48 protein-coding genes (2 of these 48 running past the window's edge) are annotated in these 57671 nt (G+C 64.8%); 29 read left to right on the plus strand and 19 right to left on the minus strand.

Annotated elements, in window-relative coordinates; translation table 11 throughout:
* Window positions 1-138, minus strand: partial view of a DUF6484 domain-containing protein gene (locus FJ418_RS03490; protein ID WP_140863606.1) — the 5' end (the start) only. 288 nt of this gene lie to the left of the window's left edge; the window shows 138 of its 426 coding nt (coding positions 1-138); the start codon lies at window positions 136-138; its stop codon lies beyond the left edge, outside the window.
* 7 nt (window positions 139-145) lie between these two features.
* The gene (gene tssI / locus FJ418_RS03495; protein WP_140863608.1) at window positions 146-2470 is read right to left on the minus strand and encodes a type VI secretion system tip protein TssI/VgrG; all 2325 of its coding nucleotides are present in this window, start codon (window positions 2468-2470) and stop codon (window positions 146-148) included.
* 413 nt (window positions 2471-2883) lie between these two features.
* Between tssI and tagH the strand changes: the two genes are divergently transcribed.
* The 8 genes from tagH (at window position 2884) to FJ418_RS03535 (ending at window position 16068) form a co-directional block, all read left to right on the plus strand.
* On the plus strand, window positions 2884-3963 hold the full coding sequence (gene tagH / locus FJ418_RS03500; RefSeq protein ID WP_140863611.1) for a type VI secretion system-associated FHA domain protein TagH: 1080 nt from the start codon (window positions 2884-2886) through the stop codon (window positions 3961-3963).
* Between the two features lie 296 nt (window positions 3964-4259).
* Window positions 4260-5792 carry a type VI secretion system protein TssL, long form gene (tssL, locus tag FJ418_RS03505; protein ID WP_140854330.1) on the plus strand — a complete coding sequence of 511 codons (1533 nt, stop codon included), beginning with the start codon at window positions 4260-4262 and terminating at the stop codon, window positions 5790-5792.
* A complete protein-coding gene (tssM, locus tag FJ418_RS03510) occupies window positions 5792-9319 on the plus strand; it encodes a type VI secretion system membrane subunit TssM (protein ID WP_181166823.1) in 3528 nt (1175 codons plus the stop codon). Before tssL ends, tssM begins: the two co-directional genes overlap by 1 nt.
* Before the next feature lie 117 nt (window positions 9320-9436).
* Entirely contained in the window at window positions 9437-10216 is a 780-nt protein-coding gene (locus FJ418_RS03515; RefSeq protein ID WP_140863615.1) for a PP2C family serine/threonine-protein phosphatase, read from the plus strand.
* Entirely contained in the window at window positions 10213-12687 is a 2475-nt protein-coding gene (locus FJ418_RS03520; protein ID WP_140854324.1) for a serine/threonine-protein kinase, read from the plus strand. The genes FJ418_RS03515 and FJ418_RS03520 overlap by 4 nt, the downstream gene beginning before the upstream one ends.
* 11 nt (window positions 12688-12698) lie before the next feature.
* Window positions 12699-13190, plus strand: a complete 492-nt coding sequence (locus FJ418_RS03525; protein ID WP_140854323.1) for a DUF1036 domain-containing protein — start codon at window positions 12699-12701, stop codon at window positions 13188-13190.
* A complete protein-coding gene (locus FJ418_RS03530; protein ID WP_140863617.1) occupies window positions 13187-15628 on the plus strand; it encodes a M23 family metallopeptidase in 2442 nt (813 codons plus the stop codon). The genes FJ418_RS03525 and FJ418_RS03530 overlap by 4 nt, the downstream gene beginning before the upstream one ends.
* 224 nt (window positions 15629-15852) lie before the next feature.
* Entirely contained in the window at window positions 15853-16068 is a 216-nt protein-coding gene (locus tag FJ418_RS03535; RefSeq protein WP_140643195.1) for a hypothetical protein, read from the plus strand.
* A gap of 346 nt (window positions 16069-16414) precedes the next feature.
* Here the strand turns inward: FJ418_RS03535 and FJ418_RS03540 are convergent, their stop codons facing one another.
* On the minus strand, window positions 16415-16951 hold the full coding sequence (locus tag FJ418_RS03540; protein WP_181166824.1) for an OmpA family protein: 537 nt from the start codon (window positions 16949-16951) through the stop codon (window positions 16415-16417).
* A gap of 176 nt (window positions 16952-17127) precedes the next feature.
* Between FJ418_RS03540 and FJ418_RS03545 the strand changes: the two genes are divergently transcribed.
* Window positions 17128-17688: a hypothetical protein gene (locus tag FJ418_RS03545; protein WP_246677249.1), complete on the plus strand. Its 561-nt coding sequence runs from the start codon at window positions 17128-17130 to the stop codon at window positions 17686-17688.
* A 13-nt stretch (window positions 17689-17701) separates the two neighbouring features.
* Here FJ418_RS03545 and FJ418_RS03550 read toward each other — a convergent pair whose 3' ends face one another.
* The 4 genes from FJ418_RS03550 to FJ418_RS03565 form a co-directional block, all read right to left on the minus strand.
* Window positions 17702-18940 (minus strand): caspase domain-containing protein, encoded by a 1239-nt coding sequence (locus FJ418_RS03550; protein ID WP_246682926.1) that lies wholly within the window; start codon window positions 18938-18940, stop codon window positions 17702-17704.
* 7 nt (window positions 18941-18947) lie between these two features.
* On the minus strand, window positions 18948-20039 hold the full coding sequence (locus tag FJ418_RS03555) for an OmpA family protein (protein ID WP_140863621.1): 1092 nt from the start codon (window positions 20037-20039) through the stop codon (window positions 18948-18950).
* Window positions 20040-20193: 154 nt separating this feature from the next.
* Complete coding sequence (locus FJ418_RS03560; RefSeq protein WP_246672327.1) at window positions 20194-20391, minus strand: hypothetical protein; 198 nt, start codon at window positions 20389-20391, stop codon at window positions 20194-20196.
* Between the two features lie 87 nt (window positions 20392-20478).
* A complete protein-coding gene (locus FJ418_RS03565; protein ID WP_140643205.1) occupies window positions 20479-23028 on the minus strand; it encodes a caspase family protein in 2550 nt (849 codons plus the stop codon).
* 298 nt (window positions 23029-23326) lie between these two features.
* Between FJ418_RS03565 and FJ418_RS03570 the strand changes: the two genes are divergently transcribed.
* From FJ418_RS03570 to FJ418_RS32530, 8 genes are all read left to right on the plus strand, one after another.
* Window positions 23327-26062 carry a LuxR C-terminal-related transcriptional regulator gene (locus FJ418_RS03570; RefSeq protein WP_140863623.1) on the plus strand — a complete coding sequence of 912 codons (2736 nt, stop codon included), beginning with the start codon at window positions 23327-23329 and terminating at the stop codon, window positions 26060-26062.
* 208 nt (window positions 26063-26270) lie between these two features.
* Window positions 26271-27371 carry a class II histone deacetylase gene (locus FJ418_RS03575; protein WP_140863625.1) on the plus strand — a complete coding sequence of 367 codons (1101 nt, stop codon included), beginning with the start codon at window positions 26271-26273 and terminating at the stop codon, window positions 27369-27371.
* Window positions 27372-27395: 24 nt separating this feature from the next.
* The gene (locus FJ418_RS03580) at window positions 27396-28745 is read left to right on the plus strand and encodes an ABC transporter substrate-binding protein (protein ID WP_246682927.1); all 1350 of its coding nucleotides are present in this window, start codon (window positions 27396-27398) and stop codon (window positions 28743-28745) included.
* 4 nt (window positions 28746-28749) lie between these two features.
* Entirely contained in the window at window positions 28750-29550 is an 801-nt protein-coding gene (locus FJ418_RS03585) for an ABC transporter ATP-binding protein (protein ID WP_140863627.1), read from the plus strand.
* On the plus strand, window positions 29543-30253 hold the full coding sequence (locus tag FJ418_RS03590; protein WP_140654700.1) for an ABC transporter ATP-binding protein: 711 nt from the start codon (window positions 29543-29545) through the stop codon (window positions 30251-30253). Before FJ418_RS03585 ends, FJ418_RS03590 begins: the two co-directional genes overlap by 8 nt.
* Before the next feature lie 3 nt (window positions 30254-30256).
* Window positions 30257-31135 (plus strand): branched-chain amino acid ABC transporter permease, encoded by an 879-nt coding sequence (locus FJ418_RS03595; protein ID WP_140863629.1) that lies wholly within the window; start codon window positions 30257-30259, stop codon window positions 31133-31135.
* A complete protein-coding gene (locus FJ418_RS03600) occupies window positions 31132-32106 on the plus strand; it encodes a branched-chain amino acid ABC transporter permease (RefSeq protein ID WP_140863632.1) in 975 nt (324 codons plus the stop codon). Before FJ418_RS03595 ends, FJ418_RS03600 begins: the two co-directional genes overlap by 4 nt.
* The gene (locus tag FJ418_RS32530) at window positions 32103-32234 is read left to right on the plus strand and encodes a hypothetical protein (protein WP_281407556.1); all 132 of its coding nucleotides are present in this window, start codon (window positions 32103-32105) and stop codon (window positions 32232-32234) included. Before FJ418_RS03600 ends, FJ418_RS32530 begins: the two co-directional genes overlap by 4 nt.
* Here the strand turns inward: FJ418_RS32530 and FJ418_RS03605 are convergent.
* From FJ418_RS03605 to FJ418_RS03640, 8 genes are all read right to left on the minus strand, one after another.
* Window positions 32219-33337, minus strand: a complete 1119-nt coding sequence (locus tag FJ418_RS03605; protein WP_140863634.1) for a branched-chain amino acid ABC transporter substrate-binding protein — start codon at window positions 33335-33337, stop codon at window positions 32219-32221. The genes FJ418_RS32530 and FJ418_RS03605 overlap by 16 nt on opposite strands.
* Window positions 33338-33643: 306 nt before the next feature.
* Window positions 33644-34666: an AraC family transcriptional regulator gene (locus tag FJ418_RS03610; RefSeq protein WP_140863636.1), complete on the minus strand. Its 1023-nt coding sequence runs from the start codon at window positions 34664-34666 to the stop codon at window positions 33644-33646.
* 41 nt (window positions 34667-34707) lie between these two features.
* Window positions 34708-36336, minus strand: a complete 1629-nt coding sequence (locus FJ418_RS03615; protein WP_140863638.1) for an AMP-binding protein — start codon at window positions 36334-36336, stop codon at window positions 34708-34710.
* A 3-nt stretch (window positions 36337-36339) separates the two neighbouring features.
* Complete coding sequence (locus tag FJ418_RS03620) at window positions 36340-37086, minus strand: enoyl-CoA hydratase/isomerase family protein (RefSeq protein ID WP_140863640.1); 747 nt, start codon at window positions 37084-37086, stop codon at window positions 36340-36342.
* 28 nt (window positions 37087-37114) lie between these two features.
* Window positions 37115-38806: a methylmalonyl-CoA mutase family protein gene (locus FJ418_RS03625; protein ID WP_181166825.1), complete on the minus strand. Its 1692-nt coding sequence runs from the start codon at window positions 38804-38806 to the stop codon at window positions 37115-37117.
* The gene (gene meaB, locus FJ418_RS03630) at window positions 38803-39777 is read right to left on the minus strand and encodes a methylmalonyl Co-A mutase-associated GTPase MeaB (protein ID WP_246682929.1); all 975 of its coding nucleotides are present in this window, start codon (window positions 39775-39777) and stop codon (window positions 38803-38805) included. Before meaB ends, FJ418_RS03625 begins: the two co-directional genes overlap by 4 nt.
* A 23-nt stretch (window positions 39778-39800) precedes the next feature.
* Window positions 39801-40208, minus strand: a complete 408-nt coding sequence (locus FJ418_RS03635) for a cobalamin B12-binding domain-containing protein (protein WP_181166841.1) — start codon at window positions 40206-40208, stop codon at window positions 39801-39803.
* 70 nt (window positions 40209-40278) lie between these two features.
* A complete protein-coding gene (locus tag FJ418_RS03640) occupies window positions 40279-41610 on the minus strand; it encodes an aspartate aminotransferase family protein (protein ID WP_140863644.1) in 1332 nt (443 codons plus the stop codon).
* A gap of 96 nt (window positions 41611-41706) precedes the next feature.
* On the opposite strand from FJ418_RS03640, the gene FJ418_RS03645 reads away from it, so the two are divergent.
* Entirely contained in the window at window positions 41707-42567 is an 861-nt protein-coding gene (locus tag FJ418_RS03645; RefSeq protein ID WP_140863647.1) for a LysR family transcriptional regulator, read from the plus strand.
* A 116-nt stretch (window positions 42568-42683) separates the two neighbouring features.
* Entirely contained in the window at window positions 42684-43124 is a 441-nt protein-coding gene (locus FJ418_RS03650) for an acyl-CoA thioesterase (RefSeq protein ID WP_140863649.1), read from the plus strand.
* A gap of 51 nt (window positions 43125-43175) precedes the next feature.
* Here FJ418_RS03650 and FJ418_RS03655 read toward each other — a convergent pair whose 3' ends face one another.
* The 4 genes from FJ418_RS03655 to FJ418_RS03670 all read right to left on the minus strand — a co-directional run bounded on the left by FJ418_RS03655 (window position 43176) and on the right by FJ418_RS03670 (window position 48055).
* A complete protein-coding gene (locus tag FJ418_RS03655) occupies window positions 43176-44276 on the minus strand; it encodes an alcohol dehydrogenase family protein (RefSeq protein ID WP_140863650.1) in 1101 nt (366 codons plus the stop codon).
* Between the two features lie 22 nt (window positions 44277-44298).
* Window positions 44299-45678: an aspartate aminotransferase family protein gene (locus FJ418_RS03660; RefSeq protein WP_140863653.1), complete on the minus strand. Its 1380-nt coding sequence runs from the start codon at window positions 45676-45678 to the stop codon at window positions 44299-44301.
* A 34-nt stretch (window positions 45679-45712) separates the two neighbouring features.
* The gene (locus FJ418_RS03665) at window positions 45713-47206 is read right to left on the minus strand and encodes an NAD-dependent succinate-semialdehyde dehydrogenase (RefSeq protein WP_140863655.1); all 1494 of its coding nucleotides are present in this window, start codon (window positions 47204-47206) and stop codon (window positions 45713-45715) included.
* 360 nt (window positions 47207-47566) lie between these two features.
* Window positions 47567-48055, minus strand: a complete 489-nt coding sequence (locus FJ418_RS03670; RefSeq protein ID WP_140643242.1) for an Lrp/AsnC family transcriptional regulator — start codon at window positions 48053-48055, stop codon at window positions 47567-47569.
* 83 nt (window positions 48056-48138) lie between these two features.
* Between FJ418_RS03670 and FJ418_RS03675 the strand changes: the two genes are divergently transcribed.
* From FJ418_RS03675 to doeB, 10 genes are all read left to right on the plus strand, one after another.
* Window positions 48139-49524, plus strand: a complete 1386-nt coding sequence (locus FJ418_RS03675) for a PLP-dependent aminotransferase family protein (protein ID WP_140863657.1) — start codon at window positions 48139-48141, stop codon at window positions 49522-49524.
* Window positions 49525-49659: 135 nt separating this feature from the next.
* A complete protein-coding gene (ehuA, locus tag FJ418_RS03680) occupies window positions 49660-50445 on the plus strand; it encodes an ectoine/hydroxyectoine ABC transporter ATP-binding protein EhuA (protein WP_140863661.1) in 786 nt (261 codons plus the stop codon).
* 94 nt (window positions 50446-50539) lie between these two features.
* Complete coding sequence (gene ehuB / locus FJ418_RS03685; RefSeq protein ID WP_140863663.1) at window positions 50540-51391, plus strand: ectoine/hydroxyectoine ABC transporter substrate-binding protein EhuB; 852 nt, start codon at window positions 50540-50542, stop codon at window positions 51389-51391.
* A 201-nt stretch (window positions 51392-51592) separates the two neighbouring features.
* Entirely contained in the window at window positions 51593-52252 is a 660-nt protein-coding gene (gene ehuC, locus FJ418_RS03690; protein WP_140854295.1) for an ectoine/hydroxyectoine ABC transporter permease subunit EhuC, read from the plus strand.
* A complete protein-coding gene (gene ehuD, locus FJ418_RS03695; protein ID WP_140706240.1) occupies window positions 52252-52911 on the plus strand; it encodes an ectoine/hydroxyectoine ABC transporter permease subunit EhuD in 660 nt (219 codons plus the stop codon). Before ehuC ends, ehuD begins: the two co-directional genes overlap by 1 nt.
* Before the next feature lie 5 nt (window positions 52912-52916).
* Window positions 52917-53693 carry an ectoine utilization protein EutA gene (eutA, locus tag FJ418_RS03700; RefSeq protein ID WP_140863665.1) on the plus strand — a complete coding sequence of 259 codons (777 nt, stop codon included), beginning with the start codon at window positions 52917-52919 and terminating at the stop codon, window positions 53691-53693.
* Between the two features lie 5 nt (window positions 53694-53698).
* A complete protein-coding gene (gene eutB, locus FJ418_RS03705; RefSeq protein ID WP_181166826.1) occupies window positions 53699-54688 on the plus strand; it encodes a hydroxyectoine utilization dehydratase EutB in 990 nt (329 codons plus the stop codon).
* A complete protein-coding gene (locus tag FJ418_RS03710; protein ID WP_140863667.1) occupies window positions 54685-55677 on the plus strand; it encodes a cyclodeaminase in 993 nt (330 codons plus the stop codon). Before eutB ends, FJ418_RS03710 begins: the two co-directional genes overlap by 4 nt.
* A gap of 71 nt (window positions 55678-55748) precedes the next feature.
* A complete protein-coding gene (gene doeA, locus FJ418_RS03715) occupies window positions 55749-56927 on the plus strand; it encodes an ectoine hydrolase DoeA (RefSeq protein WP_140863669.1) in 1179 nt (392 codons plus the stop codon).
* 4 nt (window positions 56928-56931) lie between these two features.
* Window positions 56932-57671 carry the 5' portion of a N(2)-acetyl-L-2,4-diaminobutanoate deacetylase DoeB gene (doeB, locus tag FJ418_RS03720; protein WP_140863671.1) on the plus strand. It continues 265 nt past the right edge of the window, so the window shows 740 of its 1005 coding nt (coding positions 1-740); its start codon is at window positions 56932-56934; its stop codon lies off the right edge, out of view.

A 57671-nucleotide genomic window follows, 5' to 3' on the forward strand; every position in this document is an offset into this window, starting at 1 on the left:
GTCCAGTTCGGTCAGGCTGCGCGCCGCAATCGCGGTCTCGTGTGGATTGCCGACGAAGACCACGAGTGGCGCTCCGCCTTCGAAACCGATAAGCAGGCCGATCACGACGCCGTCGATACGCTCCAGCACTTCCATGATGATGCCCTCAATTGTTGTTGATCGTGCTGCCCTTGACGATCACGTCGCCGTCGGCCTTGACGGTGATCTTGCCGCTGCCCTTGAGGGTAATATCCTTCCCGTCAGCGACAATGGTGCCGTCCTTTTTCATCGTGATCGACGCTGAGCCGCATTTGAGCGTGATCGAATCCCCTGCCTCGATGACAAGCTTTTTGCCCACCTTGATCGAACTGTCCTCGGCAATGTCGATGCCGCTGCCCTTGCCAACTTTGAGCGCATGTGCCCCGCCGACATCGGTCCCGTCATCCGCCCCGATCTTGGCTGTTCGTGCCTTGCCTATCTGGGAGGACTGTGCCCCTCCGACGGTGAAACTCTGATCCGCGCCGACATTGACGGTTTGCGCCGCACCGACATCCCAGCTATCCGCGGCGCCAATACTGTGGCTTTGATTGATGCCCACGGTCACCGACCGTGTCGCACCAATCGTGTTCGTCTGCGAGGCGCCGACCGTTCGCGCTTCCGCAGCCCCGACCGTGTCGACGCGCGCGATACCCACCGTGACCGTCTGGTTGAGCCCCACGGTCTGCGAATGGTTGGCATCGATGTTTTCGGTCGAGTTGGCGACGACGTGGATCGTCTCGTTGGCCATAACCGCCAGCGAGCGGTTCGCGCCCACCGTTTCGGTGTCGTTCGATCCGATGTTGGTGGTTTGGTCGACGCCGACCTTGACCGTCTTGTTGTTGCCCACGTCCTCGTCGAGGTTGTGGCCGACGGAGTGCTTGGCGTCGTGGTCGATGCGATCGGACTGGTCGTGCTGGACCGTCTTGTTGCGGTCGTGCTTGATCAGCAGGTGGTGGTCCTTCTGGGCCTGGAAGTTGACCAGCTCGGAGCCCGCCTTGTCCTCGAACATCAGCTCGTTGTAACCGCCGCCGCCTTTCGAGGAATTCGACTTCCAGCCCGATTGCGTGGCGTTGCCCGGCAGGCCATAGGGAGGCATCTGCGAGGCGTTGTAGACGCGGCCGGTGATGATCGGCAGGTCCGGATCGCCTTCGATGAAATCGACGATGACCTCCTGGCCGATGCGCGGGATCTGGATGAAGCCCCAACCGCTGCCGGCCCAGGTCTGCGAGACGCGCACGAAGCATGAGGAGTTCTGGTCCTTCTTGCCGAGCCGGTCCCAGTGGAACTGCACCTTCACGCGCGCATATTTGTCGGTGAAGATTTCCTCGCCCGAAGGTCCGACGACGGTCGCCGTTTGCGGCCCGCGCATGATCGGGCGCGGCGTGATGCGCTGTGGGCGATAGGGCAGTTTAGTGGGCGCCACGCCGAGCACCACCTTGAAATTCTCGCTGTGGGCCTCGTTCTGGGTCCGGTAGCCCGGATCGAACAGCCGGTATTCGGCGCTGACCACCAGATAGTCCTGGTTCTGGTCGTCGCGCGGAAAGCTCTCCAGCGTGAACTTGCAGCCGGAAAAAAGGCCGCGCACCGTGCCAACCGCCGTGCTGTGCTGATGCACGGCCTGAAGTTCCTCGCGGCGGATCCCCGCTATTTTGTCGCCCCGCCCGACATCGAGATGCGCGCCAGGCTGACGATAGTTTTCGCCCGAGGCCTCCTTATGGGCGAAGGGCTGGGCGGATTTCGCCATCAGATCGGCGCCGGGCTTCTCGAAATCATAGTCCGTATGGGCGTAGGCGCCCGGCCGCACCGCGCTGCCAGGTATCCATTCGGTGATGTATTCGACATCGCGCCGCGAGGCGTGGCCCTCGAAATTGTAAAGCACCTTCTCGTAGCCGGGCGCCGGCTTCAGCTTGCTCATCGCATCGCAGAGGATGAGCGTGTGCTTGCCCTCGTCATGCTCGAAGAAATAGAAGATGCCTTCGTGCTCGAGCAGCCGCTGCACGAAATCGAGATCGCTCTCGTCGTACTGAACGCAATATTCGCGCGAGGGGTAGGCCCCCTGCAGCCGCTTCTCGAATTTGGCGGTGCCGTATTTCGAGAAGATCTTCTCGACGATCTCCACCGCCGTCATGTTCTGGAAGATGCGGCAATCGGTGGTGTTGCCGAGGAACCAGAACCATGGCCTGACGGTTGCCTCATAGAAGGCCAGCCGGTCCTCGATGCGGGTAAGCTTGAAATCCGACACAAGGCCGCTGAACCAGCGCTTCGGATCAGATTCGCCCTCGACCGAAACGACGCCGCCCAGCATCTTCAGCGGATCGACGTCACGATTCTTCGAGACGAAGCCGACCGTATAGGCGAAACAACGGCTGATCTCATCGCGGCCGACGAGATGGGTGAAGGTCAGGTCGGCGCCAGCCGGCGTCTGTACAACCGTGGCACGTTCGTTCGGCATGGGTCGTGCCCCTCCTCGACGCGGCCGCCAGTGTGATGGTTTGAAGCCCCCGCTCTATTAACTGCGTCACGTTCGGGAGCGTTCGAATTCACCGCACCGTACGGCTGCAAGCCTAGCACATGTTTGAGGGAGGCCAAATAACAGCGACGGCTAAAGCGCGTCGCGCTGAAACGGATTCAGGCGACGCGCTTTAGGTCCTTGTTTTGATGCACGTCGTTGTCCCAGAACCGCCGCACACTCCTGGGCGACACGCATTAAACCGCGCCCGCGCGCCGGTGTGAAACACTCCTCTCCCGCTCAGCTTGCAAGCTGCTAGAATGCCGGAGCAATTCCGGAAAAGGCGCCTGGCGGCTTTCTGACTGGAATTGCGCGAAAGATAAGCATTTGTTGACCAAGTTCGGCGACGCTTCCGGATGTTCATCTCTCTCCAGATCAGCAATGTCGACAGGCTGCCGGCCGGCACCGCCGCCAGCTACGCCGCCCGCGACCGCAGCTTCGAGATCGGCCGCGAGAATTGCGACTGGACGCTGTCCGATCCGGACAAGTTCATCTCGGGCCGGCATTGCGAGGTCCGCTATCAGGCGGGTTCGTTCTGGCTCTACGATGTCTCGCGCAACGGCACTTTCATCAACGGGTCCAGCCAGCGCATGGCTGGGCCGCATCGGCTGACCCAGGGCGACCGGCTGCTGATCGGCCGCTACGTCGTCGGCGTTTCGATCGAAGACGAACGGGCCGCGACCGGACATCCGCAGGCTAGGACGGGATCGACGCAGCGCGAGCTGCCGCCCTCGACCGGCGGCCCCCTGGATCCCGGCCATGAGCCGTTCTTCAATCCGGCGGAGCAGCGACCAACCGGGGCAGCGCCCGTCTCGACATCCTCGGCGCTGCAGCCCGGCCCGGCGGTTCCGGCCAACCGGCCCGCGGAGGCGGACGCGATATTGCGGGAGATCGCCAAGGCGGCGGGCATCGCGCCGGAGTTGCTGCAAGCGCGTGATCCGCACGATGTCGCGGCCGAGATCGGCTCCGTGCTGAGGACAACTGTCGAGCAACTGTCCCTGCTGCTCAAGGCGCGCGCGGCGGCAAAGGTGCTCGCCAAGAGCTCGAACCGGACGATGATCGGCGCCGAGGACAACAATCCGTTGAAATTCGTGCCGGGCATCGACGACATATTGGAGATCATGTTCGCCAAGCGCAGGGCCGGCTATCTCGACGCCAGGCATAGTGTCGAAGACGCGTTTCGCGACCTGAAGGCGCACGAAATCGCGACCTACGCCGCCATGCAGGCCGCGCTGTCGCGGTTGCTCGACGACCTGTCGCCGGAGGCGATCGCCAAGAAAATTCCGCCGGCATCCTTCTCGTCCAGGAAAAGCCAGGCCTGGGATGCGCTTGTCGCGACATGGCGGACGATGGAAGACAAGCACGAGAACGGCATGCTGGATGTCTTCCTCGCCTATTTCGCCGAAGCCTACGCCAAGGCCGACAAGCAGAAATAGCCTGGATCGGCACGGACCGCGCCGGCTGTATGTGACGGTTCTCATAGAAGAAGCCGCCTCTTCGATCATCTTGCTTTCCGATTTCAATCGGCGGCCCCGTTTCAATTGAATGCCCGGGCGATTAGAATGAACAGGGATGCTTGCCTGGCGGGCAACGCGGCGTGGCTTGGGGCGTGTGCAGCAATGTCATGTTTCGGCGAGATGTGCCTTTCCATGCGGCCCGCCGAGGCTCAGCCTGAAGCGCGCTTTGCCGGGCAAAGACATGCTCGTTGCAATTCGACGGCGGGTCGTCGCCGATGAGCTCGAAGGACGATCCCTCCAGGCCGCTGGACAAAACCGTCATCCGCGCGCCGCGGCCGAAGCAACGACCGCTCGCGGCTGCCGAGAGTTCCGGTCCGGAAGGCGTTCGGTCCGCTCCATCGCCTTCCCGCGAATCGACGGTGTTCGATCCCGGCGGCGGCCGGCAGATGCCTACGGGCTGGTCGTCTGGAACGGTACTCTTTCAGGGACCTACCCCGGGAGCAGAGGCCAATGCGGCGCCGGGGGTGCAGCAGGATGCCCTGCTCGACGCCGCCGGCGGCGTGAGATACGCCGCGGCTAATCCGATCCTTGCCGCCGCGGCGCCGCTGCTGATGCTTCTCGGCCAATTGCGGCTGATGCCGGTCGAACGGCAAGCGGCGCCCTTGGCGGAGCATATAGCCGAAGCGATCGACACCTTCGAGCTTGCAATCGCGAAAGCCGGCGTAGCCGAGGAAGACGCGCGAATCGCGAAATTCGCCCTTTGCGGAACCGCCGACGACCTTGTCGGCAATCTGCCATGGCCGAGCAAGGACAGCTGGCTTCAGCACAGCCTTGTGGCGCAGTTCTTCCACACCCAGCCGACGGGCGCCGGCTTCTACGAAGCGCTGAACAACGTCCTCGCCAAGCCGGAAGCGCATTACAACCTGCTCGAACTGATGCATGCATGCCTTTCGCTGGGTTTCGAGGGCCAGTATCGGGGGCTTGCGGGCGAGCGAAACACGCTCGAACGTGTCCGGCGCGACGTCTACGACACGCTGCGTTACTTCAAGCAGCGCGCCGGCGACGACATCTCGCCGCGCTGGCAGGGCATGGCGGCGGCGCTGCCGAAGCCGAGGGCACGGCTGCCGCTCTGGGCGGTCGCGGCCGCCGCGGCGACGCTGGTGACGGCGGCCTTCTTCGGACTGCGGGTGCTGGTCACCGATGAAGGCGATGCGACCGCCGGCGAGTTGCTGGCGCTCAATCCCTCGACGCCCGTCACCATAGAGCGCGCCAGCGTGGCGGCGCCCACTGAGCCGGCGCAAGCCAGCCCGCCGCCGCCCGTGGTTCCGGACACCACCCAGATCGACCGCATCCGCGCCGCACTTGCCAAGGAGATCGCCAGCGGCGGACTGAGCGTCGGCGAGAAGGGCGAGTTCATCGTCGTCGAGATCAACAACCAGCTTCTGTTTGCTCCCGGCCAGGCGGAGCTGAAGCCGCAATTCCAGCCGATCGCGGCCGCCATCGCCACGGCGCTCGACGCCGAACCCGGGCCGATCAAGATCGTCGGCCACACCGACAATGTGAAGCCAAAGAAGTCGAGCACGTTCAAATCGAATTTCGATCTTTCCGTCGCCCGGGCGAAGGCCGTCCAGGCGCTGGTGGCCACGCAATTGAAGGACCCGTCGCGGCTCAGTGCCGACGGCAAGGGCGAGGACGAGCCGATCGCCGACAATGGCACGGCGGACGGCCGCGCCAAGAACCGCCGCGTCGCCATGATGATCCCGAAACAGGAGACCTTGCAGAACGGCTCCGCGGAGAACGGCAACTGATGCGCTGGACGCCGCGGATCTTCAGCCTGCTTGCGCTTGCCGGTTTCTCGGCGGCGGTCTGGTATGCCGGGCCGCTGGTCCGCTTCGCCGACACACGCCCGTTTGCGCCTGCGTGGCTCAGGGCTACGATCATCGGCGTCACCATACTGGCGCTCGCGCTGTTCTACGGGGTCCGCTTCTGGCAGCGGCGCAAGGCGCAAAAGGCGCTCGAAACGGCCATCGTGCGCAGCGACGAGCGCAACGACGATTCACAGGTGCTCGAAGCGCGCATGAGCGAAGCCATCGCGACGCTGAAGCGGACGAGCGGCAAGCGCAATTTCCTCTATGACATTCCCTGGTACATCGTCATCGGCCCGCCCGGCGCCGGCAAGACGACGGCGCTGGTCAATTCCGGACTGAAGTTTCCGCTTGCCGGCTCCGGCAGCGCGCAGCCGGTGGCCGGCGTCGGCGGCACGCGGTCCTGCGACTGGTGGTTCACCGACGAGGCGGTGCTGATCGACACGGCCGGCCGCTATACGACGCAGGAGTCGGACCGCGAGCGCGACAAGGCAAGCTGGCTCGCCTTCCTGGGATTGCTCAAGAAACACCGCACCAGGCAACCGATCAACGGCGTGATCCTTGCCATCAGCCTTGCCGACCTGATCGGCTTCGACGACCGGCAGCTCGACGCGCATGTCACCGAGATCCGAACCCGCCTGCGCGAACTGCACGAGACGCTGAAGATCCAATTCCCGGTCTATCTGCTCTTTACCAAGGCCGATCTCATCTGCGGCTTCATGGATTATTTCGGCGATTTCGACGAGGCACGCAGGCGCAAGGTGTGGGGCGCGACATTCCAGACGGCCGACCGCACCAGGAACATGGCCGGCGAGGCGCCCGCAGCCTTCGACGAACTGGCGAAGCGGCTCGCCGAAGAGATCGCCGACCGCCTGCAGGAAGAGGCCGACCCGGTAGCGCGGATCACGCTGTTCGGCTTCCCGGCGCAGTTCGGCGCGCTGAAGGCCCGGATAACACAGTTCGTCGGCAGCCTGTTCGACACCTCGCGCAGTCAGGTCAATGTCAGCCTGCGCGGGCTCTATTTCTCCTCGGGCACCCAGGAAGGGACGCCTTTCGACCAGGTGCTAGGCGCGATCGGCCGCAGTTTCGGCAGTGCTTCGCAAGCGCATCTCTCCGGCGCCGGCAAGAGCTTCTTCCTGCATGATCTGCTGGTCAAGGTGATCTTTCCGGAATCAGGCTGGGTCTCGTTCGACAGGGCCTCCGAGCGGCGCGCCAGGCTCGCGAGGTTCGGCGGCCTCGCCGCGATCGCGCTGGCGGCTTTGGCGGCGCTCGGCATGCTGGGCCTCAGCTTCTTCGCCAACAAGCAGCTGATCGCCTCCACAAGGCAGGCCATGGCGCATTATCGCGACAGCGCCGATACGCTGCTGAACAGCACGACGGTGACCGACGTCGACCTCGAAAACGTCATCGGTCCGCTCGACCAGTTGCGCAACCTGCCGGCCGGCTTCGAAAACGGCGACCAGGCAAAGCCGATCGAGGAGACGTTCGGGCTCAGCCAGCGCGAGAGGCTGTTGTCGGCCTCCAAGACCGCCTACCGGCAAGCGCTGGAGCGAACCTTCCGCTCGCGGCTGCTGGTGCAGGCGGAGCGGACGATCCAGGCTCGGATGGCCGACCCCGTCGCGCTCTACGAGCCTTTAAAGATCTACCTGATGCTGGGCGGCAAGGCGCCGAAGGTCGACGACGAACTGGTTGTCTCCTGGATGAAGCAAGATTGGGAGGAGAACCGCTACCCCGGCGAGAACAACCGCGAGGGCCGCGCGCAGCTCGAAAAGCACCTGCGCGCCATGCTTGCGCTCGACGACGCCTATGATCCCGTCTTCGAGCTCAACCAGCCGCTGGTGGAGGCCGCGCAGCGCTCGCTCGGACGCATGAGCCTCACCGACCGCGCCTGGGCGCAGATCAAGTCGGCGGTCTATGCTGCAAGGCTCAAGGACTTCTCCATCGCCGCGAGAGCCGGTCCGGAAGCGCAGTTGCTGTTCGAGCGCACGGACGGCAGCGAGCTTGCCGATCTTCAGGTCACCGGCCTCTATACGCGCGGCGGGTTCAATAGCTTCTTCCTGCCGCAGCTGTCGCGCATCGCGCAGATGCTCGTGGACGATCAATGGGTGCTTGGCGGCGGCGGCGAACAGGGCGGCATCGACCAGGACCTGCCCAAGCTCGGCCCCGAGCTCATCGACCGCTACGGCAAGGAATTCGCCGCCGCCTGGAACGGCGTTCTCGACCAGCTGAAGCTCAAGGCGATGCTGAAGGACAAGCCGCAATATCTGGCGCTCTCGGCCGTCGCCGCGCCAGACTCGCCTCTCGACCAGCTCTTCACCGCGATCGCCGATGAAACCGCATTGACGAAGGACAGCGCCGCCGAGGGCGATACCGGCACGGCGCAGCAGGACCCCGCCAGCATGGCCAAGGGCCTCGCCCGCATCGGCCTCCAGATCGCCGGCGGCAAGTCGCAAAGCCGCGCCGGCGCAAGCTCGGCCGTCGCGCAGAATGCCGGCGCGAGCGTCGAGGCGCAGTTCCGCTCGTTCCAGGCGCTGGTTGGCGGGGCCGCCGGACACCGGCCGCTCGATGCGCTGACGCAGAACTTCCACGACATCTTCCAGAGCCTGAAGCTCGCGGCCGATGTCCCCACACAGACCGAGCGCGTCAACGCCAACCTGCAGCTGCAGATCTCGACATTGCGCGCCAATGTCTCGCGCCTGCCGAAGCCGCTGGCGCGCATGGTCAACGCAGCGGCGGACGAGTTCGAAGGCAATGTCGCCGAGACCTCAGTCGCCAACCTCAACCAGAACCTCGACCAGACGGTGACGCGCGCCTGCGAGGAGGCGGTCAATGGCCGCTATCCTTTCACCCGCGACGGCACAGACGAGATCTCGATGGCGGATTTCACCAAGCTGTTCGCGCCGGGCGGGCTGATGGACCGTTTCTTCGCGCAGAATCTCGCGCCGCTGATCGACATGACCGGCCAGGAATGGACCTGGAAACAGGACGCCCGCTCCAGCCGCGATCTTGCGAAGTCGACCTTGAAGGCGTTCCAGTCGGCCGCGGAAATCCGTAGCGCCTTCTTCCCTTCCGGCGGCTCGGTGCCTTCGGTCTCGATCACCATCACCCCCACGTCGGTGAACAGCGAAGTCGACAGCGCTGTGCTCAATGTCGACGGGCAGACGGTCCAGAGCGCCCAGGCCGGCAACGCGCCGAGCATCGTGACATGGCCGAGCGGCGCCGCTTCCGGATCGGCGAGCCTGAGCCTCATGCCGGAAATGCCCGGCCGCGAGTCCGCGCTCAAATTCGAAGGGCCGTGGGCGTTGAAGCGGCTTTTCGACAAGGCGACCATCACCGGCGACGGCGCCAATACGGAAGCCCGCTTCGTGATCGGCGGACGCGATGTCGCCTACACGATCCAGGCCGGCTCGGGCGCCAATCCCCTGCTGCTGCCGGCCTTGTCCGGCTTCAGCTGTCCGAAGGCGTTCTGACATGGCTGGAGCGAGCCTTCATTTCGGTACTCTAATGTACACGCTTGTGGCAGAGTGGCCTGGGCACGCGGCCCGTGGTTGGTCACAGAGGACGCCTGCTGAGCGCTTGGTGGCAAATTGAGCACTGTCGCCCTCCCCATCGAAAGCTTCGGCGTGAGCCACAAGGGCTGCGTGCGCGATCACAACGAGGACAATTACCTCATCGAACCGCAGACCGGGCTCTGGGTGGTGGCCGACGGCATGGGCGGGCATGAGGCCGGCGAAGTCGCCTCGGCCAGCATCGTCGACCATCTGGCAACGATCGGCATTGCGAGCTCCGCGCCGGACCTTCGCGCCCGATTCGAGGACCGGCTCAGCCGCGCCAATGCCGAGATCCGCGACATATCGCGATCGCGCGGCATCACCATCGGCTCCACTTTCGCGGCCCTGCTTGCCATGGATGGACGTTTCGCCTGCCTGTGGGCCGGCGACAGCCGCATCTATCTCGTGCGCAACGGCTCGATCTTCCAGGTTTCGAAGGACCACACCGAGGTGCAGGAATTGCTCGACCGCGGCATGATCAGCGCGGAGGAAGCGCGCACCTGGCCGCGCCGCAACGTGATCACGCATGCGGTCGGCGTCAGCGACGAGCTCGATATCGATTTCCAGCAGGGCGAGCTGATGGCGGGCGATGTTTTCGTACTGGGCACCGACGGACTGACCGCGCATGTCAGCGACGCCGAAATCGAGGCCGCGGTCAAATCCGCCACACCGCGGGCGGCCTGCCAGATCCTGCTGGACATGGTGCTGACGCGCGGCGGAACCGACAATGTGACCATTGTACTCGTGAAGATCGGCGGCGGGCGCAACGGCGCGCTCCATCCGGATCGGTCCGCAGTGGAGGGCCAGGCCAGATGAGCGACGACGACAAGACGCGGATTTCGACGAACGTCATCTATACCGGGGTGGGCACGCAGCTCAGCGGCATTTACGAGCTCGACGAGAGGATCGCCTCCGGCGGCATGGGCGAAGTCTATCGCGGCCACAACATCCAGACCGGCGACCACGTGGCGATCAAGATCGTGCTGCCAGAATTCGCGCGCGACCAGACGATCCTGTCGCTGTTCCGCAAGGAGGCGTCGATCCTCAACCATCTGTCGCATGACGCAGTGGTGCGCTACCACGTCTTCACCATCGATACGGGGATCGGCCGTCCCTATCTCGCGATGGAGTTCGTCGACGGGGAGTCGCTGTTCGACGTCATGCGGCGCGGACCGATGCAGGGGAACGATGTGCGCCGGCTTTGCCATCGCCTCGCCTCCGGCTTGAGCGCCGTGCATCAGGCGGGCGCCGTGCACCGCGACCTCTCGCCGGACAACATCATCCTGCCCGGCGGCCGGGTGGAGCGCGCCAAGATCATCGATTTCGGCATCGCGCGCTCGGCGACCGTCGGCGGCGAAACGCTGATCGGCGGAAAATTCGCCGGCAAATACAACTATGTTTCGCCCGAGCAGCTCGGTCTCTATGGCGGTGATGTCAGCGAGCAATCCGATATCTACAGCCTTGGGCTGGTGCTGGCCGCGGCACTGCGCGGAAAGCCGCTCGACATGAGCGGGTCGCAATACGAGGTCATCGAGAAGCGCCGGACCGTGCCGGACCTGTCGGATATCGATCCCGATTTCCACGACCTGATCTCGGCCATGCTGCAGCCGGATCCGCGCGACCGGCCGGCCAGCATGAGCGAGATCGCCCGGGCGACGCGTGGCGAGGATCTCGAGGCGACATTGCCGCCGCCGGTGTCGTTTGGCGCACGCGAACGCTCCGGCTTGCCGCGCGCCGGGTGGACGGCGCCGCCGGACTCCAAGCCCCAGCCGCCGACGCCTCCCGGCGAGCCGCGCTTCGTCGAGCATGTGCGCCCTGCATACCTGTCGGAGCAATGGCCCGCACCGGCTGCCGCTCCGGCGAGCGCATCTGCGACCGCACCGGCTGCGCCGCGAAAGGCTTCACGGATACCCGTCATCGCCGGCGGCGTTGCGGCGCTGGTGCTGGCTGGGGGCGGCCTTTATTTCAGCGGCGTCCTGGCGCCCCCGCCGGTGACGGAAAAATCCACACCGCTGGCACCGAAGCCGGTCGCCGAAGCCGCCAAACCAGTGGCCGAAGCGCAGCAGCCGGAAGCGCCGAAACCCCAACCGCAGACGCCGTCCGCGCCTCAGCTGGAATCGCCGAAAACTGACGGCGCCGCCACCGTCGAGAAGCCGACGCCACCCGCCGCTCAGCCGAAGAGCGAGGCAAAAAGCCAGACGCCTCAGGTCGGGACCAAACCCGTACAACCCCTGGCGCAGCAGTCGCCGGCTGCCGCACCAACGGCCGCCGAAAGCCAGAAGCCGGCGCAGCCGACGAGCGAACCGGTGGTCAAGACGCCGGAACCGAGCCAGGCGGCCGAGAACAAGCCGGCGCAGGAGGCGAATCCGCCGGCAGCCAAGCCCAGCGTAAAAGACCTCGTTGACATGCTTTCCAAGCTGCCCAAGCCGAACGCTTCCCCGCCCCCCGCTCCGGAGAGTCCGGCGCCGGCGCAGCCGACCACCCCGCCGGCCGAGCCTAAGGCACAGACCCCAACAGCCAACCCGCCGGAAACGCCGACAGCGCCAGCACAGCCGGCCCAGCAACCGCAGCCGCCGGCGACCAAGCAGCCGGACACTGACGTCGCCATCAATGTGCCAAAGCCGGCGCTTCCGTCACTGGAAGAGGACACGGCCAAGTGGAACGACCAGCGCTCCTGGGTTCGCGATTTCAGCGGCGGCAGCTGTTTTTACGCGAACGTGACATCGGGACCCGGCGCTTCCCCCGCGATCGAGGGATACGGGACGGCGGTCCAACCCTTCGAACAATTGCTCAGCGATTTCCAGACGAGGTTCCATATCGAGCCGGACATCAGCGTGCGCCTCATCACGCTCTCCCAGTGCGGAGTGCCCACTTTCCTTCGCTTCCTCGACCGGAGCTCGGCCGCGAAGCCACAGCTTGTCCTGGACCGGACATCGGTCCCGGACGGCTCGCCGGTCAGCGGCGCGCTCTATACGGGCGGCGGGCTCGTCTCGAACATCATGCTGATCGACCACAAGGGCGTGGCGTTCAATCTCGACGACCGCATGGTGCCGCAAACCGACAAGGTGACCTTCAACATCCCGATCGGCCTCGCCGCCGCGGACAAGGCAGCCGGCAAGGCGGTGCCGCAGATCATGCTGGTGATCACCGGGCCCAAGGACATCCAGGCCGCCATGTTCTCCAGGCCGACGCCGGCCTCGGAGCTTTTGCCCAGGATCCTCGAGGAGATCGAGGCCGACGGATCGCAGTTCTCCGCCACGGCCACCTATTTCCGGCTTGGCGGATAGCATGAACGCCGATGAACCTTCGCACCTTGCGTTCTTTGCACCAGCCCCCGCCACGCAAGCAGCGTAGCCGGCTCCGATTGCCGTTCCCGGGCCGCATGACGCTTGCCGCGCTTGGCGCGGCGCTGTTCTCGATCCTTTCGCCCGGCAAGGCGCATGCCGAATTCACCGTCTGCAACCAGACGCTCGACGTCGTCAATCTCGCCGTCGGACAGAAGGTCGACAATGCCGACCAGACGGACGGCTGGTGGACGATCGGCGCCAACCAGTGCGTCAACGTCATCCGCGAGGAACTGACCAACCGCTATATCTATCTCTACGCGACGGACGTCTTCGGCCACGCGATCCTCAACGGCTCGACCGAGATGTGCATCGACCGGCGGCGCTTCTCGATCCGCGGCATCGACGAGTGCTGGCAGCGCGGCCATATCGCGGCGCGCTTCGTCGAGGTCGACACGCTCGAGCAGGTGCGCTGGACCTATTTCCTGACCGGAAACAGCCCGTGACGCACGCGATCGACACGAGCTTCAGACAGAAGAAGCAGGCGCGCCTGGCCGCGCAACGGCGCAAGCTTTGGCGGCGGGCCCTTGCCGGCCTTGCCACGCTCGCAGTCGTCGCCTTAGCCACCGGCTTCTATCTGACCAGGGACTACTGGTCGTTCGGCGACGAGGACGAAGAGCTGCATCCCGTCGAGGACATGGAAGACGTGCCGCCCGACGCCTCGGTCTATGTGCCGGCGATCATCGATCTCGCCGGCGATCCGATGTGGATCACGCTGGCGCCCGATGCCGACACTGCGACAAAGGGCAAGACGGTAGCGCGTCCAGCCGAGCTCGACAGTTCCGGGGCTTCGCCGCAGATCGAAATCCTGTCCGACGTGATGCTGAGCGCCAGCGAAAAGTTCATGACGACGATCCCGTCGACGCAGGAGGATTTCGCCTTCTTCCAGGCACAGCGGCAGGCCGCTCCGAAGCCTTCGGCAACGGAGCCGGAAGATGCGCAACCGGCCCCACCCGCTCCGGCCGCGGCGCCGGACGATCAACAGGGCGATCCGCGAGGCGACCTGCAGAATGATCTCCAGGCGGCGCCGGACGAAAGCGATGCCGGCTCGGCGCCCAAGGCAGACGCCGACGATCCAGAGGCAGGCTGGGGCGAGACCATCGACCAGGGGGAGGCAGCACTCCCGGCTTTCACGAAAACCGCGATCGAGAACAACACGACCGTTGCGACCGTCGCCAGCGAATACCAGCGCTTCGAGGCGACCGAGGACACTTTCGTGAAGATCCTCAACGACCGCAGCCTGGACAGCGTGGCGCTCGACGCGCATTTCTCCGCCGACGACGCGAAGCTCGCTGGCGAAGCGCTGAAGACGCTGTTCAACCGCGACGGGCTGGAGCCCGGCTTTGTCGTGGCCATGCGCGGGTTCCGGCCGAATCGCGAGACGACGACCATGTCGCTGATGCAGGTCTCCATCTACGCGAGGAACGTCTATGTCGGCACGCTGACGCGCAATGCAGCCGGCGCCTTCGTGTCGGGCGTCGACCCCTGGGTGCGCGAGGACCTCTTCAACTATTCCGGCGCTTCCGACCAGGGCGGGCCCAAGCGGCAGTACCGCCTGCTCGACGCGATCTACTCGACCGCGGCGCGCAACAAGGTGCCGACCAGCGTCATCGGCGAGGCGATCATGTATCTGTCGCGGGGACAGGACCTCGACGCCTTCGCCAGCGAGGACCAGCGCCTGGTGCTGATCTATTCGCAGACGCCGCGCGGCCAGGGCGAGATTTCGGGACGGGTGCTCTATGTCGGCGTCCAGGGCACGGACAAGAGCCTCGACTGTTTCGTCTTCCAGCAGAGCGACGGCCAGTTTGCCTGTGTGACCGGCGACGACCAGGTCCGCTCGCTGACCGTCACCAACGGCATGGTCACGCCGGTCGCCGGGGTGATGACCTCGACCTTCGGCCCGCGCAAGCACCCGATCCTCGGCACGGTTCGAATCCACAAGGGCGTCGACTGGGCGGCGCCGGTCGGCACGCCGATCATGGCCGCCTTCGACGGCGAGATCTCGTTCCAGGGCGATGGCGGCAGCTATGGCAATCTGGTGAAGATCACGCATGCCAACGGCCGCGAGACGCGCTACGCGCATATGCAGAAATTCGCCATCGCCAGCGGCGTCGGCACCAAAGTGAAAGCTGGCGACGTCATCGGCTATATCGGCACAACGGGGCTTTCGACCGGCCCGCATCTGCATTTCGAGCTCTACCAGAACGGCGAGGCGATCGACCCGCTGGGCACGGTCACCTCGGTCGCTATCGCCGTGTCCGTCAGTTCCGGCGGCTCCGGCGATGCCGCGGTCGAGACGCTGACCGACCGGATCGTGCATGTCGAAAGCGGCGGCAGCGCGCGAGCCAAGAACCCGCTTTCCTCGGCAACCGGCGCCGGCCAGTTCATCTCCAAGACCTGGATCCGGATGATGAACACCTATCGGCCCGACCTCGCCCGCTCGCTGTCGACGGCCGATCTGCTTGCGCTTCGCTACGACGCCACGCTGTCACGTGAAATGGTGCGCAACCTGGCGCGCGAGGGCGAGGCCTATCTTCGCGCCCGCGGCCACCAGATCACCGCCGGACGCCTCTATCTTTGCCATTTCCTCGGCATGGAAGGGGCGCATCAGGTGCTGGCGGCGCCGGGTTCGTCGCAATTGACTGCGGTTCTCGGATCAGCCGTCATCCAGGCCAATCCGTTCCTTACCGGCAAGACCGCCAGTTATGTCGTGGACTGGGCCGAGCGGAAAATGGGGCAGAGAGCGCCGCGCGTGGTCACCGACCAGGGCCAGCCGACGACAACCACGACCGAAGTCCGGCAGACATCGCCGGAGTTCGAGAAATACAAGCAGGCGATCACCGCGTTGATAGGTTCGATTCAGGATACGCTGGAGCCCGGCTAGTTCTCGGTTCACCAAGCAACAGCGTTTTTCGACGCGCGGTGACTAGTTTGACGAACCTGCGCATGGACGGAAACCGCGCTGCCTGCCTGAATTGCGCCGCACCATCCACAAAATCTCCATTAGAATTCACTCATGTTATGGTGATCCGTAAACAAATATCGTTAACGGTTCGGGTAAGTGGCGAGGCTCGCATCTGAGGCTGGAACATTTCAGCGAATTCGACGTTGCCCGCCATGGTCAAAAAGCAATCCAACGACAACGGTTCATACTTCGAATTCGACGTCATGCGCGAAGCGTTCAAGCGCTGGGTCGACGAAGACAAGGTTCCTGAAGATCAATGGCGGCCGCGCGCAACGAAGCTGGTCCGTATCGTGACCGGAGACGATTATGTCGACCCCAACATAGTCGAATGGATCATGCGTAAAAAGCCCCAGCGCTGAAGGATCGGCGCTAATGCATGTCGCGCAAAAGTGAACTCGGTTTTGCGACAACGACATGCATCAAGTAACGACCTAAAGCGCGTCGCGTGAATCCGTTTCGACGCGACGCGCTTTAGGGCTTTGGCATGTACGCTGTACCAGCATGACCGAATATCAGGTTGCGCTAATATCGTGAATGAGTGGTAAATCGCTGCACGGTCCAATGCCGCGGAGGCTTCGGCTGTGCAAGACCGCCCGGCTTTGCGGTGGGCGGTGCACTCAAGAACCGATCGACGATGAGAGCTGGTCTGTCGGCAGCGCCCGCATCGGCAATTCGCTATGAACTGACTGGCCTGGGCCGGCCGCCCTATTGCGTCCTGATCCGCATTTCCACCCGGCGGTTGACCGGATCGTAGGGATTGGCGACGCGCGGATGCGACTTGCCCAGGCCGATCGGCTCGAGCCGGGTAGATTGAACGCCGTTCGCCGCCAGGAAGGCCGCCACCGATTGCGCCCTTCGCTGCGACAGGTCCTGGTTGTAGCGATCCGTACCGGTCGCGTCGGTGTGGCCTTCGACGACGAAGCTGAACGTGCTCAGCCGGTTGTCCTTCAGCGCCTTGGCGAATTCGTCCAGTTCCGTGCGCGCGGTCTGGTCGAGCTGGGCCGAATCCAGGGCAAAATTGATCATCATGTCGAGACCGGCCTTTTGAGGCGGCGCCTCGTTCTTCTCGGCCTTGCTCTTGCACTCTTCCTCGGTGCCGACGCAGATGCCGCGTGACGCGCCAAGATTACCCTGGCCGGCGAAGTATTTTACGATGTCTTCCGATTTCTGAAGCGGATCGGCGTAAACGTGCGTTGAAAAAAGCACGGTCGCCAATGCCAAGGCTGAGCTGCCCCACCGCATGACCGTCTCTCCTGTTTGAGCGGGTTTCGCTGGCGCGGACCATATCAAATCTTGAAACGATTGTCTGTGACCAAGCGCACGTTGCCAACGGCCACCACCTGCTAGAAGCTAAGGCTTGACCGGCTCTCGGCTAAAGGCTTGAGTGCTTGTCAGCTGGCTCTCGGGGTGTGGCAGCCATGGCCAACGAACTCGGATACAGAACCGCAAGGGATCTGTTTCTTGCCTGTCCCGCGATCGCCCGGGACATGAAATTGCCTGCCGCCAACCAACCCCCGCTGGAATTCTGCCGCGCCCTGCTCGCCGGACGCGTGCCGGAGGAGGCTGTCACGTTCTGCGCCTATCTCCTGCCCGATCGCGCCGCGGTCTGGTGGGGGCATGAATGCCTGAGCCATCTCTCAGAACTCCTTGCCGATAGGGACCTCGAATTGCTGGCGCTCGTCAACGATTGGGTCGGCGAGCCCGGCAATCCCCGCCATCGAGCGGCGCTCAGCAGTGCCGTCGATCCGTCGCCAGCGACGCCGGCTGCATGGATCGCGCTGTCGGCGGCATGGCGTGACCCGGCCTTCGACATGCTATCGACCGGATTTCCCGCCGCCCACGCCGTCAACGCCGGGATCCTGGCGGGGCTGGCGCGCGTCTCGACCGCGGACCGCTTTGGCGTGCTTTCCGCCTTCGTCGACATGGGCATCCAGATGGTGGAGATGGAGGCGCAGCGGCAATCTGTCGACGCGTATTAGGGGGTTTCCGGGCTCACTGGCAGCCATCTTGCGCCCACCTGGCCAAAGCGACCTTGAAGCGGGTACCAAGCGGATGTTGCAGGCGCAGGACGGAGACGTCATTGGCGGCGAAATTCTTCGCCTGCTCGCAGAGGCGGGTCTCATTCCACTCGTGGCAGCCGTCGCAGTGCTTGCCCTGCCAGACCGACTTGTCGAGGCCTTCGACCGGACTGAAAAGCGGTTCCCCCTTGATCAATTGGGCTATGCTCTTGCCGTCGATCGCCGGGTCGCCGAACTTGACCGGGCGATCGAAAAGGATCGGGCCGTCCGTCTCCAACTTCGGAATCTTTTCGCGCAGCGCATTGAGCGCAAGCTGGTCGTCGGTCTGGCCGGACGCGGCGCCGGTGTTGCGCGTCTCGGAGCGCGCTTCGGCCTGCGGCGCGCTTGCCTCGCCGACGATCAGCGGCGCATTGAGATCGACCCTGTGCAGGACGACCTCGGTGGTCAGCGAGACGTTGATCCAGGGGCGCTGCTTGCCGGCGGTGGCCTTGAAGACGTCGCTGGTCACCCTGTTCATCGCTTCGGTGATGGAGACGTTGGATTCGCCGACATGCTGGAGCAGCGCCGTGGTGAAGGGCGAGTGGTCGCCCGACCCGTCATAGGCAAGCTGGTTCGGGCTGGCGGCGAAGGCGACCAGCGTGCCGGCGCCGCCATTCTCGATCGGGATTTCGGCAAGGCCGCTGCTTGCGCCTTTGATGCCGGCGGCCTTCGCCAGCACCTCGGCAAGCGGGTTGTCCCGGCATGCGTCCAGGAAAACCAGTCTTATGCTCGTCTCGCGCGACATCTGGCGCAGGATGAAATCGACCGAGACGGCCTCGAAATCGAGCGAGGTCTCGTCCTCGAGCGCGGCATCGACGGGAAGCAAATAATTCTTGCCGGAGACCTGCAGGCCATGGCCGGCATAGAAGAAAAGCGCGATGTCGGCGCCCCGCACCTGCTTGGCGAACTGCGCGACCGTAGCCTGTGTCTGCTGCTTGGTGAGGTCGAAGCCGGAGACCACCTCGAAGCCGAGGTCCTTGAGCCGATCGGCCATGGCCTGCGCATCCCGCGCCGGATTGAGGAGCGGCGCCGCGTGCTGGTACTGCGAGTTGCCGAGCACCAACGCAATCCGCCGCTCGGCGTTCGCGGCCGTCAACGTTAGGAGCAAGGCCAGCGCCACAAGCACAGCGGCGCGAAACACGTCACCGCAAAAGGCGATTGGAGCGGAACTCACCGCCACCTCAATTGGCGAGCTTGCTTGCGGAGAATTCGATCCGCCGGTTGAGCGCCTTGTTCTTGGGCGTATCGTTGGCGGCGACAGGCTTGTCCTCGCCATAGCCGGCCGAGCTGATCTGGTTGCGCGGGACGCCGTCCGCAACCAAAGCATCGGCGACCGCCTGGGCGCGCCGTTCGGAGAGCGCTTTGTTCGCCTCGGGCGATCCGTCGGAATCGGTGTAGCCGGACACCTCGACCTTGAGGGCCGGGCATTTGCCGACGACACCTTCCACCTCAGCCAGCAGCGGACGGCTCTTCGCGTCGAGCCTTGCGCTCGCCTGACGGAAATAGATGGCGCCGGTGCGCGAGAGCACGGCAAACCGGTTGAGGCACTCCTCGTCACTGAAATTGGCTTTCGCGGCATCGGTGGCGACGGGGCCGACCTCGGCGGTGCTGGCCGCGACGGTCTGCACGGCGGCCGGCTTGCCGCCGTCGGCGGTGAAGACGAAATCGAACGACACCGAAGCGGTCGGCACGATGTTGGTCACGTTCGCCGCCTGCTGCAATTTGTCGATGTTGGGCAAGAGCCCGAAATCCTCGACATGGACCGCGACGGGCGCCTCCGAAGCGACGGAAACCTGGGTGTCGCTGATCATGGTGACGACGACGCTTGCCTCTAGATCCTTGTCGACGCCATGCAGGCTGAGGCGGAACGGCAATGTCGTCTTCACCCGGCGCTTGGTCGGCAGGTCGGCGAACGCCGCGGGATCTACTTTCGCCGCCACCTCGGCCGTTGGATAGGCGAAGGTCTCGAAAAACAGGAAGCGCATGCGGACATTGCGCAGGTCGACGCCCGTGTCGACGGAATTGAGGTCGAAGCTGATCTTGGCATCGCCGGCGGAACTCAGAGTGCCGGTGATGTTCCTGATCTTGTTGGTCTCGACGATCGTGTTCTTCTTGACCGACTGGTAGGTGAGCACCGAAGCGGACGGATCGAGCGTCCAGTTGGGCGCGGCGCTCGCAGCCTGCGATCCGAAGACCAGCAGCGCGGCAACGATCAAGCCAAAAGCCGCGGCCTTGGTTAGCATTTTTCGCCAGAATGCAACGACTTCGAACATGGAACGCCCCCGCCAGGACAACCCGATCTCGATACCGGCGCGTGGCAGGAGCATAGAGCACTTGCCCTTGCTTGGCGAGCGGTTCCATCGGGAAGCGAGAAAGGTGGCGCCAGTCGCCACACGTCGAAAAAAGCATCGCGCGTCGAGGACGCTATCACCACCCGCCACCGCCACCGCCACCGTTGCCGCCACCACCTATTGGCGCAATGACGGGTACGGTTTCGTTCTTGACCGGTTTGACAATCTTCTTGGCGGTCACTTTTTTCTGCTTGACCACCTTCGGGGTCGTCGTCACGCGAACGTGCTTGGTACGATGTTTCGTTGTCGGCGCCGGCTCGACGCTGGGCGCCATAGTCGTGCACCCTGCAACCGCAAAGGATAGGAATGTTGCGATGACCGCCTGCTTCAATGCCCTGCCCACCATTGCCTCCCTTGTTGATCAGAACAGGTCCCGACGCGGATTGGCTTGCTCCCAGACGGCTCTAGCCGTCTTGATCAATTGGTCATCGACCGAGCCGCCGGCAGGGATTTTCGATTTGAGTTCCGAGCGCAGTTGCTTGAGGGCCGCAGCTTTTGGCTTTGCGCCAAACTGCGCCAGCGTCGACCGAGCGCTCGGCAGTTCGTCGCGAAGATCGAGTCCTGCCGCGAACGCCAGATAGCGGACGGCGACCGCCTGATCGGATTTTTCGCCTTTCTGCATTTCGATAGCCGCGCGATCATATGCCGCCGAGTAGTCCCCACGGTCCGTCGCCAGTTCGAACAGCCTCTGCGCCTCGGCAGGATTCCGGTCCACACCATCACCGTCCCGGTACATACGCGCGAGGCTACCGGGTGCGTAAGGCTGGCCAAGATCCATCGCCATATTGAAAAGCGCCTGGGCCTGTTTGGTATCCTTCTCGACGCCGCGTCCGCTAAGATAATTGCGGCCGAGAATGTTCATCGAATACATGTCCTGGCGTTCGACGCCCGCCTTGAGGAAGGCTACGGCGCGAGCCGGGTCGGCGGGCACGCCATTGCGGCCTTCGGTGAAGATCGCGGCGAGATCGTTCATGGCATAGGTGTGGCCCATGGCTGCTGCCTTCAGCAGCAAGTCCAAGCCCTTGCCGGTATCGCGCTCAACGCCGAGACCGTTGAAAAGAGCACGGCCCCAGGCCGTCATGCCATAGGGATCACCCTTGTCGGACGCCTTGGCATAGAAGCCATTGGCTTTCTTGGGATCCACGGCCGTCCCTATGCCGGACGAGGCGATATAGCCAAGCTCGAACACCGCGCGGACATGTCCCTTGTCGGCGGCTTCCTCGATCGCCTTCTTGGCCTCGTCGACCTTGCCGGCGGCGAGCAGAGCGCGCCCGAGCTCGTAATGGAAGCGCGCGACATCGGGATAAGCCTTCACCGCCGCCTGGCAGGCCTCCACGGCTCCGGCGCCGATCTCGTTCGGCAACAGGCCGGGGACGACTCCCTGCAGGTCCAAAGGTTCGCCGGCCCGCGTGTCGCAAGGATCGACGCTCGGCGACAGCTTCATCGTTGCCGGCTTTGACGGTGTGTTGTCGGCTATGATGTCGAAGCCAACGATCAACGGTTTTGCGGCGCCTATCTGCGGTTCGTAGCGCAGTTTATCGACTTCATCGGCCATCAGGCTCGATTGCGGCGACAAGGTGCGATCCGGCAGGGACAGCGTTCCGGTTGCCGGATAGCTCGCGAGCTTCAGGCTGACGCCGGGATCCTTGGTCGGGACATCCAGTTTCAGCGGCACAGGGCCGACGCCGACAGGTATCTTGACGTCGCGGTTGTCGATCGCTTCGGCGGCGCCGGCGATGTGGATGCCCCGCTCCACCACCTCCTGCTTCTGCTCGGACTCCAGCGAGGCCACAAGCTGCTTGCCCGCGGCGCCATCGCCGTTCTTGACCCGGAACACCAGTATGCCCTGCGATCCGCCGCCCCATTCGTCATGCGTCGCATAGGCCAGCATATCGACCTGATCCTCGGCGTCGGCGCCCTTCGGCACATCCATCTGAAGCCGCGGCAGATCCTTGCCCTCTATCGGCTCGCCCGTTGCGACCGGCTTGCCGTCCAGGATCAGGCGCCCCAGGGCCGGCGGCCTTTCGATGCTGATGCTGACGGCGCCGCCGTCGACATCGACGGGCACCGGCAGGTCGAGCGCGACCGGTCCGACGCCGGACGGCACGGTCTTCTCCAGCACCGGCGGCAAAGCCGGCCGATTGGCGCGGCGCATCAGCACCACCTCGTCGATCAGCGAGGAGTTCTCCCAAGGAACCTGCGCGCCCTTGGTGGCTTCGACCACATCGCGGCGCACGGCCGCCATCACCGAGCGTATCTCCTGGTTCGGCGCCAGGGCGCGGCGGGAGAAGGCGGATGAAAACGGACTGAGGTCGCCGGAGCCGTCATAGGCGACCGCGCCGGGCTCGGTGGCGAAGGCTATCAGCGTGTTCAGCGAACTTTTCACCTGCGCAAGGCCGGTGCCGCCGGCCGCGATCAACTGATCGCGCAGCCAGTAATCCTTGCGCGGGAACGGGTTGTTGCGGCAGGCATCGAGGATGATCACCTGGATCTTCGATTTGGCGCGCAATTGCTGCAGGACATCGTCGAGCTTGACCGCCTGGACCTCGATGTCGGCCGCAGCCTTGAGCGACGCATCGACCGGGATCAGGAAATTCTCGCCGCCAATCTGAAAGCCGTGTCCCGAATAGTAGACGACCGCAAGATCGGCGCCGTCCGCCGCCGCGAGATAATTGCGGAATTCCTTCTCGAACTGGAGCTTGGTCAGATCCTTGGCGACGAACACATCGAAGCCGGCCAGCCGGAACGTGTTCGACACGTCCTCCGCATCCTTGTCGGGATTCTTGAGGGCCGGGATTTCGCGGTATTCGGAATTGCCGATGACAAGCGCAACCCTTCGATCGGCATGCGCCTGCACCGTCGTGAGGCCCACGAGGATCAAGGCTGCAATCAGCGCGCAGCGTCGCAGCATGGCAAAATCCTTAACCGCTATGACCTGTCGGCCACAAGAACGCAGCTTGCGACGCGGAGGTCTGTTAAAGAGTTCACAATCCGCCCAGGCAGGATGGAACCCTTGCACTAACGACAGGATGCATGCGTATCGTCCAATCCGCCTGAGATTACCGCAGGCGCTTCGGCACCGCAACGACAGAACGGATTCGCAACAACGAACCGTATCGCGATCATCGACGTGCTCCCAGCCCGACCATTGCCTCCGCGCCGCACTGCGCGTTTATTAAAAGCGCCGAAAGCAGCAACCCGAGAACCAGATGCTGATAGAGACGAAGCTCCAGCCGCCTCATTTGCGCGACGCCCTGGTCCGGAGGCCGCGGCTGCTGCGCACGCTGGACGCCGCGACGGCGGGTAAGCTGACGGTGGTGACGTCGCCTGCCGGTTTCGGCAAATCGACCCTGCTCTCGCAATGGGCGGCCGGCATATCCGGCGGCATCGCCCAGGTCGCCTGGCTGTCGATCGACCGGCTGGACAATGATCTCGCCCGCTTCCTTAAATATCTTGCCGCCGCCTTCCACCGCGTCGACCCCGATATTGCCGGCAACGCGGAATCGCTGATCGACTCCAGCCCGGTGACGCCGGTCGATTCCATCCTCACCGCCATCATCAACCAATTGTCGCGCCGCGCCGCGCCGATCTACCTCGTTCTCGACGACGCCCATCTGATCGTCTCCGGCGAGATCGCCGCCTGCATCAACATGCTGGTCGCCTATGCGCCGCCGGCCTTGCGCATCGTGCTCGCAACCCGCGGCGAGCTGCCGCTCGAGCTCGCCCATATGAAGATGAAGGGGCATGTCGTCAGCCTCGGCGACAGCGACCTGCGCTTTTCGCTCGAGGAGACCGAGGACTATCTTGCCAATGTCTGCGGCCTCGACCTCGCCGTCTCGGCCGTGGTGGCGCTCCATCACAAGACCGAAGGCTGGCCGGCCGGCCTGCAGCTGGCCGCATTGGCGCTGGCGCATGAGGGCTCGAGAGAAGCCTTCATTGCCGAATTTTCCGGCAGCCAGCGCGACGTGGCGATGTTCCTGACCCACGACGTGCTCGCCCGGCAGGCGCCCGAAATCCAGGATTTCCTGCTCAGGACCTCGATCCTCGACCGCTTCTGCCTGGGCCTCGTCGAGGCGGTCTGTCCCGGACGGGACTGCGCCTCGGCACTGGCGACCATCGAGCACTCGAACCTTTTCCTGATCGCGCTCGATTCCTCCGGACAATGGTTCCGCTATCACCACCTGTTCTCCGAATTCCTGCGCAACAGGCTGGATGCCTGGGCGCCGGAGGCACGCAGGGACCTGCATCGCGCCGCAGCCGCCTGGCTGGCGGCCCGGGGCCATATCTCCGACGCGGTCGACCACGCGCTTGCCAGCGGCGATGCCGACCATGCGGCGCGCCTGGTCGAGGAATGCGCCATGCCGCTCACCATGCAGGGCCACATCCCCAAGCTGACCGAGTGGCTGAACCAGCTTCCCCCGGACCTCATCGCCGCCCGCCCTCGCCTGCTGCTTGCCCGTGTCTGGGCGCAGTTCCACATGAGCCGGCCGCGCCAGGCGGTCCGCATCCTCAAACAGGCCAAAATCCTGGTCGGGCAGCTTTCCGAGCGCGGCGAGATCGACCGCGCGACCACCCGCTCGCTCAAGGCCGAATTGCAGACGCTGACGGCCGGCGTCGTCAGCGCCACCGACCGCTCCCGCACCGCGATCCGCGTCGCCTCGCGCTGGCTGGCGGACTTTCCCGAAGACGAGCCTTTCGCACGCGGCACGCTCGCCAATATCTGCGCCTTCAGCCACTATTCGCTCGGCGAGCTAGACGCCGCGCGGCTGCGCAGCCTCGCGGCGCGCGACCATCACGCGGCCGCCAATTCCGTCTTCGGCATCGTCTATTGCGACCTGTTGCTGGGGCTGGTCGAGATCTCCGCCGGCAACCTCGCCGAGGCCCACCAGTTGCTCGACCGCGCCTGCCGGCTCGCCCGAGAGCGCCTCGGGTCCGGTTCCTACACGGAAGCGATGACGGCGATCTTCCATGTCGAGCTCGCCTATGAATGGAACGACCTGCAGGGTGCCGAGCGCATCCTGCACCAGCACCGGCAGATCATCGAGGAATGCGGGCTCGTCGTGCACGAGATGGCGTGCAAGCTGCATCTGGCGCGCCTCTCCGCCGCGCATGGGCGGCATGACGAGGCCATCGTCTTCCTCGAACGCGCCGAACGGCTGGGCATCGAAAAGCGCTACCGCCGGCTGACGGCCGCCGCGCTGAACGAGCGGGTGCGGCTGCTGTTGTCGCGCGGCGACGTCCGTGCCGCGCGGCTGGCGCTGCGCTCGCGCGGCATCGAGCCTTCGGCCGAAAGCCGGCCCGCGCCAATCCATCCGCTCGACGAATATGCCCATATCGGCGCCGCGCGCGTGCTGATCGCCGAGGGCCACCCGGCGAAGGCCATCGCCGTGCTCGACCGTATTGCCGAACGCATGCGGCGCGATGGCCGCCTGCGCGGCTTCATGCAGGTGCGGGCACTTGTCGCGATCGCCGCGCACAGCGCGGGCGAAACGCTGCTGGCGCTGGCGGCGGCGGTCGACGTCGTCACCCTGGCGCTGCCACAGAACGCATTGCGCTCGCTGATCGATGAGGGCTTGCCGATGCGCGAGGTGCTCGAATTCGCCCGGGCACGAATTCCAGCCTGGTCGCGCAATTCCAGCACTGCCACCTTTGTCGACACGCTTCTGCGCGAACTGGGCAAGACCGCGCCCGAACGCGCGCGCCCGATTGCAATCGCTGGCAGGAAGCAGATGCTGAGCAGCAAGGAAACCGATGTCGCCGCCCTGCTTCTGCGCGCCTACACAAACCGCCAGTTGGCCGAGACGCTGTCCATGGCGCCCGACACCGTGAAATGGCACCTGAAGAACATATTCGGCAAGCTCGGCGTCTCAAGCCGGACGGAAGCCGTCCTCAAGCTGAAGGAAATCGGGCTCGACGCCGCCACGGAGCGGCAATTGGCGGGATAGAGCGGGTCACCGTTTCACGGAAACGGTGACCCGCTCTATCCCTTTAATTTTACGCAATTCCGTACGGAAAACCGTCCACACTTTTCCTGGAATTGCTCTAACCACCCGAAAGGGTGGGCTCAAAAAGACCACCCATTACCCGAAGGTGTCGGGACAGCGCTAATGTAGCGGGCCATCATCCGGTCGAAATACGCTGGGTGGGAGCCGCATGGCGACGGGTTTCGTTTTTCACGAACTTTATCTTTGGCACAACACCTGGAACTGGAACCAGGTCTTTCCGCCGAGCCTGACGGTTCAGCCCGGCACCCATGCCGAAAATCCCGAGACCAAGCGGCGTCTGCGCAACCTGTTGGAAGTGAGCGGCATCCTTGACCATCTGGTCGCCATCAAGCCGCGGCGCGCCACTGTCGAGGAACTGTCGCGGGTCCACACGCCGGCGCATATCGCCAGGATCAGGGAGATCAGCGACCGTGGTTATGGCGACGCCAGCTTGCTGACGCCGCTCGGCGCCGGCAGCTATGAAATCGCACTCCTGGCAGCCGGCGGCGCCATCAAGGCGATGGAGGCCGTCATCACGGGCCAGGTGGACAACGCCTATGCGCTGATCCGTCCGCCGGGCCATCACGCCACCGCCGATGTCGGCATGGGCTTCTGCCTGTTCTCGAATGCGGCGATCGCCATCCGCCATGCGCAGCAGCTGCACGGCCTCACCCGCATCGCGACCGTCGACTGGGACGTGCATCACGGCAACGGCACGCAGGCGATCTTCTACGACGATCCGAGCGTGCTTTCGATCTCGCTGCACCAGGACAATCTGTTCCCGGCCAATTCCGGCGCGATCGGCGAAAATGGCGAGGGCAAGGGCAAGGGCTTCAACATCAACGTGCCGCTGCCCCCGGGGTCTGGTCCCGGCGCTTACGCTGCGGCGTTCGAGCGCGTGGTGATCCCGGCGCTGACGCGCTTCAAGCCGGAGCTGATCGTGGTGCCCTCGGGCTTCGACGCTTCCGGCGTCGATCCGATGGGGCGCATGCTGATGAATTCCAGCGGCTACCGCAGGCTGGCGCGCATGCTGCTCGACGCGGCGCGCGAGCTGTGCGGCGGGCGCCTGGTGATGACGCATGAGGGCGGCTACTCCGAAATGTACGTGCCCTACTGCGGCCTGGCCGTGATCGAGGAGCTTTGCGGACACCGTACGGGCGTCGAGGACCCGTGGGATCAACTGATGGGACAATGGGGTGGAATGTCGGCGCAGCCGCATCAGACGGCGATCATCGACCGGGCGGCCGAACTGGTCAAAAACATAAACTGACAAAAACCTATAAGGGGAATCGAGATGAAGCGCAGTTCGAAACTCACCACGCCGAATGTGGTTGCCGGCTCTCGCCGCAACTTCCTGATCAAGGGCGGACTTGCGACCGCCGCGACGCTGACCGGCATGCCGGCCATGCTGTTTGCGATGAACAACGAGGCGCGCGCCGAAGGCGACCCGATCCCGGTCGGCCAGTGCGGGCCGACCACCGACTTCGCCGCGCCCGACGGGATAGAGTTCAAGAACGGCCTGACGCTCGCCTGCGAGGAGATCAACGCGCTGGGCGGCATCCTCGGCCGGCCGCTCGAACCTTCCTTCGAGGACACCGCGCAGATGGGCGACGCCACCAACGTGCAGGCGGCGCAGCGCCTCGTCGACCGGCATGGCGTGCACGCCATCCTCAACGGCTACAATATCGGCTCGGGCGCCGCGATCCAGGAGGTCGCCGCCGACAACGGCATCATCTACGTCCACTACGACACCACGATCGGCCACAACAATCTGGTGAAGTCCAACCCGGACCGCTACTGGGGCTCGTTCCAGGGCGACCCTGCCGAATACTGGTACGGTCCCGGCTTCCTGAAGTTCCTGCAGGGACTGGAGGAGAACGGCGAGTGGAAGCGCAAGAACAACAAGATGGCGGTGATCCTGTCGGCCGGCGTCTATGCCTCCAACATCGCCAACGCCGTCAAGGAGCAGGCCAAGAGCTATGGTTGGGATATAAGCCTGTTCGAGACCGTCAGCGTGCCCGCTTCGGAATGGGGACCGACGCTGGCCAAGATCCGCCAGGATCCGCCAGCGGTGATCTGCATCACCCACTTCCTGCCTGCCGATCTCGGGCAGTTCGCGCTGCAGTTCGCCTCCAACCCGACGCCGAGCCTGGTCTATATGCAATACGGCCCGTCGATCCCGGCCTTCCGCGATATCGCCAAGGAGGCGGCCAACGGCATCATCTACGCGACCGTCGTCGGCGCGCTGCAGGACGAGATCGGCACCGCCTTCGAGAAGCGCTACAAGGAAAAGTTCGGCCCGAACGCAGGCCACAATTCCGGCGCGCAGCCCTATGACGGCGCCTATGTCTGGGCGACTGCCGCGGCGCTTGCCGGCGGCACGGGCGAACCCGGCAACAACGACCAGAACCGCAAGGTCGCGGCCCGGATGAGCGCGATGATATGGCGCGGCGTCACCGGCACGACCCGTTTCATGCCGCTCGAAAACGCCGCCTACACCTATCCGACCCAGGTCAACGATTCATCGCTCGGCATGCCGCATCAATTCCTGCAGATCCAGGACTACACCAAGGGTCCCGGCCTGATCGCGCCGGCCCCTTACGGCACGACCAAGTTCATGATGCCGCCATGGATCAAGGCCTAGCCGGATGACGGGAGACGCCGCCGCGACGCCATTGCTGTCGTGCAGGCATGTCGGCAAGTCCTTCGGCGCGCTCGCGGCCGTCCGCGATCTGTCCTTCGATGTCGGGGCTGGAGAAATCCTCGGCATCGGCGGACCGAACGGCGCTGGCAAGACGACGCTGTTCGAGGTGATATCGGGGCTGAACCCGGCCACCACCGGCGCGATCGTGCTCGACAGCCAGGACATCACCGGGCATGCGCCCGAGCAGATCTGCCATGCCGGCGTTGCCCGAACCTTCCAACTCAATGCCGGCTTCGACAGCATGACCGCGCGCGAGAACGTGCTGGTCGGCGCCTATTTCGGCCGAAGCAACCGGGCCGTGCCGACGCTGCGCGCCGGCCGCGCGGCGCATGAGGCCGCCGATGCCGCGCTTGAAATGCTGGGCATCGCCGACCGCGCCGACAAGGTCACCGGCAAGCTGCCGGTGCTTGACCGCAAGCTCTTGATGATGGCGAGCGCCATGGCGACGAAGCCGAAACTGCTGCTGATGGACGAGCCCGTCGGTGGCCTGACCGCACGCGAGGTCGACCGTGTGATGGACGCAGTGCGCGCCGTCAAGGCGGCGGGCGTCACCATCATCCTCATCGAGCATGTGATGCGCTTCCTGGTACGCCTCTCCGACCGCATCATGATCATGCATCACGGCGAAAAGATTTTCGAAGGCCTGCCGACAAAGCTTCTCGACGACCGCACCGTCGTCGACGTCTATCTCGGCCAGGGCGCCTCCGAGCGGCTGCGCTCCTTCATGGAATCCACGCATGGCTGAGGCGGCGCTCGAGATCGTCGACGCCAGCGCCGGCTATGCCGGCCGCATCGTGCTCGACGCCATCAAATTGTCGGCAAGGAAGGGCGAGCTCACCGCCATTGTCGGCCCCAACGGCCATGGCAAGAGCACCCTGCTCAAGGCGATTTCCGGACTGGTGCCGGTGACGTCGGGCGAGATCCGCCTCGACGGCCTGCGCATCGACCGCCTGCGCCCCGACCAGATCGTCGAACGCGGCGTCATCCAGGTTCCGCAGGGCGACCTGCTCTTTCCGGCGATGACCGTGCACGAGAACCTGCTGATGGGCGCCTACGCCAACAGCGGCGGACTGGCCGAGCGGCTCGACTTCGTCTTTGCGCTGCTGCCCAAGCTGAAGGAGCGTCGCAACCAGACCGCCGGCACGCTTTCAGGCGGCGAGCGGCGCATGTGCGGCATCGGCCGCGGCCTGATGGCGGGCGGCGAGGTGCTGATGCTTGACGAGCCCTCGCTGGGACTGGCGCCGATCGTCATCGAGCAGATCTACGAGGTCATCTTCAACCTAAGACGCGAGGGCCGCACCATTCTTCTGGTCGAGGAGAACGCCGAGCGGATCGCCGAGCATGCCGACATGATCCACCTGCTCGACAATGGCCGCATCGCCTGGTCGGGCCTGGGCGCGGAACTGATGGCGCGCCCGGAAATCGTCGAAACCTATCTCGGAGTGTGAGCGATGGACGTCCTGATCCAGATCGTCGCTTCCGGCCTGACGCTCGGCGCCATGTACGCGGTCGCCACCATCGGCCTGTCGCTGGTCTACGGCTCGCTCAACATGCTCAACATGGCGCACGGTGCCATCCTGACGCTCGGCGGCTATATCTGCTACGCGGCCATCGTCCATGCCGGCCTGCATCCGGTGCTCGCGCTTCTTGCCGCAGCATTCGTCTGCGCGCTGGTCGGGCTGCTGATCTATTTCAGCGCGGCGCTGCCGTTGCTCAGGGCCGAGAATTTCGAGACCAACATCTTCATCGCCACGATCGGCATCGGCAGCGTCATCGAGAACCTGATGCTGAAGGGTTTTGGACCCTATCCGATCCCGCAGCCGCTCGCGGTTGGCGGCCAGGTCGCCATCGGCAATGTGCACATACCGCTGCAGAACGTCTTCATCCTCGGCGTCGCCATCGTGCTGATGGTGGCGGTGGCAATCCTGCTGCAGCGCACCAGCGCCGGCCGCGCCATCCGCGCCACCTCGATGAACCGCGAAGCGGCGCAGCTTATGGGCGTCAGGGTCGGCCGCGTCTATGCGCAGGTGCTGGCGCTCTCCGGCGCGCTCGCCGCCGTTTCCGGCATCTTGATCAGCTCGATCGCCACGCTGACCCCGGTGATGGGCGGTGACCCGATGCTGAAAGCCTTCATCGTCTGCGTGGTCGCGGGGTTGGGCAATGTCTACGGCGCCGTGATCGCGGCGATCGCGCTTGGGCTGCTCGAGGCCGCCACCCAATATGTGCTCGGCGTGCGCTGGAGCTTCGCCACCTTGCTGCTTCTGGTCATCCTCGTGCTCATCTGGCGGCCCTACGGCCTGTTCGGCAAACAGCAGGTGGTGCGCCTATGACATCGATCCGCCGCGACATCCTGATCGGTATTATCTGCCTGGCTCTCGCCATCGCGCTGCCGCTCGCCATGCCCGGGCGCTACGTCATCACCCAGTCGACGCTGTTCTTCATCTGGGCGATCGTCGTGGTGCAGTGGAACCTCGTGCTCGGCATAGGCGGCATCTTCTCGCTGGCGCAGATGGCGCTGTTCGCCACCGGCGCCTACGCCACGGCGATGCTGGGCTTTTACTGGAAGGTGCCCATGCTTGCCGCCATCCCGATGGCGGGTGTCATTACCGTCGTGATGGGCCTGCTGATCGGCCTCGCCTGCCTGCGCCTGCGCGGCCCCTACGTGGCGCTGCTGACGCTGGCGATCGCGCAGGTCATGTATGTGCTCATCGTCAACGACACCGACTGCTTCACCACCGTCGGCGGCTGCATGCCGCTGTTCGGCGGCGTGCGCGGCATCGGCCAGTTCGGCGATATCGGGCTACGCGCGCTGTTCCCGTCGAAATGGTACATCGCCCACTATTATGTCGGGCTGGCGCTGCTGGCGGTCGCGGTGACGATTTCGATCGTCGTCATCCGGGGACCGCTCGGCCTGGCCTTCCGGGCGTTACGCGACAATCCGGGCTACGCCATGTCGCGCGGCATCAGCCGTTTCAAATACCAGCTGTGGATCTTCGCGGTCTCCGCCTTCTTCACCGGCATCGCCGGCGGCTTCTACGCCATCCATTTCCGCGTCGTCGGCCCGACGGTCTTTTCCTTCTCGACGCTGCTGTTCCTGATCGCGATGATCGTCATCGGCGGCCTGGGCTCGATATGGGGCCCCCTGCTCGGCGCCGCCGTGCTGATGCTGGCCGACGAAGGCATGCGGGAGTTGTCCGACTACCGCAACATCGGCCTTGGGCTGCTGCTGGCGGTCTTCGTCATCGCATGGCCGAACGGGCTGAACGGCTGGCTGCAGCGAAGCCGAACCAGCCGCAATTGACGACGGTTTTCATCGCCGCCATCGGCATTCGCGACGGCAAATGCGCGATCCCGACGATGACGCCCGGTCTGGACCGGGCATCCTCTGTCACGCTCACCCGCCTGGGCGGCATTTATTTCCCGGCGTAAGTCGGCTTGCCGTCCTCGCCCTTCTTCCATTCGTAGATGACATAGTCGGGGCGCGTGATATCGCCCTTGTCGTCATAGCCGATGTCGCCGATCGCCGTCTTCCACGGGCCGCCTGCCTTGATGGTCGCGGCGACCTTCTGCGCGTCGTCGGCCGAGCCCGCCTTGTTGATCGCGGCGGCGACGATCTGGACCGCCGCGTAGGAGTAGAGCGTGTAGGCTTCCGGCTCGAAACCCGAGGCACGGAACTTTTCGACGATGTCCTTTGCCGCGGGGTTTTTCCGCGGGTCCGGCGAGAAGGTGTTCAAGGTGCCGATAACCGAATCGCCGGCGATCGAGGCAAGCTCGTTCGAGACCATTCCATCGCCCGAGAACAGCGTCGCCTTCAGACCCTGATCCGCCGACTGGCGCATGATCAGGCCCGCCTCGGTGTGGAGACCGCCGAAATAGATCAGCGTGACGCCGGCCGCCTTCATCTTGGCGATGAGCGCGGAGAAATCCTTGTCGCCGACATTGATGCCTTCATACATCACCTCGGTGATGCCATCGGCGTTCAGATCCTTCTTGGCGACATCGACGAGGCCCTGGCCATAAGGCGTCTTGTCGTGGACGATGGCGATCTTGGCGTCCTTGAAATTCGCGGCGATATAGTCGCCCGCGACCTTGCCCTGCTGGTCGTCGCGGCCGCAGGTGCGGAAGGTGTTCCAAAGGCCGCGCTCGGTATATTGCGGATTGGTCGATGCCGGCGATACCTCGAGCACGCCGTTTTCGGTATAGACTTCCGAGGCGGGGATCGACACGCCCGAGTTGAAGTGGCCGACCACATATTTCACGCCGTCCGCGACGAATTTGTTGGCGACCGAAATGCCCTGCTTCGGATCGGAGACATCGTCGCCGATCTCGATCTTGATTTTCTGGCCGAGCACGCCGCCGGCCGCGTTGATGTCGGCGGCCGCTTGTTCGGCGCCTTTCTGGAACTGCGCGCCGAAAGCCGCGTTCGGACCGGTGATCGGCCCGGCGACGCCGATGACGATGTCCGCCCAGGCGTTGCCCGCGAAGGCGACAAGCGTGGCCACTGCTACCGCCGACAAAAGATATTTTTTCATATGAGACTCCCATTTTCGTGGTGGGCACTGGTTGCGGCTTCGATGCGATGCCCACGTCCGACGCATCGAGCTGACTTGAATTTGGGCGGGCCGGTTTTTGCCGTTGGGCAAGGTCAGGCCCAGGCGAGCGGGTCAGGACATGAGGCCGGAACAGGCCCCGTCACCAGAGATGTCTTGCCTTCAATCCGCACCCAAAATGCCCCGTCTTCAGGGCATATTGGCTGCAAGCGAAGTGGCATACGATGACCGTAAGACCCAGATTTGGTGATCGATTTTGCAATGTTTCGGGAATGCGTCGCTCGCCTGTTAATTCGCGGACGCATTGTCGCGCGGATCGGCGCCGGACGAGGCCTCGCGGCGGAACAAGGCCGGACTCTTGCCGGTCCATTTGTGGAACGCGCGGTGGAATGCGCTCGGCTCGGAAAAGCCGATGTCGGCGGCGAGATCGGCGACGCTGCGGCTGCCGTTGAGCAAGGCCTCCATCGCCAGGGCCCTGCGCATCTCGTCCTTGATCGAGCGATAGTTCTGGCCCTCGGACTGAAGCCTGCGACGCAAGGTCGGCACCTGCATGCGCATGCCGGCGGCAAGCCGCTCGAAGCTCGGCCACGCCGCCGGCGCAGTGGCGTGCAGGCGTCCGCGTATGGCCGCCGAGAGCCCCTCGTCATGGCGGTAGCGCACCAGAATGTTGGCTGGCGCCCTGCGCAGGAATTCGCGCAGCGCGCAGGCGTCGCGGATGACCGGCAGCTTCAGGAATTCGGCGTCGAAGACGAGGCGGCTTTCGGGCTGGTCGAAGCGCACCGGCGCGCCGAAGAACAGCCGGTAGTCGCTCCCCGTCGGCGGGATATCGCATTTGAAATCCACCCAGCGGATCGGGAGACGCCGGCCCACCAACCAGCAGTTCACGCCGTGGACGATGATCCAGAAGGTGCGATAGGCGAAGGCCGAGCGCAGCGGCCCGGAATCGCTCAGTCTGATTTCGGCGAGCCCATTGCCGACGGTCAGCTCGCCATGCGGATCGTCGAGCACGGCGCGCAGGAAGCGCAGGCCCCTGCGCAAAGCGTGTTCCAGCGTCTCGGTGGTGAGCAGCGCCTGGCAGAGCAGCGCGAAACTGCCGGCCCGCATCGGCCGGGCGCCTTCGCCGAAGAATTCGTCATCCATCTCCTGCGCGACGGCGTGCCAGAGCGCGCCATATTGTTCGGCCGAGATCGGCTCGGAAATCACCGGCGGCAGCCCGACGCGAGCCAGCAGAGGCTCCACCTCGACGTTGTGGCGGCGAAGGCATTCGAGCGTGTCGTCCATGAAACAGGGGGCGATCATCCGGCGCTGCATCGCGTAGGGCTCCGTCCTCCTTCTGCCTGCGTTCGACCTGGCTAGCGCTCGCCCCGATCGAATGTGGCGGCGCCGACACCCTGTTGGCGCAGCGCGGTCCTGGCGATCTTTTCCGTCGGCGTTCGCGGAAGTGGCGTGTCGGTGATCTCGATATAACGCGGCACCATGTGGCGCGGCGCCATCGCCCTGAAATGCGCCAGCAGTTCGGCCGCCCCCAGCGTGGAGCCAGGCCGCCGCTGGGCAACGACCATGATGTCTTCCTCGGTGAACTCTGACGGGATCCCGAACGCGGCGCTTTCGACGATGTCGGGGTGCTTTTCGGCGAGGGTCTCGACCTCGTAGGCGGAGATGTTCTCGCCGCGCCGCCTGATCGCCTCGTTCAGCCGGTGCTTGAAATAGAGCCAGCCATCCTCGTCCAGGCAACCGGCGTCGCCGGAGTGATACCAGAGGTTCCGGAGCGTCTGCACCGTCTTGGCGTCCGCCCGGTAGTAGCCGGAAAACATGCTCCAGTTCTTGCGCGGGCGCGATACGATCTCGCCGACGGACCCATGCGGCAGGGGCCGGTCCCGCTCATCGACGATCGCCACCTCCCAATCGGGATGCGGGCGGCCGCAGGAGCCCGCTTTCGTATCCCCCACCGCGTCGAGGGTGACGAAACCTGTCTCCGTCTGCCCATAGCCGGTGACGAGCCGCATGCCGAAGCGCCGCTCGAACGCTTCCCTGTCCGGCACCATGGGAATGCACTGGCATATGCGCACCGGGTTGGCGCCGTCGCCATCGGACAGCGACTGGCGCGACAGGATGACCGCCATGGCGCCGAGCAGGTTCGTCGCCGAGGCGCCGCTTTCGCGCACCTGGTCCCAGAACCGCGACGCGCTGAAGCCGTCGACCAGTGTCGTGCGGGTGCCGTAGATCAACGGCAGGTAGACGCCGAACATCTGCGCGTCGGTGTGGAACAGCGGCAATGCCGAGAAATAGCTGTCGCCGGCCGTGTAGCCGAGATTGAGCGCCATCGCCGCGGCCCAGGAATAGCAGTGATGATGGGACATCAATGCGCCCTTGGCCGGACCGGTGGTGCCCGAGGTGTAGAGGATCGCCATCGGGTCGGAATAGTGGATGTCGGCGAGGTCGAAATCCGGCTGCCCGGCCATGCATTCCTCGAAGCCGACGATGCGGCCGATCTGGATGCCGGCCGCCCGGGCTTCGCTCGGATCGACGCCGACCAGGATGAGGGTGCGCAGGTCCGGCAGGCGGCCCTGGACCCTGGCGAGCTCGTCAAGCGCGTTGGCGTCGGCGACCAGGACTTCGGCGCCGCAATTGTTCAGATTGTGGCAAAGCAGGTCGCCCTTCAGGCCCGGATTGCTGGGCACCTCGATGGCGCCCAGGCTCGATACCGCGAACCACGCCGCGACCAGCTCGAAACAATTGGGCAACAGCATCGCCACACGATCGGACTTGCCGATGCCAAGGGCGCGAAGACCTCGCGCCAGCCGGCCTGAAGCGATCTGCATCTCCTCGAAGCTGGCGGAACGTCCGCAAATGTCGATGAACGGGCTGTTGCCCAGGCGCTCGGCCTGCATACGCAGGATCTTCGGTAGCACCCGGTTCTCCAGATCGTCGTCATGCTGGCCGGGGATGTAGAAAGAAGGGGCGCGTTCGAGCATGGTCATGGATCAAAAATTCTTTGCCCGCGCCTGCGCATCGGGGGAAAGGAAACCGCTCACCGTGGCCCTGGTCTCGAGCGCCATCGCATCGGCCAGGGAAGAGTGGAAGCCGTTGTTGATGGCATGCTTGATGTCTGCCACGGCTCCTTCCGGACGCTCCGCTATCGCCAAAGCGAGTTTTCTCGCCTCGTCCAGCAATTGCGCCTCGGGAAACAGTTTCCAGGCGATGCCGACTTCGAGCGCTTTCCTGGCATCGTGCTTCTCGCCCAGGATCATCAGTTCCTTGGCGACCTGCGGCCCGGTCTGCTTGGTCAACAGGGCGGTGACGCCACCGGTGACGAACAGCCCGTAGGTGACTTCGGGGAAGAACCAGCGCGCATTGTCGGCGAACAGCGTGAAGTCGCAATTCACCGCCCATTCGAGCGCACCGCCAACGCACCAGCCATGCACAGCAGCAATGACGATCTTGCGCGACTGCATGATCTGCAAAGTGATGTTCTGGATGGCGTCCACCCAGGCCTGCGTCGTCGCCTCGGAGGTGGTCTGGGAGTCGAGATCCTTGAGGTCGTCGCCGGAGCAGAAGGCGCGCCCTTCGCCGTGCACAATGACGGCACGGATCGACGGGTCCGCATCGGCGCGCGCCAGCGCCTCGGACAGGTCGTCGACGAGCTGCCTGTTCATGGCGTTGAGCCGCTCGGGACGGTTGAGCTTGACCCAGGCGATTGCGCCGTCGTGCCTGGAAATGACTGCGTCCATCTTGGCATCCCCCATCTTGGCGTCCTCTTCAAACGATCATCGGTTCGGCGTAAGCGCCCCAGACCTCGCGCAGCGCGGCGCAGATCTCGCCAAGCGTCGCCTTCGCCTTCACGGCCTCGATGGTCTTCGGCAAAAGATTGATGTCGTCGGACCTCGCCTGCTCGGCGAGTTCCTTCAGCAGTTGCTGGACACGGGCGTTGTCACGGTCCGCCCGCACCGCTTGCAGGCGGTCGATCTGCAGCTGCGTGCACTCTTCGTCATAAGGATGGATGTGCACTTCGGCCGATCGGCTCGTCTCGTCGACGTACTGGTTGACGCCGACCGAGATCTTTTCGCCGGCATCGATCTTCTGGAACGTGGCGTAAGCCGAGTCCGCGAGCTTCTGCTGGAACCAGCCTTCCTCGACCAGTTTCACGGCGCCGCCGCGCTCGTCGACTTCGTCCAGCAGCTTCCAGATTTCTGTCTCCATGTCGCGGGTGAGGCGCTCGATGAAATAGGAGCCGCCGAGAGGATCGATCACGGAGGTCACGTTGATCTCGTCGCGGATGATCTGCTGGGTGCGGATGGCCAGCTTCATGGCCTCTTCGGTCGGGATGGCGAAGGCTTCGTCGAGGCCGTTGGTGTGCATGCTCTGGCAGCCACCCAGCACGGCACCGAGCGCCTGGATGGCCGTGCGCATGAGATTGTTATGGTGCTCGACCTTGGTCAGGCTCATCGCCGCGGTCTGCACATGCACCCGCAGCCGCATGGACTCCGGCTTCCTGGCCTTGAAGCGCTGCGCCATGATCTTGGCGTAGACCCGCCTTGCCGCCCTGAATTTGCAGATTTGCTCGAAGAAGTCCTGGTGGCTGATGAAGAAGAAGGACAGCCGGGGCGCGAAGTCGTCGATGTCCATGCCGGCGCCGGTGACCTCCTCGCAATAGGCGATGGTGAAAGCCATGATGAAGGCGATCTCCTGTAGCGCGTTGCCGCCGACATCCGAGAGGTGATAGCCGCTGAGGCTGATCGGATTGATCTTCGGCGTCGCCCTGGCGCTGTACATGATCAAGTCGCGCAGCAGCCTCACCGCGGGACGCACCGGATAGATCCACTCCTTCTGTGCCACATACTCCTTCAGCGGGTCCGCCTGCAGCGTGCCCGCCAGCTTGTGGAGGTCACAGCCGCGCCGTTCAGCGACGGAGACATACATGGCGTAGACCACCCAGGCCGACGGATTGATGGTGAGCGAGACCGAGATCTTTTCGAGGTCTATTCCGTCGAACAGCCGGTCGACATCATCGACCGTGTCGATGGCGACGCCGACGCGCCCGACTTCGCCGAAGGCTCTCGGATCGTCCGAGTCCAGGCCGAGCAGCGTCGGCAGGTCGAAATCGGTGGAGAGCCCGGTCTGACCGGTCTGGATCATGTATTTGTAGCGCTGGTTCGTGGCCTCGGGATTGCCGAAGCCGGCGACCTGCCGAATGGTCCAAGGCCTGCCGCGATACATCGTCGGATAGGCGCCGCGGGTGAAGGGATAGGCGCCGGGAAAACCCAACTCGTCGGCGGGAATGTCGGCGATGTCGGCGGCCGTGTAGACGCGCTTCAGCGGAATGCCGCATTCGGTCTCGTAGGCCGGCTTTTCCTCCGGCCTGCTGCTGAGCGCGGCGGCGAGTTCCTTTTGCTCCCACGCAGCCTGCTTTTCGCGGATGTCCTCGATCGCGGTTTGCGAGAACAGGTTCATGTCGCTTGCGCCTCGTTCGTCCAGCCAAGCAGAAGGCGAGCCGCGCCGGCGGGGTCCATGTCCCTGTTCACGACTGCCTGGATGTGCTCTCCGACCTCGCCGGCCCGCTCATCGAACTTGCGCTGGAAAAGATGTTTGGCCGCGCCGAGGATCCGCGTCCGGCAAATGCCCCGCTGCCGCTCGGCCAGCTCGCCGCTGTCGCGCAGATGCGACCCGTGCCTGGAGATGGCGTCCTTCAGCTCGCCGATCCGCTCGCCCGAGACCGCGCTGACCGGAAGCACGGGCGGAGTCCATTTCGATCCCGCCCTTTCCGAACCGAGGATCATCATGCCGCGCAGGGCCGAAACGGTCGCCGCCGCCTCCGGCTTGTCGGATTTGCTGACCGCGTGGATATCGGCGATCTCCAATATGCCGGCCTTGATCGCCTGTATGTCGTCGCCAAGCCCAGGCGCCGAGAGAACGACGATGCTGTGCGCCGCCGTCACGACTTCCACCTCGTCCTGGCCGACGCCGACGGTCTCGATGATGATGGGCGAGTAGCCGGCGGCGTCGAGGACGTCGACCGCCTGCAGCGTCGACCGGGCAAGGCCGCCCAGATGGCCGCGCGTCGCCATGCTGCGGACGAAGGCCTGGGAGGACGAGGCCGCCTCGCTCATGCGCACCCTGTCACCGAGAATCGCGCCGCCGGAGAACGGGCTGCTCGGATCGACGGCGACGACGCCGACCTTGCGCCCCTCCGATGCGAATGCCCGGATAAGGGAAGACACAAGCGTGGACTTGCCGGCTCCCGGAACGCCGGTGATGCCGACGACATGCGCCTTGCCGGTATGCCTGTAGATCTCCGCCAGCGCGGGCGCTGCTTCCGGATAGCCGGCCTCGGCGCGCGTGATCATGCGGGCGATGGCCGCAACGTTGCCCGCGAGGATTTCGGGCACGAGCTCGATCGAGGGCTTGTATGCCGCGCGCCTCACGGGTCTCGAGGGCGTGAAGACGGTCATACCCGGCCACGAGCGGCGATCAGGTTCCTGATCGTCGTCACGATCAGTTCGGCCCGCGCCTCCTGCGGCACGATCGCGTCGACGCCGCTGTCCCACAAAGCGGCATAGTCCTGCTCGGGGATGACCCCGCCGGCGACGACGAAGATGTGATCGGCCTTCTGCTCGCGCAGGCAGCGCCCCAATTCACGAAAGAGCGGAACGTGGGAACCGGAAAGGAGGCTGACGCCGATGACGTCCACGTCCTCCTGGACCGCCGCCCCCACGACCTCGTCCGGAGACTTGTAGAGGCCGGTGTAGACGACCTCCATGCCGGCATCGCGCAGGATCCGCGCGACCACCTTGGCGCCCCGGTCGTGCCCGTCCAACCCGAGCTTGGCGACAAGCACGCGGATGGTGCCGGTCATCGCGTCCCGGTCCGGCGCATCGCCCAGCGCCTGTTCGGTCATGTTCGCTTCGTTCATCGGTCGCTGCCCGTCACTCTGCAGCCATGCGGCCGCCGCTCGCGGACAGCACCGCTTCGATGGCGTCGCGGATCGTGCGCAATCCGAGGTCGAGCTCTTTTTCCGAAATCGTCAGCGGCGGGGCAATGCGGAACACGCCGCCCATGCCGGGGAGCTTGACGATGTTCATGCTCAGTCCGCGCTTGAATGCTTCCGCGGCAATTTTCGCGCCGAGCTCGTGATCGGGCTCGCGGCTCTCTCCGTTCTTGACGATCTCGACCCCCAGCATCAGGCCGCGGCCGCGCACGTCGCCGACGCACTCGAAGCGCTGCTTCAGGTCGGACAGGCCGTCGAAAAGCCTTCTTCCGAGATGGCGCGCGCGCTCGACAAGGCGCTCCTCTTCCACGACATCGAGCACGGTCACGCCAACGGCGGCCGGCAGCGGATCGGATACATGGGTGGTGTAGAACAGGAAGCCCCGCTCATGCGCCGCTTCCTCGATCTCGGCCGTCGTCATGACCGCCGCCAGCGGTAGGCCGGCGCCGATGGTCTTCGACAGAGTGAGGATGTCCGGCGTGACGCCGTCGCGCTGGAAGGCGAACATGTCGCCGGTGCGGCCGACGCCGGTCTGCGCTTCGTCGAGGATGAGCAGCATGCCGCGTTCGCGGCATTTCTGCTTCAGCGCCGCGAGATAGCCCTGCGGCAGCTCCAGCATGCCGCCGCTCGACAGGATCGGCTCGGCGATGAAGGCCGCGAGGTTGCCGGTCGACTGGCTGTCGACAAGGGCGAAGGCATCGTCGAGCTCGGTTGCCCAGTCGAGCGAGCCGTCGGCTTTCTTGAAGCGTGGGCGAAAGCTGTTCGGCGGGGGAATCGCGATCGAGCCGACCGCCGCGGGACCGTAGCCCTTGCGCCCGGCGCTATAGGTGGCGGAAGCCGCAACGCCGGTCATGCCGTGCCAGCTTTTGGAGAACGCGACGATCTCGTGCTTGCCGGTCACCAGCTTCGCCATGCGGATGGCCGCCTCGTTCGACTCCGCGCCCGTCGAAAGCAGGAGCGCCCTGTCGAGGCCGGGCGCCAGCGCGGCGAGGCGCTCGGCAAGCTCGACAACCGGGCGGGACAGCATGCCGCTGAAGAGATGCGCGACCGTTTCGACCTGGCGGCGCACCGTCGCGACGATCCTCGGATGCGCATGCCCGAGCAGCGCGCTCATCTGGCCGGAGGTGAAGTCGAGTATGGGCCGGGCATCGGCGTCGTAGACGAACGAGCCTTCGGCCCGCTCGATGATGGCGGGCTCGAAGGCGCCGCCATATCGGATGAGGTGCTTTCGCGCCGCCGACCAGAAGGCATTATCCAGATTTCTCGACATCTCGCAGCCTCGCCAAAACGCAGGCCCGAAGATTAGCGTCTGGCGCTACAGCAGTAAAATTGATAGATATCGGACTCCGATATCAATGGAATTGATATGCCCGCGCCCCTCGATCTCAGATTGCTGTCGACCTTCGTCCGCGCGGCGCATTCGGGAACGCTCAGCGCCACCGCCGTGCAGGTCGGGCGCACGCAATCGGCGGTGACGATGCAGATACAGCGGCTCGAAGACGCGCTCGGCGGCCAGAGCCTGTTCCATCGGAGCGGCAGCGGCGTCCGCCTCACCGGCAGCGGCGAGCGCTTCCTTGCCTATGCCGAGCGCATCCTCAAAATCCACGATGAGGCGGTTTCGGCTTTCTCCGGCAAGGGCCTGCAGGGATCGATCATCTTCGGCAGCCCGGAAGACTATTTGAGCGCCTTCTTTCCCACGCTCTTGAGAGGCTTCGGAAGCCTTTATCCGGACATCGAGATCAAGGTCGTGTCGGCGCCGACCGTCGAACTGCACAATCTGCTGCATGCGCGCCAGGTCGATCTGGCGCTCGTCTCCATTCCGGACGCGAGCGCCTCCAGGGAAGTCGTGCGCACGGAAGCGATGGTCTGGGTCGGCAGCAAGCCGACATTGGAGCTGCACGAGTTCGGCGAGACCGTGCCGCTGGCTCTGCCGGCATCGAACGCGATGGACCACAAGGCCGCCTGCGATGCCATGTCCCGCGCCGGGCTGCGCTACAAGATATCCTATGCCAGCAACAGCCTCACCGGCCTGATAGCGGTGGCGCGCTCCGGCCTTGCGATAAGCGTGATGACGCAGAGGGCCGTCCCGTCGGATCTCTTCATCCTCAACGCGCCGCTTCCGAGATTGTCCCGGCTCGGCGTTCAGATCGCCTTCGCCGAGACCGCGAGATCGCCGGCCGTCGAGGCGTTTGCCAGTCACATCCGGGGTGTCCTGCCGTCGCTGTAATCGACTTGCCCCCGTCAAAATGGGGCGAGCAATGCTCCAACCATCGATTGGCTCTCCCAGAGATAACCAATCCCCGCTAGATAGCGGTCGCATCGGACGAGTTATCGGGAGCAAAAATGATCTTGCTGACGAGAGCTGTGGTTCAGCCCTGGAATTGCGACATGATGGGCCACATGACGACGCGGTTCTACGTCGCCTTTTTCGACGACGCCATCAACATCCTGCTCGGCCAGGCGACCGGATGGGCGCCGACGACGCCCGAATGGGCCGACAGGGGATGGGCGGACGTCCGGCACGAGATCGACTTCGTCGGCGAGGTGGCGTCCGGGGTCATCGTGGAAATCTTCGGCACGGTCCGCACTATCGGCCGCACGTCCATCCAGACGGACTACGAGATGCGCAGGCTGCATGGCGGCGAGCTCGCGGCGAAGCTCACCGCCAAGACGGTCTTCTTCAATCTTGCGGAGCGGAAATCCACCCCGCTGACGGAGCCAATGCTTGAACGCCTGAAATCCTGGATGCCGACCACTGCTGTGCCTGGTCGCAACGGCGCCTGACGCCGGCGGCGGCTCGACTGGCGGGGCGACCGCGCCGGCCTCCTTCCTGGGTCAGGCGCCGCTCCACATCGCATCCGGCACCACCACCAGCTTGCCGACGAAATCCTTGGCGATGAAATCCGCCTGGGCCCGGTGGAAATCGGAGAGCTTATAGACGCCGCCGACCAGCGGCTTGATCTTCTTTTCCTCGATGTAGCGCACGATGCGGCGGAAATCCGCCCGCGTGCCCTGGCTCGAACCGTGGAGTTGCAGCTGCTTCAGATACATCGTGCGCAGATCGAGCTGCACCACCGGTCCGGCAATGGCGCCCGCCGTGGTGTAGCGACCCTCGGGCCGCAGGATGCGCAGCAGGTCGTTGAAGATGGTGCCGCCGACCAGGTCGGCGACCACATCGATGGGCTGGCCATTCGTCGCTTCGTTGACGGCGGTGAGCAGGTCGGCCACGCCGCGCGTGATCACCTTTTCGGCGCCGATGTCGAGCACGGCCTGCTCCTTGCCCCTGCCGGCCACCGCGTAGGGGATGGCGCCGCGTGCCCGAGCCAGTTGCACGATGCCGGAACCGACGCCGCCGGAGGCGCCGGTGACCAGCACACGCTCGCCGGCCTTCAGCGCGGCGCGTTCCAGCATCTGCTCGCCGGTGAGATAGGCGCAGCAGAAGGTGGCAAGCTCGACATCGCTCAGATTGGTGTCGACGACATGCGCGTTCTCAGCCGGCAGCGCCTGGTATTCGGCATAACCGCCGTCGCGGCCATGGCCCATATAGTCGATGTCGGCCAGCGAATCGTCGTCGCGATTGTAGATCGAGAAGTCGACCATGACACGCTCGCCGATGCGGTCGGCAGGCACGCCGTCGCCGACTGCGACGATGGCGCCGACCGTGTCGGTGCCCTGGATGCGCGGGAAGGTGAGCGTGTTGCCCTGCCGGCGCCAGGTCGACACGGCAGCCGCATCCTCCTCCGTGCCATAGGCGCCCTGACGCACCCAGACATCGGTGTTGTTCATGCCGCAGGCGCTGACCTTGACCAGGACCTCGCCGGCGGCCGGCGCGGGCACCTTCACATCGGTGCGGTAGACGAGTTTCTCCAGGCCGCCATGGGCCGTAAGCTGCACGGCGGCCATCGTGGCGGGAACGGTTCTGGTCATGGCATTCATGTCACTTCTCAGATGTCGCTTCTCAGATACTGGCAAACACGCTGTTCACCGCGTCGGCGGTCTTTGCGACGATGATGTCGGCCTCCTCGCGCGTCAGGCAGAGCGGCGGGGCGAAGCCGAGGATGTCGCCCTGCGGCATGGCGCGACCGATGACGCCGCTTGCCGCGAGCGCCGTGGCGATCTGCGGCCCCACTTTAAGCGCCGGATCGAAGAAGACGCGGTCGTCGCGGTCCTTCACGAATTCGATCGCGGCCAACATGCCGTCGCCGCGCACCTCGCCGACGTGCTTATGGCTGCCAACGGCCTTGGCAAGCTCGGCGCGGAAGTAAGCGCCGGTCTCGCCGGCGTTCCGCACCAGGTCCATCTCGTCGATAAGTTCGAGATTGGCGACACCGGCGGCAACGCAGATCGGGTGCGCCGAATAGGTCCAGCCATGGCCGAGCGAGCCGAGCTTGTCCGAACCCTTGACCAGCGCCTGCCAGACCTTGTCGGAGACGATGACGCCCGACAGGGGCGCATAGGCCGAGGTCAGACCCTTGGCGATCGTGATCAGATCCGGCTTGATGCCGTAATGGTCGGAGCCGAACATGGTGCCGAGACGACCGAAGCCGGTCACCACCTCGTCCGCGACGAGCAGCACGTCGTATTTGTTCAGCACGGCCTGGATCTTCTCCCAATAACCGGCCGGCGGCGGCACGATGCCGCCGGTGCCGAGGATCGGCTCGCCGATGAAGGCCGCGACCGTGTCCGGGCCTTCGGCGAGGATCATCTCCTCCAGTTTGTCGGCGCAATGTTGCGAGAACTGCTCCTCGCTCATCGAACGGTCGGCGCGGCGGAAATAATAGGGCGCTTCGGTGTGCAGGATCGGCGCGCGCGGCAGGTCGAAGGCGTTGTGGAACAGCTCGAGCCCGGTCAGCGAACCGGTCATGACGCCCGAGCCATGGTAGCCGCGCCAGCGCGAGATGATCTTCTTCTTCTCGGGCCGGCCCAGCACATTGTTGTAGTACCAGATCAGCTTGATGTTGGTCTCATTGGCATCTGAGCCTGAGAGGCCGAAATAGACTCGGTTCATGCCCTTCGGCGCGCGGTCGATGATCATCTTGGCCAACGTGATCGAGGCTTCGGTGCCGTGCCCGACATAGGCGTGATAGTAGGCGAGGTTCCTGGCCTGCTCGGCGATAGCATCGGCGATCTTCTGGCGGCCATAGCCGACATTGACGCAATAGAGGCCGGCGAAGGCATCGATGCTCTTCTTGCCGGTGTTGTCCCAGACGGTGACGCCTTCGCCGCCGGCCATGATGCGGGCCGGCGATTCACCGCGCGCATGCGTGCCCATATGCGTCGAGGGATGGAAGAAGTGGTCGCGGTCCCAGGCGGAGAGTTCGTTGGACTGTTCGAGCATTTTTTGACTCCTTGTTCGGATCCTGTCGGCGCGCTCAGGCAACGTCCAGGCAAAGGTATTTCAGATCGGTGAAGGCTTCGAGCCCGTGGCGCGAGCCCTCGCGGCCGATGCCGGACTGCTTGACACCGCCGAAGGGGATCGGCGCGCCGGTGATCTTGACCCGGTTGATCGCGACCATGCCGTACTCCAGGGCGCGGCCCATGCGCGCCTGGCGACCACCGTTTTCGGTGACGACATAGGCGACCAAGCCATATTCCGTGGCATTGGCGCGGGCGACGACTTCCGCCTCGTCGTCGAACAGCGTCACCGCGGCGACCGGGCCGAAGGTCTCTTCGCGCATGATCAAAGCCGGGTCCGGCACATCGGCGAGCAGCGTCGGCTGGTAAAACAGCGGCCCGGCAGCGTGGCGCTTGCCGCCGGTCAGGCAGCGCGCGCCGTGGGTGAGCGCATCGGCGACTTGCTCCTCCACTTTCTTGACGGCACGTTCGTGCATCAGAGGCCCGACATCGGCATCCACGGATAGACCGTTACCTACATGGAGTTGCTCGACGCGGCGGGCAAAAGCGGCACAGAAGCGATCATAGATCGGCCGCTGAACATAGATGCGGTTGGCGGCAAGGCAATCCTGGCCGGAGGTTGCAAATTTGGCATCCAGCGCAATCGTGACGGCCTTGTCGATATCGGCGTCGTCGAACACGATCAGCGGCGCATGGCCGCCGAGCTCCATCACCAGCCGTTTCATGGTCGCGGCACTTTGCGCGGCGATCAGACGGCCGACCTCGGTCGATCCGGTGAAGCTCATGGCGCGAACGCGGGCGTCGGCGCACATCGCCGCGACGATCGTGCGCGCATCGCCGGTGACGACGTTGAAGACGCCTGCCGGCAGCCCGGCGCGCTCACCGAGCTCGGCCAGCGCCAAAGCCGACAGCGGCGTTTCCGAGGACGGATGCGCCACGATGGTGCAGCCGGCGGCAAGCGCTGCGGCGGCCTTACGGGTGAGCATGGCCGACGGAAAATTCCACGGCGTCACGACGCCGACCACACCGAGCGGCTCGCGGCGCACCGACATCTCGGCATTCGGCAGATGGCTGGTTACACTTTCGGCGTTGAGGCGCTTCGCTTCCTCGGCATACCATTCGACGAAGGAGGCGGCGTAGTCGATCTCGCCGAGCGACTCCTTCAGCGGCTTGCCCTGCTCAAGCGTCATCAGCAGCGCGAGGTCGTGCTTGGCGGCGATGATCAGATCGAACCATTTCCGCAAGATCTTCGAGCGCTCCTGCGGCAGCGCCGAGCGCCAGGCCGGCAAGGCGCGGGACGCGGCGTTGATCGCCTTTGTCGTCTGATCGGCATCGAGCGCGGCCACGAAGGCGACGGTGGCTCCGGTCGCCGGATCGGTAACCTCAAAACTTGCCGCCGCATCGCTTGCCGTCCAGTGGCCATCGATATAGGCGAGCGCGCGCAGCAGCCGGCGATCGTCGAGGCGGTCGAGCGCTTCATGGTGGTTGGTGCGGGCAAAATGCGCGGACATCGGCGTCTCCATTCGATGCCGAAGCATCGGCCGTGTCGGGCAAAGAATGGGACTGTTTCAGCGGCTGTTGGTAGAGAGATTGTCTCTATTGGCGCGCGGAAGCAGACGAACTCTCTAGCTGGCCGGCCAGCAGGCGGCGCCGAACCGTGAAAATTGGCCGAGCCTCCTCAAAGTCGTCATCCACGGGCGAAGCAAGGAGCGAAGCGACGCGGCGTAGACCCGAGGATCCATTCCGTGACGTTGAGGCGTTGCGACGATGCAGAATTCTGCTCCGCAGCACCCTACGTGAAAGTCACGGAATGGATCCTCGGGTCTGCGCTCCGCTTCGCGTCGCTCCGCCCGTGGATGACGATGGCGCTTTCATTGATCGGGCAGCAGGTCGGCCACAGGCAGCACCGTCTCGTCCTTGACCGTCTTGGTGACGATGTAGGTGAAGTAGCGGTCGATGCCGATCTCACGTTCGAGCAGGCTGTCGACCAGCCGCTGGTAGGCATCGATGTCGCGCGCCATCACCTTCAGGACATAATCGACGCCGCCGCCCACCGACCAGCAGGCGACGATCTCCGGAACATCGCGCACGACCCGCTCGAACCGATCGAAGTCCGCCTGGCGGTGGTTGGCCAGGGTCACCTCCATCAGCACCGTCGCCACCGGCGCGATCGCGCGCATGGCGATCGCGGCGTGGTAGCCGGACACGATGCCGGCTTTCTCCAGCTTGCGCAGCCGCATCCAGCACGGCGTCGGCGAGAGGCCGACCTTCTCGGCCAACGCCAGCTTGGTGATGCGCCCGTCGCGCTGGATCGCGTCGAGAATCCTGAGGTCGATCGGGTCGAGTTTCGTTGCCGCCATGCGGGATTCGCCTTTCGTCGCGGACACCATGACGATGCATTATTTCGATTGTCAATTGCACTGATTTGGCTCTCTAATAAGTCATGACATTGTGGCAGCCAGATCCTGCTCTCATCCGCCGACCGGCCTATCTCTCGCTGGCCGACCAGTTCGCGCGCGCCATTCATGACGGGCGGCTCGCCAACGGAACGCGGCTGCCGACGCACCGCCGCCTCGCGGACGATCTGAAACTTTCGGTGCAGACCGTCAGCCGCGCCTATGAGGAACTGATCCGGCGCGGCCTTATCTCCGGCGAGGTCGGTCGCGGCAGCTTCGTGCAGACGCAGCGCCGGGAACCGGAGCCGCCCTATATTCCGGAACGGCTGGGCGAAGTCATCGACCTCTCGATCCTGAAGCCGGTCTGCGAACCGATGCATTTGGAGAAATTGAAGCAGGCGCTGGGCTGGCTGGCCGAGAACCTGCCTTCGAGCTCGGCGCTGTCTTTCCGGCCGAACATGGTGTTTCCGCGCCACCGTGCCGTTGCCGTCGAATGGCTGAGGCTCTGCGGGCTGGAGGCATCGCCACAGAATGTCAGCCTCACCAATGGCGCCACCGCCGGCATGACCGTGGCGCTGATGAGCGTGGCGCCGCCCGGCTCGACCGTCGCCACGGAGGCGATCGGTCACCACACGCTGATCCCGCTCGCCCGCTATCTCGGCTTCAACCTCGAAGGCCTGCCGATCGACGGCAACGGGCTGATCCCCGAAGCGCTCGACGAGGCCTGCCGCCTGTCAGACATTCGTGCAGTCTTCGTCCAGCCATCGGTGATCAACCCGACGGCGACCTTGATGGACGCCACCCGCCGCGAGCAGATTGCGGCGGTTGCCCGCAAGCACGACATCGCCATCATCGAGAACGACGTGCTCGGCCCGCTGGTCGAAGGCCGGCCGCCGGCGGTTGCCGCCTTTGCGCCGGAGCGGACGCTCTACGTCACCTCCTTCACCAAGATCGTCGTGCCCGGCCTGCGCATCGGCTACCTCGCGGTGCCGGACCGCTATGCCGCCGCCGTCGCCAACCGCCACCTCGTCTCGAACTGGATGGCGACGCCGATGGTGGCCGAGATCGCGACGCGTTGGGTGAGCGACGGCACGGCGATGGAACTGGTCAACTGGCAGCGCCAGGCGTTGAAACGGCGCCAGGAGATTGCCGCCGAAATGCTGGCAGGCGTCGACTATCGCGTCCACCGCGACGGGCTGCATCTGTGGCTCGAGCTGCCGGGCGACCGCGCCGAGGAGAGCTTTGTTTCGCAGGCACGCCTGCGCGGAGTGGCGATCGCGCCGGGCACCTCGTTCCGCATCGCCGACAGGCCCTGGCATCCGGCCGTGCGTATCTCGCTCGGATCGACCACGGAGGGGGAACTGCGGGCGGGCCTGAGCGTTGTCGCCAAGCTGTTGCTCGGCGATCCGGAGCATCTCCTGCTCGCCATCTGATGCACAAATGGAGCTCAGATTGCCCTGAAATTGTGCCGCGCTGGAAATATTGTCATGATATTATTTTCCCAATTGACATGATTTAGCGCGTTTCGCATCGTTAAGGGCATAGGCTTCTCCAGACGAGGACATGGATTGCCCGCGCCCATCATCAAGGTCGATGCGATTTCCAAGAGCTTCGGCGCCTTCAAGGTGCTGGACGGCCTGTCGATGCAGGTCATGCCGGGCGAGAAGCTGGCGCTGATCGGCCCGTCCGGTTCCGGCAAGACGACGATCCTGCGCATCCTGATGACGCTGGAGAAGATCGACGGCGGTCACATCCAGGTCGATGGCGAGCAGCTCTACCACAAGGAGCGCAACGGCCAGCTGCTGTCGGCCGACGAGCGGCATCTGGCCAGGATGCGCCAGAAGATCGGCATGGTCTTCCAGCTCTTCAATCTGTTTCCGCACAAATGCGTCATGGACAATGTGACCCTGGCGCCGATGCTGACCAAGGGCGTCGCGCGCGCCGCCGCCGAGAAGCGGGCGATGGAGCTGCTCGACATGGTCGGCCTTGCCGACAAGGCGAAGGCGATGCCGGCGCAGCTTTCCGGCGGCCAGAAGCAGCGCGTGGCGATCGCAAGGGCGCTGGCGCTGTCGCCCAAGATCATGCTGTTCGACGAGGTCACCTCGGCGCTCGACCCGGAGCTCGTCGAGGAAGTGCTCAACGTCATGCGCAAGCTCGCCGCCGAGACCGACATGACGATGCTGCTCGTTACCCATGAGATGGGCTTCGCCCACGACTTCGCCGACCGCGTGCTGTTCTTCGACCGCGGCAGGATCGTCGAGGAAGGCAAGCCCGATGAGATTTTCCGCCATCCCAAACAGGAAAGAACGCAGAGCTTCCTGAAGAAGATCATCGCGGCCGGACATCGCGTCTGACCGCAATGCAAACGGGCGGCGTAAACCGTCCACGGGCGGCCAAAGGCCGTCCCGAACCAGGCAAACCAAGAAGACAAACAAGGAGTTGGGAACAATGAAGAAACTTGGCATTCTGGCTGGCGTCGCCGGCCTCGCGATCACCGCGATGTTGCTCGCCCCCGGCGCGCGGTCGGCGGATGACGCCAAGCTGGAGCAGCTCAAGCAGCAGGGCTTCGCCCGCCTCGCCATCGCCAACGAGCCGCCCTATACGGCGGTGGCCGCCGACGGCAAGGTTTCGGGCGCGGCTCCGGATGTTGCGCGCGAAATCTTCAAGCGGCTCGGCGTCGCGGATGTCGTGGCCTCCATCTCCGAATATGGCGCCATGATCCCCGGCCTGCAGGCGGGCCGCTTCGACGTCGTCACCGCGGGCCTGTTCATGAAGCCGGAGCGCTGCGCGGCGGTCGCCTATTCCGAGCCGGTGCTTTGCGATGCCGAGGCGCTCCTGGTGAAGAAGGGCAACCCGAAGGGTTTCAAGAGCTATGAGGACATCGCCAAGGATACGTCGGCAACCGTCGGCGCGCCTGGCGGCGGCACCGAGGAGAAGCTGGCGCTGAATGCCGGCGTGCCGCGCGACCGCGTCGTCGTCGTGCCGGACGGCCAGAGCGGTCTGAAGATGGTGCAGGACGGCCGCATCGACGCCTATTCGCTGCCGGTGCTCTCGATCAACGACCTGGTCAAGAAGGCCAACGACCCGAACCTCGACGTCATCGCCCCGGTGGTCGGCGCGCCGGTCTATTGCGACGGCGCCGCCTTCAAGAAGGGCGACGAGGCGCTGCGCGATGCCTATGACGTCGAGCTCGCCAAGATGAAGAAGTCCGGCGAGTTCGCCAAGATCATCGAGCCCTACGGCTTCTCGGCCGCGGCCGCGATGTCGACGACGCGCGAGAAGCTCTGCTCGGCGAAGTAAACGCTCTTTTGCCTTCTCCCCGGCTACGGGAGAAGGTGGCTCGAAGAGCCGGATGAGGGGCGGCGCAGCATTTCAAGGTTCGCGCTGCCCCTCATCTGCCTACCCGTCCTACGCAGCAGCTGCGCTGAAGCTACGGAGGGTAAACCGGCATCTTCTCCCCGTTAACGGGAGAAGGAAGCTAACCGCAAACGTTGGAACCCCATGACCCAGTGGTCCGGCTATCTCGGCCTGATATTGCAAGGAGCGCTTGTCACCATCGAGCTGACGCTGATGGGGTCGGTGCTTGCGCTGATCATGGCCTTCCTTGCCGGCATGGGGCGCGTGTCGCGCTTCTTCATCGTGCGCGCGATCGCCACCGTCTACATCGAATTCTTCCGCGGCACCTCGATCTTCGTGCAGTTGTTCTGGGCCTATTTCGTGCTGCCTTTCGCCGGCCTGTCGCTGACGCCGCTGCAGGCGGGCGTGCTGGCGCTGGGCTTGAATGTCGGCGCCTACGCGGCGGAAGTGGTGCGCGGCGCCATCCTGTCGGTCGGCCGCGAGCAATACGAAGCCTGCACGGCGCTCAATCTCGGCCGCTGGCAAGGCATGCGCCACGTGATCCTGCCGCAGGCGCTGCTGGTCATGCTGCCGACCTTCGGCAACAACGCGATCGAGCTGCTCAAGGCGACTTCGGTCGTGTCGCTGATCTCGCTCGCCGATCTGACCTTCCAGGCGCAGGTGGTGCGCTCGCAGACCGGCAGCACGCTGATGCCCTTCGTCTCCGTGCTGGTCATCTATTTCGCCCTCGCGCTGATCGTCTCCTGGGGCGTTCGCACGCTGGAACGCCGCATGGCGCGCGGGCTTGATGGGGTGCGTGTCTGATGGACTGGGATTGGAACTTCGTCTGGGAGATCATGCCTACCCTGATCCAGGGGGTGAAGATCACCATCCTGGCGACAGTGCTCGGCTCGATCCTGGCCGCAATCGTGGGGCTTGGGATCGCGCTGGCGCGACGTTCGGAGAACCGGATCGTCGCGCGCGGCGTCGGCTGGTTCGCAGAGTTCATCCGCGGCACGCCGCTCCTGGTCCAGCTCTATTTCATCTTCTACGTGCTGCCCGATATCGGCATCCTGTTGCCACCGCTGGTGGCGGGCGTCATCGGCCTTGGCCTGCATTACGGCACCTACACGGCCGAGGTCTATCGCGCCGGCATCGACAATGTGCCGCGCGGCCAGTGGGAGGCGGCCAAGGCCTGCAATCTCAATGGCCGGCACACCTGGACGCATATCATTCTGCCGCAGGCGATCCCGCCGATGATCCCGGCCTTGGCCAACTATTTCATCGCCATGTTCAAGGAGACGCCGCTGCTTTCGGCGATCACGGTGCTGGAGCTGATGAACCAGGCCAAGAGCGTCGCCAACACCTATTACCGCTACATCGAACCGATGACGCTGGTCGGCGCCTTCTTCCTCGTCATCAGCCTCTGCTCCGTCGTGCTCTTGCGCTGGCTGGAGCATCGCTACGGCAGGATCGAAAGATGAAAGTCATGAAACCTTTGCCAGAGATCCACCTCGAAACGGCGCGCCCCGCGCTGGACGCGCGTCCGCTGCAAAAGCGCGTCGGGCTGATCGCCCTGGCCACCGACCACACCAGCGAGGTGGATTTCCGCCGCATGGTGGCGAGCGAGCGCGTCGGCGTCTATGTCGCGCGCATCCCCTACGCCAACCCGACGACGCCGGAGAATTTGCGCAAGATGCAGCCGTCGCTTTCGGCGGGCGCGGCGCTCATCCTGCCGGACGAGCCGCTCGATGCGATCTGCTACTCCTGCACCTCCGCCTCCGTGGTGATCGGCGATGCCGAGATCGAAGCTGCCATCCAGGCGGCCAAGCCAGGCGTTCCCGTCGTCACCCCGCCGATGGCCGGCATACGCGGCCTGAACGCTTTCGGCGTGAAGCGCATCAGCATCCTCACGCCCTACACCGTCGAGACCAGCCGGCCGATGGCAGCCTATTTCGCGTCACACGGCTTTGACATCCAGAGCTTCTCTTGCCTCGGCTTCGAGGACGACCGCGAGATGGCGCGGATCGCGCCGGTGTCCCTCGTCGAGATGGCGCGCAAGGTCATGCATCCCCAGGCCGATGCGCTGTTCGTCTCCTGCACCGCGCTGCGCGCCGCGCTCGCCGTTCCCGGCATGGAAGAGGCGATCGGGCGTCCGGTCGTCACCAGCAACCAGGCCAGCACCTGGAACTGCCTGCGGCTGTGCGGCGACGACACGCCGCGACCGGAGTTCGGCCGGCTGTGGACCAAGCCTCTGGCGCAGTGATCGAAATGCCAGTCACGCTTCAGCATATTCGCGCAGCGCGCGAACGCATTGCCGGCAAGGTCGAGCGGACACCCTGCGTGCTGTCGCAAAGCCTGTCGGAGCGCACGGGCAGCCCGGTTCATCTCAAGCTGGAACACCACCAGACCACCGGCGCGTTCAAGCTGCGCGGCGCCTCCAACGCCATCGCCGCGTTGAGCGCAAAAGAAAGATCGCGCGGCGTCGTCGCCGCCTCGACCGGCAATCACGGCCGCGCGCTGGCGCATGCGGCGAAGCTTGAAGGCATCCGCGCGGTGATCTGCATGTCGAAGCTGGTGCCGCAAAACAAGCTCGACGCCATCCGCCGCCTCGGCGCGGATGTCCGCATCGTCGGCAACAGCCAGGACGATGCCCAGCAGGAGGTCGATCGCTTGGTGGCCGAGGAAGGGCTGGTCATGCTGCCGCCCTTCGACCATCCCGGCATCATAGCCGGCCAAGGCACGCTTGGCCTGGAGATCATGGAGCAGGTTCCAGATACCGCGGCGGTGCTGGTGCCGCTCTCCGGCGGCGGGCTGGCGTCCGGCGTCGCGGCGGCGGTCAAGGGGGTGAGTCCAGGCACCAAAGTCATCGGCATCTCGATGGCGCTGGGTGCCGCGATGAAAGCCAGCCTCGATGCCGGCCGCCCGGTGCAGGTCGAGGAACTGCCGACATTGGCGGATTCGCTCGGTGGCGGCATCGGCCTCGACAACCAGCTGACCTTCGCCATGTGCCGGGACCTGCTCGACGACGTCGTCCTGCTTGCCGAGGACGACATCGCCGCCGGCATCCGCCATGCCTATGAGCAGGAGCGCGAGATCGTCGAGGGCGCGGGCGCCGTCGGCATGGGCGCGCTGCTTGCCGGCAAGGTCTCGACGAATGGCCCGACCGTCCTCATCCTCTCCGGCCGCAACATCGACATGGCTCTGCATCGTCGCATTGTCTGCGGCGAGGCGGCCACAGCAACGGAGCGCGCCGCATGAGCCGGATGACAATTCTCAGCGAAAGTGATCTGCGCAAGATCGTGACACTCGACCTCGACGCCGTTGCCTGCGTCGAGAACGCTTTTCGCGCCCTGGCCACGCTGCCGGTGGCGATGCCGCCGATTCTGCGGCTCGACATTCATGAGCATCGCGGCGAGGTCGACGTGAAGTCCGCCTATGTCCCCGGCATAGACGGTTTCGCCGTCAAGATAAGCTCCGGCTTCTTCGACAACCCGACGCTGGGCCTGCCGAGCGGCGGCGGCATGATGGTGCTGCTTTCGGCAAAGACCGGTGTGGTCGAGGCGCTGCTGCTCGACAACGGCTATCTGACCGATATCCGCACCGCCGCCGCTGGTGCGGTCGCGGCCAAGCATCTGTCGCGCGAAGACTCCAAGGTCGCGGCGATCTTCGGCGCCGGTTTGCAAGCCGGCCTGCAATTGGAAGCGCTGCGGCTCGTGCGGCCGATCGAGGAAGCGCGCATCTGGGCGCGCGACGCCGCCAAGGCGGAGGCGACCGCCGCCCGCTTGCGCAAGAAACTGGGCATTGCCGTTCGGGCCGAACCGGATGCAGCGAACGCGGCAGCCGAAGCCGACATCATCATCACCACTACACCCTCGACCGAACCGCTGATCAAGGCCGGCTTCGTCTCCGCCGGCCAGCACATCACCGCCATGGGCTCGGACGCCGAGCACAAGAACGAGATCGCGCCGGCGATCCTGCGCATGGCCGATCTCTATGTCGCCGACAGCGCCAAGCAGACGCGGCGCCTGGGCGAGCTTCACCACGCCATCGAGGCGGGCGTGATGACAGCCGACGCCGAGGTCACCGAACTCGGCCAGATCATTGCCGGCGAGAAAGCCGGCCGGCGCTCGGCAAGCGACATCACCATCGCCGACCTCACCGGCACCGGCGTGCAGGACACCGCGATCGCCACGCTCACACGCGACCGTGCGCGGGCGGCGATGGCCGGAACGATTTTCGAAAGCTGATGCCTGGCCAAAAGTGTGATCCGGAACGTTGAAACCGGCTCCAGGCCCAACAAAACGAGGACTAAAGAACAATGCAGCCAAACCTGAAATTCTCGCGAAGCGAATTTGCCGATCGCCTCGCCAAGACGCGCAAAGCCATGGAGGCCAAAGGCGTCGACCTGCTGATCGTCAGCGATCCCTCCAACATGGCCTGGCTGACGGGCTACGACGGCTGGTCCTTCTACGTGCACCAGGCGGTCATCGTGCCGCCCTCGGGCGAGCCGGTCTGGTATGGCCGTGGCCAGGACGCCAACGGCGCCAAGCGCACCGCCTATCTCGCCCATGACAACATCGTCGGCTACGCGGACCATTATGTGCAGTCGACCGAGCGCCACCCGATGGACTTTTTGTCCGGCGTGCTCACCGATCGCGGCTGGGGCAAGCTGACCATCGGCGTCGAGATGGACAATTACTGGTTCTCGGCCGCCGCCTTCGCCTCGCTGCAGAAGCATCTGCCCAACGCCCGCTTCGTCGACGCGACCGCGCTGGTCAACTGGCAGCGCGCGGTGAAAAGCCCGACCGAGATCGACTACATGCGCAAGGCCGCCCGCATCGTCGAGGCGATGCACCAGCGCATCGTCGACAAAGTAGAAGTCGGCATGCGCAAATGCGATCTGGTCGCCGAGATCTACGATGCCGGCACGCGCGGCGTCGCCGGCATCGGCGGCGACTATCCGGCGATCGTGCCGCTCTTGCCGTCGGGCGGCGATGCCTCGGCGCCGCATCTCACCTGGGACGACAAGCCGATGAAAGTGAACGAAGGCACGTTCTTCGAGATCGCCGGCTGCTACAACCGCTACCATTGTCCGCTGTCGCGCACCGTCTTCCTCGGCAAGCCGACGCAGGCCTTCCTCGATGCCGAGAAGGCGACGCTGGAAGGCATGGAGGCAGGCCTTGCCGCGGCAAAGCCGGGGAACGCCTGCGAAGACATCGCCAACGCCTTCTTCGCGGTGCTGAAGAAGTACGGCATCGTCAAGGACAACCGCACCGGCTACTCGATCGGTCTGTCCTACCCGCCGGATTGGGGCGAGCGCACCATGAGCCTGCGCCCCGGCGACCGGACTGAGCTCAGGCCTGGCATGACCTTCCACTTCATGACGGGTCTCTGGCTGGAGACGATGGGGCTGGAGATCACCGAGTCGATCCTGATCACCGACACCGGCGTCGAGTGCCTGGCCAATGTGCCGCGCAAGCTCTTCGTGAAGGACTGAGCCGATGTCCGCTTTGCGTCCGTCGCCGATCGCGCCGACCGTCGACTTCGAGCGCGACGGCGTCCAGCATGGCTTCCTGCGCCTGCCCTACAGCCGCGACGATTCCGCCTGGGGCTCGGTGATGATCCCGGTCTGTGTCGTGCGCAACGGCAAGGGGTCGACGGCACTACTGACCGGCGGCAATCACGGCGACGAATACGAGGGGCCGTTGGCGCTCTACGAACTCGCCCGCACGCTCGATCCGAGAAACGTCTCCGGCACGGTCATCATCGTGCCGGCGATGAACTATCCGGCGTTCCGGGCCGGCACGCGCACCTCGCCGATCGACAAGGGCAATATGAACCGCTCCTTCCCCGGCCGCCCGGACGGCACGGCGACCGAGAAGATCGCCGACTATTTCCAGCGCGAGTTGCTTCCCCGCGCGGACATCGTCTTCGATTTCCACTCGGGCGGCAAAACGCTGGATTTCGTGCCGTTCTGCGCGGCGCACACGCTGCCGGACAAGACGCAGGAGAAGAAGGCCTTCGCCGCGGTCGAGGCTTTCTCGGCGCCATTCTCGATGCGCATGACCGAGATCGACGCGGTCGGCATGTACGACACGGCCGCCGAGGAGATGGGCAAGGTCTTCGTCACCACCGAGCTCGGCGGCGGCGGAACGTCTCGCGCCGAGACGGTGCGGATTGCCAGGCGCGGCATCCTCAACGTGCTCCGCCATGCCGGCATCGTCGATGGTGCGGTCGAGAA

It is taken from the genome of Mesorhizobium sp. B2-8-3, from assembly GCF_006440815.1.
Classification (GTDB): domain Bacteria; phylum Pseudomonadota; class Alphaproteobacteria; order Rhizobiales; family Rhizobiaceae; genus Mesorhizobium.

Excerpts from the sequence above, each read along its gene's own strand:
- ehuD (WP_140706240.1), top strand. The coding sequence starts at position 52,252 with ATGGACTGGGATTGGAACTTCGTCTGGGAGATCATGCCTACCCTGATC.
- tagH (WP_140863611.1), top strand. The coding sequence starts at position 2,884 with ATGTTCATCTCTCTCCAGATCAGCAATGTCGACAGGCTGCCGGCCGGC.
- tssL (WP_140854330.1), top strand. The coding sequence starts at position 4,260 with ATGAGCTCGAAGGACGATCCCTCCAGGCCGCTGGACAAAACCGTCATC.
- FJ418_RS03655 (WP_140863650.1), bottom strand. The coding sequence starts at position 44,276 with ATGAATGCCATGACCAGAACCGTTCCCGCCACGATGGCCGCCGTGCAG.
- FJ418_RS03570 (WP_140863623.1), top strand. The coding sequence starts at position 23,327 with ATGCTGATAGAGACGAAGCTCCAGCCGCCTCATTTGCGCGACGCCCTG.
- FJ418_RS03590 (WP_140654700.1), top strand. The coding sequence starts at position 29,543 with ATGGCTGAGGCGGCGCTCGAGATCGTCGACGCCAGCGCCGGCTATGCC.
- FJ418_RS03640 (WP_140863644.1), bottom strand. The coding sequence starts at position 41,610 with ATGTCGAGAAATCTGGATAATGCCTTCTGGTCGGCGGCGCGAAAGCAC.
- ehuB (WP_140863663.1), top strand. The coding sequence starts at position 50,540 with ATGAAGAAACTTGGCATTCTGGCTGGCGTCGCCGGCCTCGCGATCACC.
- FJ418_RS03595 (WP_140863629.1), top strand. The coding sequence starts at position 30,257 with ATGGACGTCCTGATCCAGATCGTCGCTTCCGGCCTGACGCTCGGCGCC.
- FJ418_RS03600 (WP_140863632.1), top strand. The coding sequence starts at position 31,132 with ATGACATCGATCCGCCGCGACATCCTGATCGGTATTATCTGCCTGGCT.
- FJ418_RS03540 (WP_181166824.1), bottom strand. The coding sequence starts at position 16,951 with ATGCGGTGGGGCAGCTCAGCCTTGGCATTGGCGACCGTGCTTTTTTCA.
- FJ418_RS03615 (WP_140863638.1), bottom strand. The coding sequence starts at position 36,336 with ATGACCATGCTCGAACGCGCCCCTTCTTTCTACATCCCCGGCCAGCAT.
- FJ418_RS03545 (WP_246677249.1), top strand. The coding sequence starts at position 17,128 with ATGGCCAACGAACTCGGATACAGAACCGCAAGGGATCTGTTTCTTGCC.
- FJ418_RS03635 (WP_181166841.1), bottom strand. The coding sequence starts at position 40,208 with ATGACCGGCACCATCCGCGTGCTTGTCGCCAAGCTCGGGTTGGACGGG.
- FJ418_RS03660 (WP_140863653.1), bottom strand. The coding sequence starts at position 45,678 with ATGCTCGAACAGTCCAACGAACTCTCCGCCTGGGACCGCGACCACTTC.
- FJ418_RS03665 (WP_140863655.1), bottom strand. The coding sequence starts at position 47,206 with ATGTCCGCGCATTTTGCCCGCACCAACCACCATGAAGCGCTCGACCGC.
- FJ418_RS03520 (WP_140854324.1), top strand. The coding sequence starts at position 10,213 with ATGAGCGACGACGACAAGACGCGGATTTCGACGAACGTCATCTATACC.
- eutB (WP_181166826.1), top strand. The coding sequence starts at position 53,699 with ATGCCAGTCACGCTTCAGCATATTCGCGCAGCGCGCGAACGCATTGCC.
- FJ418_RS03585 (WP_140863627.1), top strand. The coding sequence starts at position 28,750 with ATGACGGGAGACGCCGCCGCGACGCCATTGCTGTCGTGCAGGCATGTC.
- FJ418_RS03560 (WP_246672327.1), bottom strand. The coding sequence starts at position 20,391 with ATGGCGCCCAGCGTCGAGCCGGCGCCGACAACGAAACATCGTACCAAG.
- ehuC (WP_140854295.1), top strand. The coding sequence starts at position 51,593 with ATGACCCAGTGGTCCGGCTATCTCGGCCTGATATTGCAAGGAGCGCTT.
- FJ418_RS03555 (WP_140863621.1), bottom strand. The coding sequence starts at position 20,039 with ATGTTCGAAGTCGTTGCATTCTGGCGAAAAATGCTAACCAAGGCCGCG.
- FJ418_RS03650 (WP_140863649.1), top strand. The coding sequence starts at position 42,684 with ATGATCTTGCTGACGAGAGCTGTGGTTCAGCCCTGGAATTGCGACATG.
- FJ418_RS03625 (WP_181166825.1), bottom strand. The coding sequence starts at position 38,806 with ATGAACCTGTTCTCGCAAACCGCGATCGAGGACATCCGCGAAAAGCAG.
- tssI (WP_140863608.1), bottom strand. The coding sequence starts at position 2,470 with ATGCCGAACGAACGTGCCACGGTTGTACAGACGCCGGCTGGCGCCGAC.
- FJ418_RS03710 (WP_140863667.1), top strand. The coding sequence starts at position 54,685 with ATGAGCCGGATGACAATTCTCAGCGAAAGTGATCTGCGCAAGATCGTG.
- FJ418_RS03670 (WP_140643242.1), bottom strand. The coding sequence starts at position 48,055 with ATGGCGGCAACGAAACTCGACCCGATCGACCTCAGGATTCTCGACGCG.
- FJ418_RS03610 (WP_140863636.1), bottom strand. The coding sequence starts at position 34,666 with ATGCAGCGCCGGATGATCGCCCCCTGTTTCATGGACGACACGCTCGAA.
- FJ418_RS03575 (WP_140863625.1), top strand. The coding sequence starts at position 26,271 with ATGGCGACGGGTTTCGTTTTTCACGAACTTTATCTTTGGCACAACACC.
- FJ418_RS03525 (WP_140854323.1), top strand. The coding sequence starts at position 12,699 with ATGAACCTTCGCACCTTGCGTTCTTTGCACCAGCCCCCGCCACGCAAG.
- doeA (WP_140863669.1), top strand. The coding sequence starts at position 55,749 with ATGCAGCCAAACCTGAAATTCTCGCGAAGCGAATTTGCCGATCGCCTC.
- FJ418_RS03565 (WP_140643205.1), bottom strand. The coding sequence starts at position 23,028 with ATGCTGCGACGCTGCGCGCTGATTGCAGCCTTGATCCTCGTGGGCCTC.
- tssM (WP_181166823.1), top strand. The coding sequence starts at position 5,792 with ATGCGCTGGACGCCGCGGATCTTCAGCCTGCTTGCGCTTGCCGGTTTC.
- FJ418_RS03675 (WP_140863657.1), top strand. The coding sequence starts at position 48,139 with ATGACATTGTGGCAGCCAGATCCTGCTCTCATCCGCCGACCGGCCTAT.
- FJ418_RS03605 (WP_140863634.1), bottom strand. The coding sequence starts at position 33,337 with ATGAAAAAATATCTTTTGTCGGCGGTAGCAGTGGCCACGCTTGTCGCC.
- eutA (WP_140863665.1), top strand. The coding sequence starts at position 52,917 with ATGAAACCTTTGCCAGAGATCCACCTCGAAACGGCGCGCCCCGCGCTG.
- FJ418_RS03645 (WP_140863647.1), top strand. The coding sequence starts at position 41,707 with ATGCCCGCGCCCCTCGATCTCAGATTGCTGTCGACCTTCGTCCGCGCG.
- FJ418_RS03620 (WP_140863640.1), bottom strand. The coding sequence starts at position 37,086 with ATGGACGCAGTCATTTCCAGGCACGACGGCGCAATCGCCTGGGTCAAG.
- FJ418_RS03580 (WP_246682927.1), top strand. The coding sequence starts at position 27,396 with ATGAAGCGCAGTTCGAAACTCACCACGCCGAATGTGGTTGCCGGCTCT.